Origin of the sequence: Alcanivorax sp. S6407, assembly GCF_023016115.1 — a bacterium.
GTDB lineage: Bacteria > Pseudomonadota > Gammaproteobacteria > Pseudomonadales > Alcanivoracaceae > Alcanivorax.
This window is the reverse complement of the sequence record NZ_JALKBH010000005.1, coordinates 56,361-114,031: the sequence shown is the minus strand read 5'-3', so window position 1 is coordinate 114,031 and position 57,671 is coordinate 56,361. Positions and strand designations below refer to the sequence as shown.

At 58.9% G+C, this 57,671-nt stretch carries 54 protein-coding genes (2 of these 54 cut by a window edge); 20 read left to right on the top strand and 34 right to left on the bottom strand.

What is annotated here, in order from left to right:
* The 16 genes from MWU49_RS13115 to radC form a co-directional block, all read right to left on the bottom strand.
* On the bottom strand, positions 1–626 hold the 5' portion of the coding sequence (locus tag MWU49_RS13115) for a phosphatase PAP2 family protein (protein WP_246973153.1). It extends 457 nt beyond the left edge of the window; the window shows 626 of its 1,083 coding nt (coding positions 1–626); it begins with the start codon at positions 624–626; its stop codon lies beyond the left edge, outside the window.
* A 97-nt stretch (positions 627–723) separates the two neighbouring features.
* On the bottom strand, positions 724–2,442 hold the full coding sequence (locus MWU49_RS13110) for a hypothetical protein (protein WP_246973151.1): 1,719 nt from the start codon (positions 2,440–2,442) through the stop codon (positions 724–726).
* A 1-nt stretch (position 2,443) separates the two neighbouring features.
* Positions 2,444–2,722: a hypothetical protein gene (locus MWU49_RS13105; RefSeq protein WP_246973148.1), complete on the bottom strand. Its 279-nt coding sequence runs from the start codon at positions 2,720–2,722 to the stop codon at positions 2,444–2,446.
* A gap of 11 nt (positions 2,723–2,733) precedes the next feature.
* Positions 2,734–3,411, bottom strand: coding sequence for a tetratricopeptide repeat protein (locus tag MWU49_RS13100; RefSeq protein ID WP_246973146.1), 678 nt, complete (start codon positions 3,409–3,411; stop codon positions 2,734–2,736).
* Between the two features lie 28 nt (positions 3,412–3,439).
* Positions 3,440–4,312, bottom strand: a complete 873-nt coding sequence (locus tag MWU49_RS13095) for a type II secretion system F family protein (RefSeq protein ID WP_246973144.1) — start codon at positions 4,310–4,312, stop codon at positions 3,440–3,442.
* On the bottom strand, positions 4,305–5,225 hold the full coding sequence (locus MWU49_RS13090) for a type II secretion system F family protein (protein ID WP_246973142.1): 921 nt from the start codon (positions 5,223–5,225) through the stop codon (positions 4,305–4,307). The genes MWU49_RS13095 and MWU49_RS13090 overlap by 8 nt, the downstream gene beginning before the upstream one ends.
* Positions 5,222–6,382, bottom strand: coding sequence for a CpaF family protein (locus tag MWU49_RS13085; protein ID WP_246973140.1), 1,161 nt, complete (start codon positions 6,380–6,382; stop codon positions 5,222–5,224). The genes MWU49_RS13090 and MWU49_RS13085 overlap by 4 nt, the downstream gene beginning before the upstream one ends.
* Before the next feature lie 39 nt (positions 6,383–6,421).
* On the bottom strand, positions 6,422–7,615 hold the full coding sequence (locus MWU49_RS13080) for a hypothetical protein (protein ID WP_246973138.1): 1,194 nt from the start codon (positions 7,613–7,615) through the stop codon (positions 6,422–6,424).
* Between the two features lie 4 nt (positions 7,616–7,619).
* A complete protein-coding gene (locus MWU49_RS13075) occupies positions 7,620–8,771 on the bottom strand; it encodes a pilus assembly protein N-terminal domain-containing protein (protein ID WP_246973135.1) in 1,152 nt (383 codons plus the stop codon).
* Positions 8,761–9,600, bottom strand: a complete 840-nt coding sequence (cpaB, locus tag MWU49_RS13070; protein ID WP_246973131.1) for a Flp pilus assembly protein CpaB — start codon at positions 9,598–9,600, stop codon at positions 8,761–8,763. The genes MWU49_RS13075 and cpaB overlap by 11 nt, the downstream gene beginning before the upstream one ends.
* Positions 9,601–9,669: 69 nt before the next feature.
* The gene (locus tag MWU49_RS13065) at positions 9,670–10,122 is read right to left on the bottom strand and encodes a TadE family protein (protein WP_246973128.1); all 453 of its coding nucleotides are present in this window, start codon (positions 10,120–10,122) and stop codon (positions 9,670–9,672) included.
* A 26-nt stretch (positions 10,123–10,148) separates the two neighbouring features.
* Positions 10,149–10,376: a hypothetical protein gene (locus tag MWU49_RS13060; protein ID WP_246973126.1), complete on the bottom strand. Its 228-nt coding sequence runs from the start codon at positions 10,374–10,376 to the stop codon at positions 10,149–10,151.
* Positions 10,377–10,799: 423 nt separating this feature from the next.
* Positions 10,800–10,967 carry a 50S ribosomal protein L33 gene (gene rpmG, locus MWU49_RS13055; RefSeq protein WP_007151127.1) on the bottom strand — a complete coding sequence of 56 codons (168 nt, stop codon included), beginning with the start codon at positions 10,965–10,967 and terminating at the stop codon, positions 10,800–10,802.
* A 22-nt stretch (positions 10,968–10,989) separates the two neighbouring features.
* On the bottom strand, positions 10,990–11,226 hold the full coding sequence (gene rpmB, locus MWU49_RS13050; protein ID WP_246973124.1) for a 50S ribosomal protein L28: 237 nt from the start codon (positions 11,224–11,226) through the stop codon (positions 10,990–10,992).
* Between the two features lie 256 nt (positions 11,227–11,482).
* Complete coding sequence (locus MWU49_RS13045; protein WP_246973122.1) at positions 11,483–11,956, bottom strand: transposase; 474 nt, start codon at positions 11,954–11,956, stop codon at positions 11,483–11,485.
* 179 nt (positions 11,957–12,135) lie between these two features.
* Positions 12,136–12,810 (bottom strand): DNA repair protein RadC, encoded by a 675-nt coding sequence (gene radC, locus MWU49_RS13040; RefSeq protein WP_246973119.1) that lies wholly within the window; start codon positions 12,808–12,810, stop codon positions 12,136–12,138.
* Between the two features lie 190 nt (positions 12,811–13,000).
* Between radC and MWU49_RS13035 the strand changes: the two genes are divergently transcribed.
* The gene (locus MWU49_RS13035) at positions 13,001–13,792 is read left to right on the top strand and encodes a type IV pili methyl-accepting chemotaxis transducer N-terminal domain-containing protein (RefSeq protein WP_246973118.1); all 792 of its coding nucleotides are present in this window, start codon (positions 13,001–13,003) and stop codon (positions 13,790–13,792) included.
* A 108-nt stretch (positions 13,793–13,900) separates the two neighbouring features.
* Here the strand turns inward: MWU49_RS13035 and MWU49_RS13030 are convergent, their stop codons facing one another.
* Positions 13,901–14,251: a four helix bundle protein gene (locus MWU49_RS13030; protein ID WP_246973115.1), complete on the bottom strand. Its 351-nt coding sequence runs from the start codon at positions 14,249–14,251 to the stop codon at positions 13,901–13,903.
* Positions 14,252–14,486: 235 nt separating this feature from the next.
* On the opposite strand from MWU49_RS13030, the gene coaBC reads away from it, so the two are divergent.
* From coaBC to slmA, 5 genes are all read left to right on the top strand, one after another.
* Positions 14,487–15,686: a bifunctional phosphopantothenoylcysteine decarboxylase/phosphopantothenate--cysteine ligase CoaBC gene (gene coaBC / locus MWU49_RS13025; RefSeq protein WP_246973113.1), complete on the top strand. Its 1,200-nt coding sequence runs from the start codon at positions 14,487–14,489 to the stop codon at positions 15,684–15,686.
* An 83-nt stretch (positions 15,687–15,769) separates the two neighbouring features.
* Positions 15,770–16,222, top strand: a complete 453-nt coding sequence (dut, locus tag MWU49_RS13020; RefSeq protein WP_246973111.1) for a dUTP diphosphatase — start codon at positions 15,770–15,772, stop codon at positions 16,220–16,222.
* Positions 16,223–16,266: 44 nt separating this feature from the next.
* Complete coding sequence (locus MWU49_RS17800; RefSeq protein ID WP_281502312.1) at positions 16,267–18,666, top strand: phosphomannomutase/phosphoglucomutase; 2,400 nt, start codon at positions 16,267–16,269, stop codon at positions 18,664–18,666.
* Positions 18,667–18,789: 123 nt separating this feature from the next.
* Positions 18,790–19,689: an acetylglutamate kinase gene (argB, locus tag MWU49_RS13010; RefSeq protein WP_246973109.1), complete on the top strand. Its 900-nt coding sequence runs from the start codon at positions 18,790–18,792 to the stop codon at positions 19,687–19,689.
* A gap of 381 nt (positions 19,690–20,070) precedes the next feature.
* Positions 20,071–20,655, top strand: a complete 585-nt coding sequence (gene slmA / locus MWU49_RS13005; protein ID WP_246973108.1) for a nucleoid occlusion factor SlmA — start codon at positions 20,071–20,073, stop codon at positions 20,653–20,655.
* A gap of 584 nt (positions 20,656–21,239) precedes the next feature.
* On the opposite strand, the gene MWU49_RS13000 is transcribed toward slmA, so the two are convergent.
* Genes MWU49_RS13000 through rph form a run of 3 tightly spaced genes read right to left on the bottom strand, consistent with a single transcriptional unit; the run spans position 21,240 to position 23,227 of the window.
* A complete protein-coding gene (locus MWU49_RS13000) occupies positions 21,240–21,854 on the bottom strand; it encodes a hypothetical protein (protein ID WP_246973107.1) in 615 nt (204 codons plus the stop codon).
* 2 nt (positions 21,855–21,856) lie between these two features.
* Positions 21,857–22,501 (bottom strand): orotate phosphoribosyltransferase, encoded by a 645-nt coding sequence (gene pyrE, locus MWU49_RS12995; protein ID WP_246973398.1) that lies wholly within the window; start codon positions 22,499–22,501, stop codon positions 21,857–21,859.
* A gap of 9 nt (positions 22,502–22,510) precedes the next feature.
* Positions 22,511–23,227, bottom strand: coding sequence for a ribonuclease PH (rph, locus tag MWU49_RS12990; protein ID WP_246973106.1), 717 nt, complete (start codon positions 23,225–23,227; stop codon positions 22,511–22,513).
* Positions 23,228–23,545: 318 nt separating this feature from the next.
* Between rph and MWU49_RS12985 the strand changes: the two genes are divergently transcribed.
* Positions 23,546–24,409, top strand: a complete 864-nt coding sequence (locus MWU49_RS12985; RefSeq protein ID WP_246973104.1) for a YicC/YloC family endoribonuclease — start codon at positions 23,546–23,548, stop codon at positions 24,407–24,409.
* Between the two features lie 155 nt (positions 24,410–24,564).
* On the opposite strand, the gene MWU49_RS12980 is transcribed toward MWU49_RS12985, so the two are convergent.
* The 3 genes from MWU49_RS12980 to MWU49_RS12970 all read right to left on the bottom strand — a co-directional run bounded on the left by MWU49_RS12980 (position 24,565) and on the right by MWU49_RS12970 (position 28,041).
* Positions 24,565–25,095: a DNA-binding protein gene (locus MWU49_RS12980; RefSeq protein WP_246973103.1), complete on the bottom strand. Its 531-nt coding sequence runs from the start codon at positions 25,093–25,095 to the stop codon at positions 24,565–24,567.
* Positions 25,082–25,354 (bottom strand): hypothetical protein, encoded by a 273-nt coding sequence (locus MWU49_RS12975; RefSeq protein WP_246973102.1) that lies wholly within the window; start codon positions 25,352–25,354, stop codon positions 25,082–25,084. The genes MWU49_RS12980 and MWU49_RS12975 overlap by 14 nt, the downstream gene beginning before the upstream one ends.
* A gap of 275 nt (positions 25,355–25,629) precedes the next feature.
* Complete coding sequence (locus MWU49_RS12970) at positions 25,630–28,041, bottom strand: ATP-binding protein (protein ID WP_246973101.1); 2,412 nt, start codon at positions 28,039–28,041, stop codon at positions 25,630–25,632.
* Between the two features lie 232 nt (positions 28,042–28,273).
* Between MWU49_RS12970 and MWU49_RS12965 the strand changes: the two genes are divergently transcribed.
* The 7 genes from MWU49_RS12965 to MWU49_RS12935 all read left to right on the top strand — a co-directional run bounded on the left by MWU49_RS12965 (position 28,274) and on the right by MWU49_RS12935 (position 37,103).
* Positions 28,274–29,728, top strand: coding sequence for a Wadjet anti-phage system protein JetA family protein (locus tag MWU49_RS12965; protein ID WP_246973099.1), 1,455 nt, complete (start codon positions 28,274–28,276; stop codon positions 29,726–29,728).
* Positions 29,694–30,383, top strand: a complete 690-nt coding sequence (locus MWU49_RS12960; RefSeq protein WP_246973097.1) for a DUF4194 domain-containing protein — start codon at positions 29,694–29,696, stop codon at positions 30,381–30,383. The genes MWU49_RS12965 and MWU49_RS12960 overlap by 35 nt, the downstream gene beginning before the upstream one ends.
* 355 nt (positions 30,384–30,738) lie before the next feature.
* Positions 30,739–34,389, top strand: coding sequence for an SbcC/MukB-like Walker B domain-containing protein (locus MWU49_RS12955; protein WP_246973095.1), 3,651 nt, complete (start codon positions 30,739–30,741; stop codon positions 34,387–34,389).
* Complete coding sequence (locus MWU49_RS12950; RefSeq protein ID WP_246973091.1) at positions 34,386–35,513, top strand: Wadjet anti-phage system protein JetD domain-containing protein; 1,128 nt, start codon at positions 34,386–34,388, stop codon at positions 35,511–35,513. Before MWU49_RS12955 ends, MWU49_RS12950 begins: the two co-directional genes overlap by 4 nt.
* A gap of 267 nt (positions 35,514–35,780) precedes the next feature.
* Positions 35,781–36,206 carry a hypothetical protein gene (locus tag MWU49_RS12945; RefSeq protein ID WP_246973088.1) on the top strand — a complete coding sequence of 142 codons (426 nt, stop codon included), beginning with the start codon at positions 35,781–35,783 and terminating at the stop codon, positions 36,204–36,206.
* Complete coding sequence (locus tag MWU49_RS12940) at positions 36,196–36,627, top strand: helix-turn-helix transcriptional regulator (protein ID WP_246973087.1); 432 nt, start codon at positions 36,196–36,198, stop codon at positions 36,625–36,627. Before MWU49_RS12945 ends, MWU49_RS12940 begins: the two co-directional genes overlap by 11 nt.
* Positions 36,627–37,103: a hypothetical protein gene (locus MWU49_RS12935; protein ID WP_246973086.1), complete on the top strand. Its 477-nt coding sequence runs from the start codon at positions 36,627–36,629 to the stop codon at positions 37,101–37,103. Before MWU49_RS12940 ends, MWU49_RS12935 begins: the two co-directional genes overlap by 1 nt.
* A gap of 108 nt (positions 37,104–37,211) precedes the next feature.
* Here the strand turns inward: MWU49_RS12935 and MWU49_RS12930 are convergent, their stop codons facing one another.
* The 6 genes from MWU49_RS12930 to MWU49_RS12905 form a co-directional block, all read right to left on the bottom strand.
* Entirely contained in the window at positions 37,212–40,442 is a 3,231-nt protein-coding gene (locus tag MWU49_RS12930; RefSeq protein WP_246973084.1) for a type I restriction endonuclease subunit R, read from the bottom strand.
* Positions 40,439–41,647 carry a restriction endonuclease subunit S gene (locus tag MWU49_RS12925; protein ID WP_246973082.1) on the bottom strand — a complete coding sequence of 403 codons (1,209 nt, stop codon included), beginning with the start codon at positions 41,645–41,647 and terminating at the stop codon, positions 40,439–40,441. The genes MWU49_RS12930 and MWU49_RS12925 overlap by 4 nt, the downstream gene beginning before the upstream one ends.
* Complete coding sequence (locus MWU49_RS12920) at positions 41,644–43,797, bottom strand: N-6 DNA methylase (protein ID WP_246973079.1); 2,154 nt, start codon at positions 43,795–43,797, stop codon at positions 41,644–41,646. The genes MWU49_RS12925 and MWU49_RS12920 overlap by 4 nt, the downstream gene beginning before the upstream one ends.
* A 263-nt stretch (positions 43,798–44,060) precedes the next feature.
* Positions 44,061–44,453, bottom strand: coding sequence for an HIT family protein (locus MWU49_RS12915; RefSeq protein ID WP_246973077.1), 393 nt, complete (start codon positions 44,451–44,453; stop codon positions 44,061–44,063).
* Positions 44,454–44,621: 168 nt separating this feature from the next.
* Entirely contained in the window at positions 44,622–45,629 is a 1,008-nt protein-coding gene (locus MWU49_RS12910) for a hypothetical protein (protein WP_246973075.1), read from the bottom strand.
* A gap of 27 nt (positions 45,630–45,656) precedes the next feature.
* The gene (locus MWU49_RS12905; protein WP_246973072.1) at positions 45,657–46,007 is read right to left on the bottom strand and encodes a helix-turn-helix transcriptional regulator; all 351 of its coding nucleotides are present in this window, start codon (positions 46,005–46,007) and stop codon (positions 45,657–45,659) included.
* Positions 46,008–46,232: 225 nt separating this feature from the next.
* Here MWU49_RS12905 and MWU49_RS12900 point away from each other — a divergent pair, with 225 nt between their 5' ends.
* Both MWU49_RS12900 and MWU49_RS12895 read left to right on the top strand, forming a co-directional pair.
* A complete protein-coding gene (locus tag MWU49_RS12900) occupies positions 46,233–46,418 on the top strand; it encodes a hypothetical protein (protein WP_246973071.1) in 186 nt (61 codons plus the stop codon).
* Positions 46,415–47,125 (top strand): hypothetical protein, encoded by a 711-nt coding sequence (locus MWU49_RS12895; RefSeq protein WP_246973070.1) that lies wholly within the window; start codon positions 46,415–46,417, stop codon positions 47,123–47,125. The genes MWU49_RS12900 and MWU49_RS12895 overlap by 4 nt, the downstream gene beginning before the upstream one ends.
* Before the next feature lie 54 nt (positions 47,126–47,179).
* On the opposite strand, the gene MWU49_RS12890 is transcribed toward MWU49_RS12895, so the two are convergent.
* Positions 47,180–47,959 (bottom strand): hypothetical protein, encoded by a 780-nt coding sequence (locus MWU49_RS12890; protein WP_246973068.1) that lies wholly within the window; start codon positions 47,957–47,959, stop codon positions 47,180–47,182.
* Positions 47,931–48,941, bottom strand: a complete 1,011-nt coding sequence (locus MWU49_RS12885) for a hypothetical protein (RefSeq protein ID WP_246973066.1) — start codon at positions 48,939–48,941, stop codon at positions 47,931–47,933. The genes MWU49_RS12890 and MWU49_RS12885 overlap by 29 nt, the downstream gene beginning before the upstream one ends.
* A gap of 332 nt (positions 48,942–49,273) precedes the next feature.
* Here MWU49_RS12885 and MWU49_RS12880 point away from each other — a divergent pair, with 332 nt between their 5' ends.
* Positions 49,274–49,771: a CPCC family cysteine-rich protein gene (locus MWU49_RS12880; RefSeq protein ID WP_246973064.1), complete on the top strand. Its 498-nt coding sequence runs from the start codon at positions 49,274–49,276 to the stop codon at positions 49,769–49,771.
* Positions 49,772–50,045: 274 nt separating this feature from the next.
* Here MWU49_RS12880 and MWU49_RS12875 read toward each other — a convergent pair whose 3' ends face one another.
* Positions 50,046–50,990, bottom strand: coding sequence for a LysR family transcriptional regulator (locus tag MWU49_RS12875; protein WP_246973063.1), 945 nt, complete (start codon positions 50,988–50,990; stop codon positions 50,046–50,048).
* A gap of 326 nt (positions 50,991–51,316) precedes the next feature.
* Here MWU49_RS12875 and MWU49_RS12870 point away from each other — a divergent pair, with 326 nt between their 5' ends.
* Entirely contained in the window at positions 51,317–52,732 is a 1,416-nt protein-coding gene (locus MWU49_RS12870) for an acetyl-CoA carboxylase biotin carboxylase subunit (protein ID WP_246973062.1), read from the top strand.
* 26 nt (positions 52,733–52,758) lie between these two features.
* Entirely contained in the window at positions 52,759–54,576 is a 1,818-nt protein-coding gene (gene oadA / locus MWU49_RS12865) for a sodium-extruding oxaloacetate decarboxylase subunit alpha (protein WP_246973058.1), read from the top strand.
* A 346-nt stretch (positions 54,577–54,922) separates the two neighbouring features.
* On the opposite strand, the gene doeB is transcribed toward oadA, so the two are convergent.
* Positions 54,923–55,912, bottom strand: coding sequence for a N(2)-acetyl-L-2,4-diaminobutanoate deacetylase DoeB (gene doeB / locus MWU49_RS12860; RefSeq protein ID WP_246973057.1), 990 nt, complete (start codon positions 55,910–55,912; stop codon positions 54,923–54,925).
* Between the two features lie 191 nt (positions 55,913–56,103).
* Between doeB and MWU49_RS12855 the strand changes: the two genes are divergently transcribed.
* Entirely contained in the window at positions 56,104–57,117 is a 1,014-nt protein-coding gene (locus MWU49_RS12855) for an oxygenase MpaB family protein (protein WP_246973055.1), read from the top strand.
* Positions 57,118–57,328: 211 nt separating this feature from the next.
* On the opposite strand, the gene MWU49_RS12850 is transcribed toward MWU49_RS12855, so the two are convergent.
* On the bottom strand, positions 57,329–57,671 hold the 3' end of the coding sequence (locus MWU49_RS12850; RefSeq protein WP_246973053.1) for an amidohydrolase. 1,385 nt of this gene lie beyond the right edge of the window; 343 of the gene's 1,728 nt are visible here — the last part of the coding sequence; its start codon lies beyond the right edge, outside the window; its stop codon occupies positions 57,329–57,331.

Below are 57,671 nucleotides of genomic sequence, written 5' to 3'. Positions count from 1 at the left end.
CATATCAGGACAAATGCCAGCAGGAATTTTCGCCGTCGAGATTCATTGTGAGTGTCCAGCATCTGCCAGAACAAGACCAGAAACATGACAAAGAACCACAGATTGTAAACCGCATTGATCAACACCGTTATCCATGGATAGCCCAATGCTGGCTGGAGCCACTCCCAGGGCTGCCTGCCACCATGAAGCATCTTGTCCAGCGCCATGAAGTCGGCATCCCAGACAAAGGGCTGAAAGGAAGGAATGAGCGCCTTGAAAGATGACACCGCGGAAAAAAACAGGGTGAATGCCAACAGCAACGGCAGTGAGCGGAAGAACCCTTCGCTGACAAGAAGGTGGCGGACCCCCTCCATGATTCTTGAAACAGCAGACACCGGTTTTTCAATCAGGATGACATAGGCAGAGAAGACAAACAGACCGCTTGCCGCCATCACCATCACCACCATCAACGTGGTGGCCGGATACACCAGCACCGAATAACGATCCAGCACACCGACATATGCAGCCGACAGGCCTGCCAATGCGATGTAAATCAAGATCGCGGCATAGAGCGTTCCGTCCTTGCGCAACATGCCAAGAAACATCCCTGCCCCTTCACGCACGCGCCCTTCCTGATCAAACGCCATTCAATAAATCCGTTTGCAGCCTTCGCCAGTATTATAAAGAGAGGGCCTCTGCTTTCATTCAAACAGAAAAACGATGAGCAACCACCCCGTACCGTAATCAGTTACCCATCACTACCGGCACATTCTCAATCACCTGACTGCCACCCTGGGTCGCATTGGACAACGTCACCGTCACACCTCCCAGACCGACACCAAGCGCTTCCAGCAGAGGGTTGACGAGAGCGACCGCGAGACCTTCCACCACATCGCCCAGCACACTTTCCAGGGTGTTCTGAAGCGGTACCAGCGCCACCCCGATCGGCAGAGTCCCGACGGTGACATTACTCAGATCCACATCCAGATCCAGCCCGCTAACCCCGTCCCCGGTGTCAGTATATTCATCACTGTAGCAGCCGTCCGCCGCGTCACAGTAGAGCGGGTAATCATCACTGATCACCACATTGTTTTCGGTTACTCCCGGCACTTCACCAGCTACGGTCAGATCCGCCTCCAGCACCGTAATCGGCAGCAACGCGCTGCTCAGCACGGATAGCGACACACTCTGCGGGATGATCTCGCCATTATCAGGATCGATGCTCCCCGACCCCAGCCGCGCAATGCTGCGCTCCAGATCCAGAATGACCGCCACATCATTTCGGGTACCCGTGGCACAACGCGCCCCCACAAATGCACCTTCCGCCCCACCGGCATTCACCGCCAGGGGCAAAGACAGGGTGGCGACGTTGATCAGGCCCAGGGGAAGCAAATCGATCTCCGCGTTCAACCGCAGACTCACATCCGGGGCATAAAAGCGGGTCCGCCAATTACCATCCGCATCCTGTCTGGCCGGCCCCACCACAACGCGAGGCGGCTCGCCCACACGCAGGTCTGTGGTGGCCACCACATTGGCCAGCCCGGTATTCAGATTGAGATCCAGCGGCACGTCCAGAAAACCACCGGCTGCATCCTGCTGGGTCTCAGCCACATTCAGCACCAGGCTGATTACCAGGTCGTAGAGAGGAAACTCGCTGTCCACAGGCACCTGGGTGCCCTCCACAACATCCAGCACCTCGCTGACCTGCACGGTGCTGATGCCATTGGCCGCCAACAGGTCGTCCAGCACCTGACCCAGCGGCGACGCCACACCCGCCACATCGCGCAACCCCGCGGCCAGTTCCTGGCCATCAAGGGTCAGGAGCTCCGCCACATCCGCCACACCCAGTTCGGTGAGCAGCTCGCCCAGCTCCACGGTGGTGTTGCGCAGACTGTCCAGGTCGGTGGGATCGAGCACATAGCCGGGGTCACCCAGTACGGCCCCCAGCAAGGCCCCGACAATCCCGGCATCCACACTGGCGGTACTGCCGGCGGCGCTAAGGGTAGCAGTGACTTCCTTGCGGGCGGCGGCGTTGACGGTGATATCCAGGGTGCCAAATACGGATTCGGGAAGGAGCAGGGAGATCGGTTCGTTGCGGGTGTAGGAGACCAGCACCGCATTGCTTTCTTCAATGAAATTCACCGGCCGGAACGCCAGCACATTGTCTCCACCGGGCACTTCAATCACGCCGGTACTGACGGTCAACGCCTCGTCCTCGCCGGCATACCCCTGGGCCTGGGCGGCCGCCAGGGCGCGCTGGCGAATCAGTGCGCTGGAAGGCGCCAGACCGCCACAACTCTGGGTGGCCGACGCCCCGGCCTGGGCCGCCACATTGACCTGCGCCTGCATTTCTCCACGCAGGCTGTAGAGTCTCGCCCCATCCAGCGCCATCACGGACAGGATAATGATCACCAGCAACAGCAGTGGGGTCAGAACCGTGAGCGCCCCGCGCTGGCGGCGCAAATCAGTTGTCGTCCCGGGTCTGCTCACCGAAGGTGTCCGGAATGGCTGTGCGGAAAGAATCGGCCAGACGACGCTGACTGTCTACATACAGGGGCGCTGACAATTCACTCTCTTCACCATGGCGCTCCGTGCGCTGCTGCTCCAGTAACCATTCGGTTTCCGTGGCCGGCGCCTTCTCGACCACCTGGCCGGACACCCCGAACGCATAGGACCCTTGCGGCGGTGCCGCCAGCGCCACCACCGGCATAGCCAGCCCCACTATTAACCATTGTCTTTTCATTGCTGTGCTCCCTATTGCCCCACCTTGGCAAACTGCTGCTGCAGCGCCCGGGCATATTCCAGCTCTTCGTCAGAGAAGCCATAATCCGATTTCAACGCTTCCAGCCCCGCCTGGTCATCTGTCAGCAGATAGGCCACGGCCACATTCTGACGAACCGGTCCCTGGCCATTGGCCAGCTCCAGCGCTGTTCGCAACTCGAAGGCAGCGTCCTGATAACGCCCTACCAGCAGCAGGGCATAACCATAATCATTGCGTACCTGGGGTGAGGCGGGAGCCAGGCTGCGTGCAGTTTCCAGATGCGACAGCGCCGCGCTCACCTGATTGCGCTTGAGCAACACCATACCCAGACCATGACGGCTACGACCGTCCTCACACTGGGCTACCATGTCGCGGAAGACCTGCTCTGCCCCATCCAGCTTGCCGGTGGAAGCCAGCAACTGGCCATAGCGCAGCCAGTAATCAATGCCGTCCATGGCCTGGCTTTCCAGCCGTGCCAGCGCCGCGTAGTTACGCCCCTTTGCCATTAGCGTATCGATCATTTCCAGATCCACCCGCTGCTCCGGCTGCACTGCCTCATTACAGGCAATATCACTGGTATCCAGGGTTCCGTCGGGGCCGCTGGCCACTGGCTGACTGGCACAGCCCGCCAACATCACCACCGCCATCCATACCCAGCCTCGCATTGCCATCACTCTCATCCTTTCCCGTGCCTTGCGGTTAACGCGCCAGCGCATCAGCGATGGAAATCACCGCCGGCCCGCCAATCAGAATAAATAGCGCCGGTAGCATGAATGCCATCATCACTACTGTCATCTTGGCGCCGATCCGGTTGGTTTCCTCGCGGATCCGGTTGCGCTCCACGTTCTGCGCTTCTTCGATAATCTGGTCCAGGCTGGTAGACACACCAGAACCCAGCAAGCTGCTTTGCTTCATCAGTACCACATAGCTACGCAATACCGGGATGCGCTTGTTTTCACCCAATTCGTCCAGCGCCTGACTGCGTTCTGCGCCGGATTGCATCAAGCGATTGAAGCGATCGATGCGCGGGATCAGCACCGGCAGCAACGGCCGCCCCTGCACCCCAATAATGCGCATCACCCGCTCCAGCGACAGCCCCGCCTCCATCAGCATGCGAGTCATGTGACACAACTCCACCGCCTCCAGATTCTGGCGCATCTCCGCATTGGCACCCATGCTGCGGATAGTTCGGCGCGGCAGGATAAAACCGGCCACCGACAGCAACACGCCACCAATGGCACCAAAAAACAGAAAGCCCACCAGCGCCACCAGCGCCGGCAACATCCAGCAGGCAAGCAGGTAGATCACCTGGGACTGCTCACGGCTCTTGCCCATCCCTGCCATGGCCTGGCGAATTTCCTGATAGTCGCTGGCGGCGATGGAAGATTCGGTCAGCGCCGCAGACATCCGCCACAACCAGAAACGCCCGCCGTCACCGTCAACATTGCGATTGCCTGCATCATTGAGCCGTTGACTGACGCGGGCCTGCATTTCCCAGTGGCGGGCTCGGAACAGCAACCATACGGAAAGCACCGCCAGAATCAGTGACAGGATCAGCCAGACATTATTCACGGCCCACCCCCTGCACCATGCGCCAGATAACGATGACACCCATGCCCTGCAGGATGCCGGCAATGATCAGCATGGTGTGCCCGGTATCGGTTTGCAGCAGCACCTCAGCGTACTTCTCGTTGATCAGCATCATGTAGGCGGCCATCCCCAACGGCAGCAGGGTAAAGGCACCGGCGGTGAAGCGGGTTTCTGCGGTGGATGCCATGAACTCCCGGCGCAGTTCCTGCTGGGAGCGCAGCGAGCTCGCCACCTGCTGCAGTACCGGCCGCACCGATGAACCGAAGCGACTGGAGGTACGCAGGGCGATGGACACCATCACCAACGACGGTACCTTGTAGAGCCGGGAAAAATCATCAAACAAACCGGTGTAATCACGGCCCGCCTCGATAGCGCTACGCAGGCGAAAGGTCAGCGGGGTGAAGACACCAGGCGCATCCTTGAAGGACTCCAGCAAGGACGCTTCAAGCGACCGGCCGGCATCCATATAACGAAGGGTGGAATCCATCAGCCCCGGCAAGGATTCGAAGATGGTGCGACGCTGCTGCTGAAACCGGAACCGCCAGTACAACCAGGCACTGGCCAGAATCAGTAGCATCACCACCACAGCGGGAATCAGACCGCTGCTGGCCAGCACCAATGCCACCAGGATAAACGTCAGCATGCCCAGCAAGGCCAGCTGGGGACGAGACAGGCGAATGTCTGCCCGCAGCAGCACCCGTTCAAGGGCACTACCGGCTACCCGTGACTGGGTTGGCTCAATGGCCACATCCGTACGCAGCTGCAAGCGCTGACGTACCCGATCATTCAGCAGCACCTTTTCGCGGCGCCGGAACCACCACACCTGCACCAGCACTGTCACAAGCGCAATGATGCCCAGAGTCTGGGCCATGCCGAGCAGCGCTACGGCGCTCATGCCTCACTCCGGTACAGGTAATCCAGGTTGTATTGCTCATCATCGGTGGGCGACAGTGCCACCACCTCACTGACCCGACGTCGACCGTCCGGCAGTCGCTCCAGCTGAATAATCACATCCAGGGCCGAGCCGATCAGCCTGCCAATGGCCTTCTCACTGGCCTCATAACCGCTCACCGCCAGCAGGGTTTCGATGCGCACCAAGGCATCTTTTGTGCTGTTGGCGTGGATGGTGCTCATGGAGCCTTCATGGCCGGTGTTCATGGCCTGCAACAGCTCGATGATTTCATTGGAACGCACTTCACCAAGAATCACCCGGTCCGGGCGCATGCGCAGGGAGTTGATCACCAGTTCCCGCGCCGTCACCTGGCCCTTGCCTTCGGTATTGGCCGGGCGGGTTTCCAGAGACACCACATGGGGATGATTGAGCACCAGCTCGGCGGAATCCTCGATGGTGAGAATCCGCTCCTCACGGGGAATGTACTGGCTGATCAGATTCAGCATGGTGGTTTTACCGGTGCCGGTACCACCACTGATGATGATATTGCGACGGGTCTCCACCGCCGTAATCAGCGTATCCAGGCAAGCCTGGGTAAGGGAGCCGCTGCGGATCATCTCATCAGCGCTGAGATGGTTACGGGTAAATTTCCGAATACTGATACTTGGCCCGTTCAGGGCCAGTGGCGGGATGATGGCGTTGACCCGGGAACCATCCGGCAGGCGGGCATCCACCATCGGGCTGGCCTCATCCAGTCGCCGGCCCAACGGTGCCAGCATGCGACGGATCACCCGGATCACATGATCGTCGTTGATAAAGCGCACCTGGGCCTTCTGCAATACACCGGCCACCTCAATGAAGACATTATCGGGCCCATTCACCAGAATATCGTTGATGCGCGGATCCGCCAGCAGCGGCTCCAGCGGGCCGAAACCCAGCACCTCGTCGAGAGTGTCTTTGGCCAGCTGGTTGAGATCCTGGGTAGACAGTGGCACCCGGTTCAGGGCGATATGCTGGTTGACCGCATTACGGATAAATTCAGACAACAGTTCGCGGTTGGCATTGCTGACTTCAATGCCTTCCTCATCCAGCCGCTCGACCACCCAGCGATGGGCACGGTCCTTGAGCTGTTGGTATTCCGCGTCAATGCGTCCTGCCACTTTCTACTCCTGGTTAGTACAGTATCAGGGCTGCGGGCCCTAGCCCTGGCTGCGAATCCGTTGCCACCAGCTTTCTGTGTTCTGGGTACCTTCAGGCTGCATTTCCAGCTGATTCACCAGTCGCTGGGCCGCACGGCTGTAATGGCAGCGCGGGCTCTGCTCCTGAATCGGCAAACCAGCATTCATGGCCAGCAGACGATGCTGCCAGTCCATCGGTAATTGTCCGATCACCTCGGCACCGGCGGTTTCCGCCAGCTCATCCACCGCGGGCGGCACCCGGCTGTCGGCACCATCCACCACCAGGCTCACCTTGCTGTCGCGCCCCAGATGGGCGCGCCATTCGTTGCCCAGGGTGCGTACCGCATGGGCCTGATCCACCAGCGGGTGCATACCAATCAACAGATGCCGGGCGTGGATCCCCAGCGCCCGCACCCAGTGGCGACGCTGCATGGTGCCCACATTGATGATGATGCGATCGAACATCTGCATCAGATGATTGAGGGCAATGAACAGGTCCGCGCTGCGATCCCCTTCCATGTCCTCGCGATTGATACCCCCGGCCAGCAACCGCAGTCCCGGACGATACTCTTCCAGGGCCGTGCCGATCAGGGTGTCATCCAGGGTTTCCGGGCTCGCCAGCAGGTTTTCCAGGGTGTACTCGTTGTGCACATCCAGATAGAAAATACCGCGCTCTGAAGGCTGGGTATCGATGGCCAGGGTACGCTCATGGGGGAACAGCTGATTGATTCCCAACGCCACGTTCTGGGTCAGGAAACGGGTATCCACGGTAGGACTGGCCGAGGCCACCAGCACCAGATTATTGGTGGCAGACTGAATACGGTCATCGTAATGCCCCACCCGCATCAACTGATGACGGCGCAGCCGTTCGCGCACATCACCGGCATCACTACCGGCCACAAAACAGTCCCGGGCACCAGCCCGCATTGACTGCAACAACAGCTCCTGATTGGCACGGGCACACACCGTGATCACCGTCACCCAGGGGCGGGCACTGGTCAGCGCAGTAATGATGGCCAGCGACTGATCCAGATCCGCATCGGAGATTTCCACCATCACCACGTGGGCGGTGGTGGCCTCCAGCAACCGCAGCACCCGGGTCAGATCCGTGCGGCTGACCTGCTCAAGCCGAAACGGTTCTTCCACCACCCGTTCCAGCCAGGCTTCCAGGCCACTGTCGTCGACGACGGAGAGGACAATGTCGTGATCACTCATGGGGTCACCAGCTCAGGCCGTGGCGAATGGGTTGGGAACCGCGGCGCACCTGAGTAGCCATGTCCAGCCAGCCCATGCTGCTGTTGTGGTAACCGGCTCCCGGCAGGGTAGCCGGCATCTCGGAAGGCTTCTGTGGGGTCACCAGATGTGGCGTCACCACCATCACCAGTTCCTTGTCGTTCTTCTCGATACGGGAAGAGCGGAAGAAGGCCCCCAGAATCGGCAGGTTGCCGATCCCCGGCAGACGATCACTGTTGCTCACCGTATTGCGGCTTACCAGGCCGCTGATAATGAATGTCTCTCCCGGCGCCAGGGACACGGTGGTCTCTGCACGGCGCACGCGCAGACCAGGTACCGCCACCCCTCCGGTTTCCACCCCGGCCGAGAAGTCCAGCTCCGATACTTCCGGCGCCACCTTGAGAATGATCTGGCTTTCATCGATCACCGTCGGCGTCAGACTCAGGCCGATACCGAATTCCTTGAATTCGATCTGTACACCATCGGTGGTGCTGCGGGTGGGAATGGGAAACTCGCCGCCGGACAGGAAGCTGGCGCTCTGCCCGGACAGGCTGGTCAGGGAAGGCTCGGCCAGGGTGTAGGCAAAACCACCTGCCTCCAGGGCATTGATGGCCAGCACCGAGTTGGAGCCAAACCGGAACAGGTTGAAGCCCTCATTACCTAACGGGGAAGGAATACCGCCAGGCATCTGAAACCCGGTACTCGGCGTGGCGATCCCGGCGCCAGTGTTACCGCCATCCCAGACATTGCTGTAACTCATCCCCAGCTGATTCAGCTCGGCACGGCTCACTTCCAGCACCCGGATATCAGTCTGCACCTGGGTGCCGAAAGGCAATGACGAACCCAGGGTAGTCGCCACCACCACGGTGCTGCGCAGCGGCTTGTTGTCACCACGCAACCAGATCGACAGCACCGCCGACCCCTCAGCCTTGGCCGTCAGCAACAGCTCCTGGCCTCCCGTCACCGTCAGTGCCGCCACCTCCGGATCCGAGGTGGCCACCTTGGCCACCGGCGACGGGAACGTGAGTACCTTCTGGTCACCGGGTGCCACCCGCATGGAGCCCGGCAAGTCTTCTGCCTGGGCCGGTGCCAACCAGACAAGCGCCAGCACCATGAGAGCGATTCTCCTAACGTACATAGGTGCTCCTTGAATCCGATCCTTCGTAAACTTCCACCCTTTGTCCCGGCGTGGCCCTGCGCACTGGCGCCGCCTTGCCCGGGAACAGGTCGCGGTAATACACCGGCTTGCCCTGAGTACCCACCGTCTTGCTCTTGTCTTCACTGGCGACAACTGCCAGCCGCAGGGCACCTTCTTCTTCCGCCAGCAACACCGCCGCCATCTTGTCGCCGGGCACGGCCAACACCACGGTATTGTTGCGGCGCTGCTGCTCGCGCCCCTGATCGGACTGCGCCTCTGCCATCGCACCCTTCACCGCCAGCACCTGCACATTGCTGAGCAACACCATGGCTGCCGGGTTGTCCCGCTCGCCATCACCCTTGCGAAAGGCCACCACCACATCCACCAGATCCCCCGGCGTGACCAGGCCGCCGGCCATGACCACATCGTCCACCGCCACAGCCAACGCACGATACCCCGACGGCAAAGTGCCAGGCAGAGTGCCACCGGGTTCCAGATGATTGCGGGAAAGCAGCTCGCCCGGACGGGCAAACTGACGCAAAGGCTTGCCGACCACGTCTTTATCCGCAGTCAGCACATTGGCAATGGGGGCTGGCGAAGAGACCACCGCCAGGGAATCATCTGTGAGCTCATCGCCGATATTCAGACTTTCGGTGACTACCCAATAGCGGAATGCCGGGGCCTGCTGCTCCTCGCCGGCACGACTCCTCTCCTCCGGCGCCACCGCCAGAGACGAGGCCGGGTTACGGCTCAACCCCACCACCGCCAGTATCAGGGCAACCAATGCCACCACCAGAGCCGGCAGCATGTACAGCAGTCTCGATCCCATGTTCTCTCCGGAACATCCGTGTCTGTTCTGTTTTGTTTTGTGGCCGCGGCTCTCCGCAGCTCCGACCGCTTAGAAAGCGGCTCGGGCATCCACATCCAGCTGCGCAGGCAAAGGAGGGAATGACCCCAGCATGCCGAAATCCAGCGCTGGCGCAATGGGATTCGCAGCATAATTGGCGTAAATCAGCTCACAACGGAGCATTTCGATGCCCCCCACCGTTTCCAGGGCGCAAGCGGAATCCGTATTGAGATTGCGCAGGCTTTGCGGCAGTTGCGCCACCAACCCAGCCAGGGCCGTATTGGCGCGCTGGGTCACCGCGGCGGACAGGGCCTCACTCTCAAAGGCAGAACGATCCAGATACAGGGCCGTGGCGACGGCCGTGTCCACCGCATTCTGCATCCGGTATTGAGCAAAAAAGGTAAGGCCGTACACCGCTGCGCCATACAACATGGCAACCACGAACGGAAACAGCATGATGAATTCGAGCGCTACAGCCCCGAATTGCAGGTGACGACCTTTCACGAGGAAACTTCCAGCCTGCTCGGCTCTCAGCCGCCACCGCCCGCGGCGGCATCCTCGAACAGGCCTTCAAAGGCGCCTGTCAGGGTATCCTGCACCGTGGTGTTAGTTGCCAGCACCCCGATGATGATGATCAGGGCCGCCGCCAGCACGATATACTCCAGTGCACTGGCTCCGCGTTGGCCACGGGCACGACCCGGCATGCGGGTAAACAAGCGGGCCAACAGGGAATAATAAATCCGGGACATGCTACTCATTGTTAGTCTCCATTGACGTCCTTGTATGCAGAGCAAAATCCGCATATGAAGCCGTTTTTATATGCTAGGCATCCTTGGAAAGTGGCTCAACAAACGCTGCGTATGCATTCTGTTACCTGACTTTCCCACACCGTAAACGCTAACACCCTCGTACCACTAATACGCTGCAACAGAAGCCCATCGGCCTTATAACAACGACAGGCGGTAGGCTATGCATTTTTGTGATAATGACCACAGAGACAGGCGCAGACAAAAGTGTTATGCAAGTAATTCACGAACCACATTCACACCTAAAAAACGTGAACTCAAGTTATTTTTTGTACGTGTGTACCACTTTTATGGCGCACTTTTCACCAGACACAAAAAAACCCGGCCAAGCCGGGTTTTTTCTGTCCGTATTGCCAGGCAGCAACTGATCAAGCGTTACTTGATCTTGGCTTCCTTGTAGGCAACGTGCTTGCGCACAACCGGATCGTACTTCTTGGTTTCCATCTTTTCAGGATGGAGACGCTTGTTCTTGGTCGTGGTGTAGAAGTGACCAGTGCCAGCAGAGGACACCAGACGGATCTTTTCACGAATCGGACCAGCCATGGGTTAGCTCCTTAATTCAGTCTTAAACGCGTTCGCCGCGGGAACGGATATCAGCCAGCACGCTGTCGATACCCTTCTTGTCGATAATGCGCATGCCCTTGGAGCTTACGCGCAGGCGAACAAAACGCTTCTCGGACTCAACCCAGAAACGGTGGTGGTGCAGATTCGGCTCAAAACGACGCTTGGTCTTGATGTGCGAATGCGAAATATTGTTGCCCGTTACAGGGCGCTTACCGGTCACCTGGCAAACTTTGGACATTGTCTTGCTCCGTAAATCTTCTTGCGGGGGACGGTAGAGCCCCGGAAAAGGCGCGTTTTATACCAATGTGGCGGTCAAGATTCAAGCACAATCTTGAATTCCTTCCCCCACCCACGAACATTCAAGGGGTTAGCGGCGACCCCAAAATGGTGGAGATGGCCTACCGGCCATTTCCACCCTACACAACAAACTCCCCCAGGGCAGAAATTCAGCACAGCACCGTAGGGGGGAAATGGCCGGCAGGCCATCTCCACCATTATTTGCCAACCTCTCCCATCCAATCCAGCGAATAAACCCCGTTCTCCACATGCCGATGGAACGTGGAATACGGCCAATCCTTCGCCTTGGTCACCAGCCCATGCTTAACCGGATTCAAATGCACATAATCCACATGACTCCGATAACTGGCCTCATCCTTCAACGTATGCTCCCAGAAACGGCGCTGCCAGACAGGCCCATCCAAGGCCAGAGACTTGCTGAAACGGCTCTTGATGGCCCGCCAGCGACTCGAAAAATCCGCCTCACCCTCCGGCAAGCTCCAGACTGCATGCAAATGATCCGGCAGCACCACCAGCGCATCCAGCCGGAAAGGGCGCTCTGATCGCACCATACGGATTGCCTGCCGCAAATCGGTCCAATACCGGGTCAGAAGATCTTGACCTCGATCATGCAGATTGACGGTAAAGAAATAGCACCCACCAGGCACATAGTTCCTGCGATAATTCGGCATCCTTGCCTCCTGAATAACCTTCCATGGCGGAGATCGGCCTTCGCCGACCAGCGAAGCACAGAACAGCCGCAGGCTGGCTCTTAAGGGGGAACACGGCAAATAATCTCCAACCTGCGGGCCGCAGAACTTTTCGTAGGGCGGAAATCGGCGAAGGCCGATCTCCGCCGCAAAACACCTGGCTACACCGCTCCCCGCGCTGCCAGCGACACCCAGCCACCGTCACCAATTACCAGGTGATCCAGCACCCGGATATCCACCAACCCCAGCGCCTCTACCAGCCGCCGGGTGATCGCGTGGTCCGACGGGCTGGGCTCGGCGACACCGGAGGGATGGTTATGGGCCAGGATCACCGCGGCAGCGTTGTGGTCCATGGCCCGCCGCAACACTTCGCGGGGATAGACCGCCGCTGCATCAATGGTGCCCTGGAAAAGTTGCTCATAGGCAATCAGGCGGTGCTTGTTATCCAGAAACAGGCAGGCAAACACCTCATAGGGCAATCCACGCAGCCGAGCCGTGAGCAGCTGGCCCGCCTTGTCCGGATTATCCAGCGGCAATCCCCGCTGCAGCGGTTCAGCCAGATAGCGGCGCCCCAGCTCTAGCGCCGCCAGCAACAAGGCCCGCCGGGCACTACCCATGCCGGGCAGCCGCGCCATGGCCTCCGGGCTGCAATCCAGCATGGCGCGCAAACCACCACCTTCGGCCAGCTGCTGCCGGGCCAGATCCACCGCCGTCAATCCTTGCTGACCGGTACGCAGAAAGATCGCCAACAGCTCTGCATCGCTAAGCGCTTCTGCGCCCCGTGCGAGCAGCTTTTCCCGTGGTCGTTCATCCACCGGCCAGTCTGTAATCGCCATGACATCCCAGTCCTTTTTTGTTCATTAACGGATCACCGCACCAGCGGCGAGCATGAAAAAAGCGCCATATCGGAACACCCTTACCCAGACACCACTCGTAACTGACTGTTTTTATTGGCCAGTCATGCTGGCCCGCTCCTTGCTCCCTGCTCAGCGAACGCACTCACCACAGCCACACCCGGACAAAAAAATGACACGCCAACTATTTTTGATTGCCACCCTGATTACCGGCCTGATGATCCCTTTGCCTAGCCTCGCCATGGAAGACGCCGAGGCGGTCAACATTTCCGGCCGCCAGCGCATGCTCACTCAGCGCATGATGAAGAACTACCTGCTCATCGGCGCCGGCATCCAGGCCGACAAGGCCCAGCGCCAGCTGGACGAGGCCGTGGCCCTATTCGAGGAACAGCTGCTGGAGCTGCGCGACTACAGCCCCAGCGACACCATTTCCCGCCAGCTCGATACCGTGGAAGCCCTGTGGCTACCCCACCGACTGCGCATCATCAGCGAGCCCAGCAAAACCGGCACCAGCACCCTGATGAAAGACAACCTGACCCTGCTCAAGGCCTGCGACGACGTGGTCAAGGCCATCGAGAAATACTCCGGCATCGACAGCGCCCGCCTGGTCAACCTGTCCGGCCGGCAGCGCATGCTGTCCCAGAAGATCGCCAAGATTTACGTGGCCCGCGCCTGGAAAGTTCGCGCCGACGGCCTCAACGAGGAGTACGAACAGGCCATCGCCCTGTTTGATGACTCCCTGAGCGAACTGGAAAGCTACCCCAGCAACACCCGTGACCTGCACGAGGCACTGCAACGGGTACGCAACCAGTGGGACTTCTCCCGCACCGGCTTCAAACTGGAAGACAGCGGCCGCTACGTCCCCACCGTCATCTCCGTCACCACCGACTCCATCCTCGCCAAGATGGATGAGATTACGGGGCAGTATCAGCGTTTGATGCAGAATCAAACGGCTAGTCGCTAAGGCTCCGCGCCAGACGCCGGAGGCCTGATGCCCGACGCTTTCAAGCCTCATCCTGCAAGTGATCCGCAACAGGCATCACGCTGCACGCAACACGCCAAGACCAGGGCGCTACGCGCCTTCGAGCTTGCGAAGCATGCCGGAGAGCAGCGCAAAGACCTTTTCGATCAAGGGCTCCAGAACACTTCTGGAGCCATAACCCAGCCGTTCGGCGACGATCAGCTGGGTTTCCAGTTCGAACAATGACCCTCTGGCAATCTTCAAGAAGCGTCCAAACTCCACATCTCCACCTCGCCCATAACCTTCGGCAATGTTCGACGGCACACTCATGGCGGAGCGCTGCATCTGCTGCACCAGCCCAAACCGCTCCGAATCCGGAAAACCAGCCACCAGCGCATACGCCGCCTCAGCCATCTCCATAGCCGCCTGCCAGACTCTCAACTCCTGATAACGTCGCCCCATTCTCAAAACCTCCGTGTAAAAAGTCTTTCCATCCACCGGCATCTCACCGCACGACAACGCCATTTCTCCGCCCAAGCCACAACGCCACGAGGGTTCTGCGTGCCGCCTGCTGCGTGTTGCGTGTAGCGTCTCCCATACAGTGCTACCCTATGCGCCTGAAATTAGTAGCAGTTCTGGGGCAGCGCCGGCAGAAGACATTTGCCATGATTGCCGTCAGCCATTGAAGGGTTTTCGCATGCAACGACTGGTCAACAAACGCATCCTGCTGGGGGTCACCGGCGGCATTGCTGCCTACAAGGCGGCCGATCTGGTTCGCCGATTGCAGGATGCCGGCGCTCAGGTCCGGGTGGTCATGACCCAGGGGGCCTGTGAATTCATTACCCCGCTGACCATGCAGGCCCTGTCCGGTAACCCGGTGCACACCACCCTGCTGGACCCGGCCGCCGAAGCCGCCATGGGCCATATCGAGCTGGCCCGCTGGGCAGACCTGGTGCTGATTGCCCCCGCTTCCGCCAACTTCATGGCCCGCCTGGCCCATGGCCACGGCAACGATCTACTCAACACCCTGTGCCTGGCCACCGGTGCCCCCATCGCCATCGCCCCAGCCATGAACCAGCAGATGTGGGCCGACAAGAGCACCCAACAGAATCTGCTGATGCTGCAGGAAAAGGGCGTGCACGTGTTTGGACCCGGCTCCGGCAGCCAGGCCTGCGGAGACGTGGGCGCCGGGCGCATGCTCGAACCCCATGAGATCATCGAACAGGCCGCCGATGTGTTCGATTACGAACTGCTCACCGGCAAGCATGTGGTGATCACCGCTGGCCCCACCCGCGAGGCCATCGACCCGGTGCGCTACATCACCAACAAGAGCTCCGGCAAAATGGGCTTTGCCCTGGCGGAAGCCGCCGCCGAAGCCGGCGCCCGCGTGACCCTGATCGCCGGACCGGTGAACCTGCCCACCCCCAACCGCGTCACCCGTATCGATGTGAACCGCGCCGTGGACATGTTCGAAGCCTGCATGGATGTGGTGGCCGATGGCTGCGATGTATTCATCGCCACCGCCGCCGTGGCGGACTACCGCCCCACCGTCACCGCCGACCACAAGATCAAGAAATCCACCGAGGAAATTCACCTCACCCTGGTGAAAAACCCGGACATCGTCGCCTCCGTGGCCGAGCACGAGAAGCGCCCGTTCACGGTGGGCTTCGCCGCCGAAACCCAGGACGTGATGGCCTACGCGGAAGGTAAACTGGTGAACAAGAAGCTGGACATGATCGCCACCAACGACGTGTCCGGCAGCAACGTGGGCTTCAACAGCGACAACAACGCCCTCACCGTGATCTGGCCCGGCGGCCACAAGGTCCTGCCACTGGCCTCCAAGACCCAGATCGCCAAACAGCTGATCGAACTGATCGCGATAAGGTATAAAGACTGACCACGCAACACGCATCACGCTTCATGCACCACGCCGCGTGTTGCGTGAAGCGTGCCGCGTGATGCATGACCGAAGGGAATACAATGAAACTGCAGTACCGCGTTCTCGATCCCCGTCTGGGGGACACCATTCCATTGCCCCACTACGCCACCGATGGCTCCGCCGGGCTCGATCTGCGTGCCATGGTCACGGAACCGCTGACACTGGCGCCCGGCGACACCCAGTTGCTGCCCACCGGCATGGCCATCTACATCAGTGACCCGGGCTACGCCGGGATGATCCTGCCGCGTTCAGGACTGGGCCATAAACATGGCATCGTGCTCGGCAATCTGGTGGGCCTGATTGACTCCGACTACCAGGGCGAATTGATGGTGTCGTGCTGGAATCGCGGCCAGCAACCGTTCACTATCGAACCGGGTGAGCGCATTGCCCAGCTGGTGATCGTACCGGTGATGCAGGTACAGCTGGAACAGGTGGAAGATTTCACCGGCACCGAACGCGGCAGCGGCGGCTTCGGGCATAGCGGCCGACAATAAGGCCGCTGCCAGATAAAGAAGTACAACGGCTTTCGGAGGGGGATATGGGGAAGAAGGACAATAACGGCGCCACCGACAAGCACGCGGCCAGCGCCATGAAGCAATTGCTGCCATTGATGCTCACCGGCATGATCGCCGTGGCGGGCAGCATTGCCACGCTCTATACCTGGCTGAACAGCAGCGAACTGCAGGATCAGCAGCAAGGCCAGGCCACCATGGTGGCCGGCGCGCTGGCCCAGCAGGTGAATGGCTACCTCAGCGACACCCGCCAGCAACTGGATCTGCTCAGCCAACGCCCGGATGTAGAGCGCGCCCTCAGCAGCGGTGACGTGGCCAGCTTCAACGCCACCCCGCACCTGTGGCTGTCCGACGCCACCCTGACCCTGCTGCCCCGCCGCAACAGTGATATCGACAAGCTCAGCTACACCGCCCAGGAGCTGATCAAGCAGATCCGCCTGGGCAATCAGCCCGCGCCGGTAATGATCGCCGGCCAGCCGCCGGAACTGGTGATCGCCCGGGCGGCCAAAAACGATAACGGCGTGCTGCTGCTGAAGCGCTCACTGGCCTCCCTGAGCACCCTGATCCAGGCCAGCGTGCCGGCCGGCACCCAGGTCGTTATCAAGCATGGCGGTACCGTGATTTTCACCAGCGCCCAACAGGCCAGTGGCGCAACCGCCACCGCCAGCGCCGGCAAGGTTTCCGTGGAGTTTACCCTTCCCCCCACCAGCAGCGGCCTCACCATGCTGGCCGGCGCCGCCCTGGGGCTGTCGTTGCTGGCCCTGCTGGCCGTCACCCTGGTCGTCAATCGCCTGCTGGTTCGCGCAGTAAGCCAGGACGCAGCCGAACTGATCCGCTACAGCGAAGAACTGGCTCGCCAACCCGGCGTCACCGCCCGCAACCAGTTCCACTTCGGCCTGTTCCGCTCAGTCACCGATGCCCAGTCAAAGACCGCCGACAAGCTGCGCAGCAGCAACACCCAGGTTGCCACCAAGGCCAAAGCCAGCGAGGCCGTGGAAATCGAGCACAACGATGATGACGGCATCCTGCTGGTGGATAACAGCAAGGGCGAAAGCCTGCCGGATGAAATCTTCCGCGCCTACGACATTCGCGGCGTGGCCGGCGTCACGCTTACCGCCCAGAGCGCCTACCTTCTCGGTCGCGCCATCGGCACCGAGGCCAGCGAAGCCGGACAGCAGACCGTGCTGGTGGCCCGTGATGGCCGCCTGTCCAGCCCGGAACTGTCCCGCTCGCTGATCAAGGGCCTGATCGAATCTGGCCGCAACGTCATCAACCTGGGCCTGGTCCCCAGCCCGGTGCTCTACTACGCCACCGAAGTACTGGAAACCCAAAGCGGCGTCATGATCACCGGCAGCCACAACCCGCCTACCCACAACGGTCTGAAGATCGTCATCAATGGCGAGACCCTATACGGCGATCGCATCCAGGCGATCAAGGCTCGCATTGCCAAAAGCGATTTCAACGAAGGCCAGGGTAGCGAACAGGAACTGGATATCGCGGACCGCTACCTCACCGACGTGGCCAACGACATCGTGCTGGCGCGGCCACTGAAAATCGGTATCGACTGCGGCAACGGTGCCGCCGGCGACCTGGCCCCCAAGCTGTTCACCCAACTGGGCTGCGAAGTGTCCGCCCTGTACACCCAGATCGACGGCAACTTCCCCAACCATGCACCGGACCCGGGCAATCCCGACAACCTGGCCGACCTGATCCGGCTGGTGGATAACGAGAAGCTGGATCTGGGTCTCGCCTTTGACGGTGACGGCGATCGCGTGGCCGTGGTGACCAATCGCGGCGAAATCATCTGGCCGGACCGGCTGATGATGCTGTTCGCCCGCGATGTTCTGAGCCGCTCTCCCGGCGCCGACATCCTGTTCGACGTGAAATGTACTCGCGCCCTGCCCGCGGTGATTCGCAAGAGTGGCGGCCGCCCGCTGATGTACAAGACCGGTCATTCGCTGATCAAGGCGAAAATGAAAGAAGTGAGCGCACCACTGGCCGGCGAGATCAGCGGCCATATCTTCTTCGCCGATCGCTGGTTCGGCTGCGACGACGGCATCTACGCCGGCGCCCGTCTGCTGGAGATCCTGGCCCTGCTGGACGACCCGGCCAGCCAGGTATTCGGTGAACTGAAGACCGGCATCACCACCCCTGCCCTGTATATCGACGTGGATGAAGATCGCAAGTTCGATCTGGTAGAGGCACTCATCGCTCGCGCCGACCAATTCACCGGCGGCCGTCCCACCACCATCGACGGCCTGCGGGTGGATTACCCGGATGGCTGGGGGCTGGTACGCGCCTCCAACACCACCGCCTCGCTGGTAGCCCGCTTCGAAGGCCGCGACGAAGAAGCACTACAACGGATGAAGACCCTGTTCCGCAACCAGCTCAAGGCGGTTGACGAAAGCATTCAGGTGCCGTTCTAGCCCCCATACGCAACAAGGCTGCGCATGACGTATAATCCACGCCAGTCGTAGGGCGGAAATGGGCGAGGGCCCATCTCCGCCAATGTGCGCGGGCCGCGCACAAGCCACAGTCGAGGAGTAGTAATGGACACCACCAGCGCGCATGACATTGCCCGCGTTCTGATCGAGGCGCTGCCCTATATCCAGCGCTTTGCCGGCACCACCGTCGTCATCAAGTACGGCGGCAACGCCATGGAGAATGAAGAGCTGAAGAACAGCTTCGCCCGTGACGTGGTGATGATGAAGCAGGTGGGCATCAATCCAGTCATCGTCCACGGCGGCGGCCCGCAGATCGGCAGCCTGCTGGAGCGTCTCGGCAAGGAATCCAAATTCATCCAGGGCATGCGCGTCACCGACCGTGAAACCATGGATGTGGTACAGATGGTTCTCGGCGGCCTGGTCAACAAGGACATCGTCAACCTGATCCAGCACAACGGCGGCCAGGCCATCGGCCTTACCGGCAAGGACGGGCGCCTGATCAAGGCACGCAAGATGCTGCTCCAGGCCCAGGACGAAGACAACCCGGCCCTGAAGACCTCCGAGATCATCGACATCGGCCACGTGGGCGAAGTACAGGGCATCGACACCCGGGTCATCGACCTGTTTGCCGACAGCGATTTCATCCCGGTCATCGCTCCCATTGGCGTGGACGACGACGGCGTCAGCTACAACATCAATGCGGACCTGGTGGCCGGCAAGGTGGCCGAAGTACTGCGTGCCGAAAAGCTGATCCTGCTGACCAACGTGGCCGGTCTGAAAGACAAGCAAGGCAAGGTCCTCACCGGCCTCACCGCGGACCGCGTCAATGAACTGATCAACGACGGCACCATCCACGGCGGCATGCTGCCCAAGATCGGCTGCGCCCTGGAAGCGGTACAGAATGGCGTGCACACCTCGCACATCATCGACGGCCGGGTCTCCCATGCGGTACTGCTGGAGATTCTCACCGACAAGGGTATCGGTACACTGATCAGCAAAGACTGAAAAAGCAGCTGGGAGCTACTGGCTTTCAGCTGTGAGTAAAAGCAGCTACAAGCTGCAAGCCTCAAGCTACAACGCGGATAAGGGCCTTACGTCTGATTGGCGCCCTGCCCGCGATTAATAGTTCAGCCGCGGGCAGGGCGGTGAAACAACAAAAACATCGGGCCCGCGCCTTGTAGCTTGAAGCTCGTAGCTTGCAGCTTTTTCTGCGGCAAAGGGGATTGCCGCGAAACAGGCAAAGAGCCGCTACAACACGCAACAACAAACCGCAGTAACAAGCCCGGGATCGTTGGGCGCGGGCACAGCATGTGATATACCTCACAGCCACACTCGCGTTGCAGCTTGAAGCTTGTCGCTTGCAGCTTAAAACGGGAACGACATTTCATGACTGAAAAAAAACCGTCGCGCAAAGAGCAGATTCTGCAGTCGCTCGCCCACATGCTTGAGGCTGGCCCAGGCGGGCGCATCACCACCGCCGGCCTGGCTCGGGAAGTAGGGGTGTCCGAGGCGGCGCTGTACCGGCATTTTCCCAGCAAGGCGAAAATGTTCGAAGGGCTGATCAGCTTTATCGAAGATGCCATCTTCTCTCGCATCAACCGCATCACGGAAGAAGGCAATGCCACCGCCCAGGTGGAACAGATCCTCACCCTGATGCTGGCCTTCACCGAGCGCAACCCGGGCATCACCCGGCTGCTCACCGGCGACGCCCTCACCGGTGAAAACGAACGCCTGCACCAGCGTATCCAGCAGTTCTATGACCGGGTCGAAAACCAGGTGAAGCAGGTACTGCGCGACGCCGAACTCAAGGAAGGCTTGCGCACCATTGCCACCCCCACCATCACCGCCAATATGCTGCTGGCAGTGGTAGAAGGTCGCATCGCCCAGTTCGTGCGCTCCGGCTTCAAACAAAAGCCCAGCCAGGACTGGCCCGCCCAATGGCAACTGCTGGTCCCCACCCTGTTCAGGTGAAGAGACGCTACACGCAGCACGCTTCACGCAACAACGCGACGGCAGGTTTATCGCCAGGCTGCACCCCAGAAGCCGCGTCCCAACCTCAGGGCGCGGCTTTTTTGTGGCCGCTCTGCGCCTGCGTCACGCAACATGCTTCATGCAACACGCGGAATGAAAAACCTGCTGCAAAACTCCTGAAACGCCCGAATCATTCAGGACTGGCCGAAGCCGATTTGGGATCTTGATGTGGGAACGTAGCGTAGCGAAGTAACGCAAGGAGTGCGGCCCGAAGGGTGAGCGAAGCGAATAACCTGCCTGCAAACAAAGCTTCCCCTAATCCCGACAAAACCCCTTCGCGTGCAAGCACGCTCCCACAGAGGCGGATGAGGCTCCTGTGGGAGTCTGCCTGCAGACGATTGTGCGACTGGAAATGCCTCATTGCCTGCAGGCATACCCTGACGAGCACAAGCGCGCACACACATTTTCAACAAGGAGATCGCAGCCGCGGAGCGGCCACAAAAAAGCCGCACCCAACCCCTGGGCGCGGCCTCCTGTCTTCTCCAGCACACCCCACCTTCACCGCGAGCGTGGTGCGTGCAGCGTTACTTCCCTTGCTCGATCTCCGTCAGGCGCTTGATGATCGGAGAATACTCCTTGTTGGCATCATCAATTTCCTGATCAAAGTCAGCCAGCTTCTTCTCGGAAGTGGCGATCTGGCGCTTGAGACGATCGATGGCTTCCTGCACCCCCGCGGGCACCTTCTTGCCGGCACGCTCACTGCGCGCAGCCACCGCAATCTCGTCATCCAGTTTCATCTGCAGCTGGGCCAGATTGTTTTCTTCGTAACTGATGCTCAACTCCAGCGCATCAATCTTGCGATCGCGGGCCCGCACGGCATCTTCCGGCCCGGCATAAAGCCGCAACAGCTCTTTGTCCTCTCGGGCCTGGCGCGCATCTTCCATGCGCTGCTTGCGCGCCTCTTCATTATTCAGCTCAACCCCTTCCACCTCTTCCAGCACCCGCCCCTGGGCATCCAGCAACTGGTAGCCATTCTGGATGGCCTCGATTCTCAGGGTACGATTGAGATGCACCACCCCATCCGGGGTCACGTGACGGAAATAGGCGCCTTGCGGCATCACTTCACTGGCCAGTTTTCCTGACCGGGCCCACAGCGGGGCTGACACGGCCAGTGCCAGCACCAGGACAAGCTTCTTCATTATTATTCCACTCCGTAGCGCTCCCGATAGGCACGCATCTGCGCGACCTGGGTGTCGCTATCCGGTTGCTGTTCCAGCCAGTCGATAATATCGCCCATGCAGACAATACTGCCCACCGGCACCCCCAGTGTCTTTTCGACCTCCTGAATCGCGGAAAGCTCCCCGTTACCCTTTTCCTGGCGATCCAGTGCCACCATGACCCCCGCCATGGTCGCCTCGGTCTTCTCGAACAGAGCCGCCACCTCGCGGATGGCCGTCCCTGCGGTAATCACATCATCAATCACCAGTGCCCGCCCCTGCAAGGGGGCGCCCACCAGCCAGCCGCCTTCGCCGTGGTCCTTGGCTTCCTTGCGGTTGAAGGCCCAGGGCAGATCCATACCGTGGTGTTCCGCCAGCGCCACTGACACCGCCGCTACCAGCGGAATACCCTTGTAGGCCGGGCCGAACAACATGTCGAACTGGATGCCCGATGCCACGATGGCATCGGCGTAATAGCGCCCCAGCCGGGCCAGCGCCTCACCGGTGTTGAAGGTGCCCGCGTTGAAGAAGTACGGGCTGGTGCGGCCGGACTTGAGGGTGAACTCACCAAACTTCAGCGCCTCACGCTCCTGGGCGAAACGCAGAAAATGCTTCTTGTAGTTCTTCATGCTCATGACTTACCAACCCAGCGCGTCTTGTTGTGCCTTGATGATCTCGTTGATGCCCTTCTCGGCCAGGCCAAGCAGGGTATCGGACTGCTCGCGGGTAAAGGGCGCACCCTCCGCGGAGCCCTGGATCTCGATAAAGCCGCCTTGCTGGGTCATTACCACGTTCATGTCGGTGCCCGCATTGGAATCCTCGGCGTAGTCCAGATCCAGCACCGGGGTGTCTTTATACACGCCCACAGATACCGCACCCACCAGGCCATTGAGCGGGTCATCCTTGATCTTCTTGGTTTCCAGCAGATGGGTAAACGCATCTACCAGTGCCACACAGGCTCCCGAAATTGACGCGGTACGGGTACCACCATCTGCCTGAAGCACATCACAATCCAGATAAATGGTACGTTCGCCCAATTTGCTCAGATCTACCGCCGCACGCAGGGAACGGCCGATAAGACGCTGGATCTCCAGAGTCCGCCCGCCCTGCTTGCCACGGGAGGCTTCCCGCCCGGAACGGGTATGGGTAGAACGCGGCAGCATGCCGTATTCGGCGGTCAGCCAGCCCTGCCCCTTGCCCTTGAGAAAGCGCGGCACGCCGTCTTCCACAGAGGCAGTACACAGCACCTTGGTATTCCCGAACGCCACCAGCACGCTGCCCTCGGCATGAACGGTGTAATCACGGGTAAAGCTCAGTTCACGCAGCTCATCATTGGCTCGACCGGAAGGACGCATGGGATCTCCTGAATCAGTGAAAAACGAAAGGTGGGCCATTGTAGCAAACACAGGCCACAATGCCTGCCTTGCACCCACCCCCGTTACGACTAGACTAGAGACCGCCACGGTGAGTGCGCCGTAGGAGCCTGCCTGCAGGCGAAAACAGTTACGAGTCACGAGAAGCGAGTTTCGAAAGGCAACACCCGGTGCTCAGAAAGCCTGGTTTTCGCAACTCGAAACTCGTCACTCGCTTCTGAAACTGCCTTTCGCCTGCAGGCAGGCTCCTACGGCGAAAACCCGGGCGCCCCATTCCAAGCATAACAACGAGGTTCATCCATGATCTGCAGCATGACCGCCTTTGCCCGCGCCGACCGTCACCTGGAAGGCTTCAGCCTGGCCTGGGAGATCAAATCCGTGAACCATCGCTACCTGGAAGTGAGCCCGCGCCTGCCGGACACCCTGCGCGCGCTGGAAAACGGCGCCCGGGAAAAGTGCCGCCAGACCCTGGCCCGCGGCAAGGTGGAAATCACCCTGCGCTACCAGCTGATCGAAAGCGATGTGGAGCTGGAGCTCAACGAAGCCCTGGTGAAGAAACTCTCGGATGTGTCCCGCCGGGTCGGCGATCTGGTGCAGCATTCCGGCCAGGTGAACCCCATGGAAATCCTCCGCTACCCCGGCGTACTCAGCAGCCAGGAGCTGGACGTGGAGCTACTGCAGAAAGAAGCCCTCAGCCTGCTCGATGAGGCCCTCAAGGCCCTCATCGACACCCGTGCCCGCGAAGGCGAGCAGCTCGGCAAGCTGATCATCGATCGCCTGGACGGCATCATGGCCCAGGTGGAGATCGTCAAGGCCGCCATCCCGCGCATCAAGGAAGCCCAGCGCGAGCGCCTGCGCAAGCGCATTCAGGATGTGGTGGAATCACCGGATCCGGATCGTCTGGAGCAGGAACTGGTCATGCAGGCCCAGAAGATGGACGTGGACGAAGAACTGGATCGGCTGGTCACCCACGTCAGTGAAGTGCGCCGCATCATCAAGAAAGGTGGCCACATCGGCCGTCGCCTGGACTTCCTCATGCAGGAACTCAACCGCGAAGCCAACACCCTGGCCAGCAAATCCGTGGACAGCGAAACCACCGCCGCCGCCGTGGAACTCAAGGTGCTCATCGAACAGATGAGAGAGCAGATCCAGAATATCGAATAAGCCGCCAAGGGCTCCACGTCATTGTAGGAGCCCATGCTTGCATGGCGATCATCAAACCTCACGGCTAAAGCCATCGCTTGCAGCCCAAATCCAAAGGGGCCACAGGTTTTCCCCCTGTGGGAGCTTGCCTGCAAGCGATGACTCGCACGGCACCGCTATCTCCCTTCGCCCTGACACGCCGCCAGCTTCCGCTCAGCCTCACTCATCTGCCGACATTCCCGGGCCACATTGAAAGCCCGGTTGAAGGTGGCCACCTCCAGCAGGGCGGCATCGATCTCCATGCCCTGATGCTCGGCAAACCAGGCCAACACATCCACCAGATGCCACAAGCCGGCCTTGCCGCCATGGAGCGGCAACGGAAAGGTGTCACCATGATGGCCGATCAGCTCAATCAGGGATTGCCGGCTACACTTGAGCAGTGCCGCCAGCTCCGCCATGCATACCCAGTCCGGCCCCACTTCCACCAGCCGCCCTTCGGGCAACGCGACGGCCACATCTTTCAGCGCACTGATCACGGCAGATTTCACCGAGTCGGCCGGACGGGTAAAGGCCAGGGTCAGGCGGCCTTTCTGCCCCAGCCCCAGCAAGGCGTCCGCGCAACCACCTTCATACAGGCGCTGCTCCAGCGCCTCCGCCGTCAGGCCGCTGAGCAACAGATAACGCAGAGTGAATTCATACTCCGGCATGGGGCTTTACCTGCTGAGCGGTCACCGTGTTGCCCCGATCCACTACGCGGCGAATCTGCCTGGCATGCTGATGCGCACTCTTGGGCGAGCTCCAGATACTCATCACCTCAAAGGCATCGTCACGGTCGACACTTTTCTCTGAGGGACCACACAGCCGCCCCAACGCATGGCCGGGGGTCGGCTCCACCCGCCAGCCCCTGGCTTCCGCATACAACAACGCCACTTCCACTTCCCAATTTCCGTGCCGGTCTCTGGGCATCACGCACCTCCATTGCATCAACAGGATCAACCCTGAAGGCACAGCCTAATCCGGCCCGACAGCCGGGAGCTGTCAGCCAACGTCAGCAAATGCTGTAGGAACAAGGACGTGTTTTCCGTGGGAGTCTGCCTGCAGACGAAAGTGTGGTGGGCGCCTACCCGTTTGGCCTAAACGGGGTCGCGCCGCTGGTGTTTCTGACTTTTGAAAGCCGTTTCTCGTGACTCTAAACGCTGATGTTCGCCCGGCCGAGCTGGGCTCCTGCCAACTTCACAACATCACTTCGCGTCATCCTCCCCGTCATTCTCGCTCGCAGACTTGTCCTGCAAGCGCCGCGCAAACTGCCGCAGCCGTTCCTGCACCGCATGATTCACCGAACCGGCCGGAAAATTCCCTTCGTCATCCGCCTCACCCGCCGGCATGCCAAACAGCAACGCGATGGCTTCATCCACATGCTCGATGGCGTGGACCTCAAAGCGCCCGTCGCTCACCGCTTCCACCACCTGGCTGTCCAGCATCAGGTGTGCCACATTGCTTTTCGGCATCAGCACCCCCTGCAGCTCCGCCAGACCACGGGCACTGCACAGCTCGAAGAATCCTTCGATCTTTTCGTTAATGCCGCCCACCGCCTGCACCTGACCCTGCTGATTCATGGAACCGGTCACCGCGAAATTCTGACGCAGAGGCAAGCCACTGATGGCGGACAACAGCACACAGGTTTCCGCCACCGAGGCACTGTCCCCTTCCACACCACCGTAGGATTGCTCGAAGGCAATACTTGCCGACAGCGCCAGCCTGTCCTCGGCGGCATAACGCGACGCGATAAAGGACGACAGGATAAGCACCGCTTTTGAGTGCACCGCCCCACCCAGTTTCACCTCCCGTTCGATATCGATCACATGGCCGGCGCCCAGCCGGGCAGTAGCCGAAATCCGTGTCGGACGGCCAAAGGAAAAATCGCCCAGGCTGATCACCGTCAATCCATTCACCTGCCCCACTGCGGTACCGTCCGTGGCGATATGGATAATGTCGCGCAGGGTCTGCTCCTGCATGCGCTCACGCAGTCGGCTGGCCCGCTCGCGGGACTGGTCGATGGCATGCATCACATGGGCAAGATGCACCGTATCGGCGTGTTCTTCCCCGGCCCAGAAGTCCGCCTCCATGATCAGGTTTTCCAGCGAGTGAAGATGCAGGCTCAACTGCTCACTGTCTTCGGAGGCGCGGCTGGCAAATTCAATCAACCGAGCCACCGCCTGAGACGTTATGGGCCGGGCACCGTAGCGCCGCCCCAACGTTGCTATCAAGTGCGCATAGAGTTTTTCGCTTTCCGCGCTGCGCGGCATGTCATCGGAAAAATCCGCCTGCACCTTGAACAGCTGGGAGAACTCCGGGTCGTAGGCCGCCAGCAGGTAATACAGAATCCGGTCGCCCACCAGAATCACCTTGATGTCCAGCGGCGCCGGTTCCGGCTCCAGGGTGATGGTGCTCACCATGCTGTACATCTGCTCCAGGGATTCCACCGTGATCCGGCGTGAGAACAGACTGCGCTTGAGGGCATCCCAGGCAAACGGCTGCATCAGGATCTTGTGCGCATCCAGCACCAGATAACCGCCATTAGCCCGGTGCAGGGCCCCGGCCCGGATCAGGGTAAAGTTGGTCACCAGCGCCCCGTCCTGCACATGGTGCATCACCCGCCCGAGCAGGCGTTGCACGTTGGGCCAGTCCTCGGTAATCACCGGCGCACCCTCCAGCGTGCTGTTGTCTACCAGCAGGTTGGCCTGGTAACGCGCCAGTATCTGCTCCGCCAGCGAATCTTCCCGGTCCGACCCGATAAAGGCCTCCACATTGCTGGTCAGATCCTGACGAATCGCCTCCAGATGCGCGGCAGCGCCCTCATGCTCTCGGTAAGCCTCCCTGAGTTCGCACAGCACCTGCTCCACCACCTGCAGGGCGGTTTTCTCATTCAGGGCACGGAGCTTGTCACGCAGTTCCTTGCGCCACACCGGGAACCGCTCGATCATCTCGTTGAGGAATTGCTCAAGCCGCTCGATCTCCGCGGAAATCCGCTCGCGCTCCTTGTCCGGCAGGGCATCAAAGGTCTCCTGATCCAGCACCTCGCCATCATGGCGCGGCGCCAGCGTGAACCCGGTATCGGTACGGTTAAGCACCACATCCTTCTCTTCCGCCTGGCGCTGCAAATCCTCAATAGCCAGATCCTGACGCTGCTGGTGCGCCTGCTCCAGCTCCTCCACTCGTGACTTGTACTCATCACTCTCGAAGGCCGCCGGAATGGCATCCGCCAACTCCGCCTGCAGCTGCTCCATATCCCGGCTAAAACTGACGCCATCCCCGGCGGTAAAGTGCAGCAGACGCGGCTGCTCAGGATGATCGAAATTGAACACATAACAGAGGTCCGGCGGCACCGCCGATTCCCTCGCCTTGTGTTCCAGATACTCCAGCACCACCCGGTCCCGGGCCGCCCCCTCCGGCGCCATCACAAAGGCATTGAAGCCCCGCGCCTGCACCCCGGTGGCCACCCGCAGAGCCTGCATGGCCCGGTCCTGGCCAATCGGGTCCAGCACATCGGGCAAATCACGGGTATCGGTAAAGCCCAGCGCCTGTTCAGACACCGGCCGGTAAAGCTGTTCAGGGGTCAATGCAGAGGAAGAAGAGGAAGTCGAACCGGGCATGCGTCCCTCGCTGTTGGTCACGGATCAGACAGACCTCCAGCAAACCACGCTTTCCCCCGCCACGCCACCATCTCACCTCCCACTCAAGCACTATCTCGCAATGCCCCTCTGTAGGAGATTCAGCTTGCCGAACGAATTCCGCCTCTCTGCCTCCACAACCCCTTGGAGCCCCCCGCCCAACCTGATTAAATGGCCTATTACCCTGACGCCTCCCAACACCAGAAAGCGAGCCATGTTTTTCAGCGACGAGCGCGCCCAATTCTTCAAGCCCCTCACCGGCAAGTACCGCGAACAGGTGGTCGAATGCCTGCGCCTGCTGCACGAGCGACTGTACAGCGCCAAGGCGGATTACGGCGAATCGCTCAAGCGCGATCAGGTGCTGGATGTGTTCAGCGAAGCCCTGGAACGGGCCCCGCTGCTGGACGGTGACGAAGACGGCGGCCGCTTTCGCAACAACCGCGAGCAGGCGGGCTGGATCCTCAACCTGCTGGTGGAACACGGCTGGCTGAAACGGGACAAGGACGAAGCCTCCTTCCAGTCCACCTACCCGTTCAGCCGCACCGGCCGCCTGTTCACCCAGACCCTGGCGGAAGTGGACGGGCGCAGCGTGCGCACCCGCCACCGCAACACCCGTAACACCCTCAATGCCCTGGCCGCCTTCGTGGATCGCGGCGAGGTCTACGACCTGCTCGACGCCCACGAACATTCCGAGCGCATCATCGCCGACTTCACCGACATCATCGCCGAGCTGGAAGAACGCAAACGTGAACTGGTGAAAGAGGTGGAATCACAACAACTGGTCCAGCAAGCCAGCGACCAGTTCTTCGACTTCATGGAAAAACGTTTCCAGCCCGACGTGGCCATCCGCATGTCCGCGGACAGCGTGGAAAAGCACCGCGACCGCATTCAGAACACCATCGAACAGATCAAGCGCAAACCGAAAGCCTGGAAGGCCAATGCCGAAAACGAACTGCGCCGCCTGGCCCCGGACCTGATCGTCAGCCAGGACGCCTCGGTACTGTTCCAGCTGCTGGACAGCATCGAGATGCGCATGCGCAACGCCTCGGAAATCATGCTGCCGGCCCTGCGCCGCACCCTGCAGGGCTTCACCCGCCGCGCCGACATCATCATCCGCCAGCTAAGCTACCTGCACAGCCAGAAGCACAACGACATCGTCGGCCTGTGCAAGGAACTGTCCGAGCTGGATGAAGCCACTTACAACCAACGACTGCAGCAAGCCGGCGATGCCCTTGCCAGCCTGCACCTGGGCTTTATCGACCCGGCCCAGGTACGCCTGCGCGAACAGCGCAGCCAGCGGGTGGTACACAGCCGCATGGTGGAACTGGACGACCCGGACGCCGACACCCTGCGCGAGCTGGCTACCCAGCAGCTGCTGGAAAAGGCCTTCAACATCAATGGCGGCGCCCTGCGCGATTACCTGCGCGATGCCCTCGGCGCCAGCCGCCGCATCGACAACCGCGACCTGCCCATCAACAACGCCCGCGACCTGCTGGCCCTGAGCCACGTGATCGAACTGGGCAGCGCCGACCACGCCGCCAACGGCTTCCGCCTGCGCATTACCCCCACCGACCCCATCACCGACGAACACTACTTCGTGCGACGTGATGGTTTCCTGCTGGAACTGGAGCACGATGAGCCAAGCACCGCTACAACACGCCCTGAGTGAAGCCCTCAACGCCCGCGGCGTCACTCAGGCGCAATTCTCGGAACTGATGATCCGCCTGCTGGATCACGGCGTGCTGTGCCGCAGCGAAAGCAAAAAGGAAGCGGAACTCTACGACCGCTACCTGCAGATTCCCGAACTGGTGGAAGACTACCTGAGCATGCTGCACATCCGCCTGCACCACGAGCGCCGCTTCACCTCCCTGCGCCTGTTCCCGCCCGGCGCCGAAATCCCCGGCGAAGCGGACAGCGACGACGGCTTCAACAGCGGCCTGCGCAACCGCCTCAGCCAGCAGGAAGTCGCCCTGATCCTGGTGCTGCGCGCCGAATACGACAAATCCCTGCGCGACGGCCAGATCGACGAACACGGCCAGGCCACCCTGCCCCTGGAAGCCATCAACCTGGCCAGCAAGAACCTGCTCGGCCGCCCGCTCCCGGAAGGCCGCACCGAACGCGACGCCCTGTTCCGCCGCATGCGCCAACTGCGCCTGATACGCAGCGACGGCGACAACAGCCTGGAAGACAACGAAACCTGGCTCACCATCCGCCCGGACATCACCAGCCTGGTCACCGACACCGTCCTCTCCCAGCTTCTCGGCGAAGGCGCACGCCCAGCCAGCAACGACGACGCCGAAGACGACACGGAGGAGCAAGAATGACCGCCACTCCTCTCCCCCGTAGGAGCCTGCCCGCAGGCGATCTTTACCCCAACACCTCCCGTAGGAGCGTCGCTCGCGGCGCGATCTCCAACGCCAAAAATCGCGCCGCCAGCGACGCTCCTACAAGAAAAACGACCACCTGTGCGAGTTCTCCGAACCTTGGAGGAGCCACCTGTGGGAGCTTGCCTGCAAGCGATTCCTCCCCCCATCGCCAACTGGCCAGCTCCCACACAAAACCAAACACCCCAACAACGCACCCCACACTCATTCTGACTGTGGGAGCTTGCTTGCAAGCGAATAACGCCCGACTCGCGTGCAAGCACGCTCCCACAAAAAATCGCCAACAGGTCCACCCATGTATTTAAAACGCTCCATCACCGTCAACTGGGGCAACCTGCCCCCCGGCGAACTGGAATACGGCCCGGTGAACCTGTTCTCCGGCGGCAACGGCTCCGGCAAGACCACCGCCGCCGACGCCCTGCAAACCCTGATGACCGCCGCCCACGACAACCTGTTCAACTACAACCCGGGGCAGGACGAAACCACCCAGCGCGGCCGTGGCGGCAAACAAGTGCGCACCCTGGCCTCCTACGTGCTCGGCTGTGACGACGGCGCCTACGCCCGCCCGTACGACAGCGACGGCTACATCGCCGGGGTCTTCCACCCCACCAAGGGCGAAACCGCCGAACCCTTCACCGCCGTCATCGGCGTGCGCGCCCATCTGGACAAAGCCGGCAACACCAGCCAGGCGCGGCAGCAGGAACTGCTGCTGATGATCGTCCCCGGCGAAATGCTCAACCTGTCCCACTTCGTACGCGAATACGGCGGCGAAAAAGCCACCGTGCCGATCACCGAGATCGCCAACCAGCTGCGCCAGCAGTTCGGCAAAAAGAACGTGGAAACCTACGACAAGAAGGGCCAGTACCTGGCGCGCCTGTACGGCGCCCTGCGCGGCAAACGCGATGCGGTCTCCCAACAGGAAGCCAAAAACGCCGCCCGCACCTTCGCCCGCTTCATGGCCTACAAACCGGTGGAATCCATCAATCAGTTTGTCGCCAGCGAAGTGCTCGAACCCCACGACATGGGCGACACCCTGCGCCGCATCCGCGACCTCATGCGCACCGTCCACGGCATGGCCGAAGAAGCCGAACAACTGCAGCAGAACGTAAACCTGCTCGCCCAGGCGCAAAGCCACACCGACACCTACCTGGACACCTGGCTGGAACGCACCACCCAGGCCTACGGCGCCGCCGCACAACAATTCCAGCGCAACCAGAAACAGTATCTGGAAAAGAAAGAAGAACAGAACAGCCTGCGCCAGCAACAGGAAGGCAACCGCGAAGAAGCCGAGCAGGTACAGCAACGCCTCGACCAGGCTCACGCGGAACTGGTGGAACTGCAGGCACGCATCCTCGGCATCCCCGCCCTGCGCGACAAACAGCAACTGGAAAAACAGCAGGCCGACCTGACCCAGCAACTCCAGCAAGGTGCCCGCCCGCTGCTGGAACAGGATCAACAGCGCAACAAAAACCTGGAAGCCCTGCGCAACATCCAGGGCCTGCTGGCCCGCCACAGCATCGAACTGGAACTGCCCAGCTTCGCCAGCAAACACTGGCGCAGCACCAGCAAGGCGCTGCTCGCCGAACAGAACAACGCCCTGCCGGACCTGAACCAGATGCTGGCCCGGGACTGGATCGATTTGTCCCCGCTGGAAGACGGCCTCACCCGGGTGCGCAGCGAACAGCAGCTGCACAATCAACTGGCCGAGCAACTGCACAGCGAACGGGAAGACAAACCCGGCCAGGAAGCACTTTCCGTCGCGCAACGACTGGACCGCATCGTCAGCAAGCGCGGCCAGGCCCTGGAAACCCTGGACCAGCAACAAAAGAAAATCGAACAACAGATCCGCAACCTGGAATCCAAACGGGTGAACTACCCGCAGGATGTGGAGATCGCCATTCAGGCCATCAAACAGGAATGCCCGCAGGCAGAACCGCGGGTGCTGTGCGATCACGTGGAGGTGCAGGACCCGGACTGGCAGATGGCCATCGAAGGCTACATCGGCGGCGCCCGCTTCGGCATTCTGGTGGAACCCAACCATGAAGCCGAAGCCATCCGCATCGTCCGCCGCCTCAGCGGCAAACAACGCAACCGCGCCCGCGTGATTCAGGGCGAACAGGCCCGCCGCGATGCAGAACGGGTGCAGTTGCCAGACGACTCCCTGTTCCACGCCCTGCGCTTCAGCCACCGCACCGCCGAGCACTACCTGAAAGCCTCCTACGGCAGCGTGGTGTGCGTGGAAGACGCCGAAGCCTTACGCCGCACCCGGCGCGGCATCACCGCCGATGGCCTGGGCTCAGGCGGTTACGCCATGTTCCGCTGCGACCTGCCGGACAGCGATCTGGTATTCGGCGAAGCCGCCCGCGAACGCAACCTGCACGCCCAGCGCAACGCACTCATGGAACTGCAGGAAAACTACCAGCGCGCCGCCGACGATTATCAGGCCGTGCGCCAACTGCACACCCAGGTAAAAACCTTCCAGCCCCTGCACTGGGTCAACGCGGCGACGCAATTGCTCGATGCCCAGCGCCAGCTACAGGAAACCGAAAAGGCCCTGGAAACTCTGGACCTGAGCGATCACGAAGAGCTGGAAGAAAAGCAGCAACAGGCCAAGACCCTGCATCAGGAACTGGAAGCCAAACAGAAGCAGCTCACCGAAGACAACGGCAAGCTCAGCGAAAAACTCAGCGCCTGCAGCAAGACCATCACCACCCTGGCCGACCAGAGCGAACAGTTTCAGGAGAAGCAGGACGAAGCCGAAGCCAACCTGCACGGCTGCACAAAATACTGGCCGGGTCTCGATGTGGAACCGCGCATCGCCGCCATGGATGAACGCCTGCAAAACGCCCACGGCGACATCGACTTTATTGCCGAGGAAGAGGCACTCACCGGGCAGCTCAACAGAACCTTCATTGCACTGGAAAAAACACTGGACCAGTACAATCAACAAGCCCAGCCAGCCGATCAGGTTCTGACAGACACGCCTGAAACCTTTAACAGCGCTCCGTTCTTCGGCCACATCCAAAGCCTGCACCAGCAACTGGACAACCTGCACAACCGCCTGCGCAACAACGTGCTGCTGGAAAAGCAGGAAAAACTCACCAGCCTGCGCGACACCTTCAACACCACCTTCGTCAGCGACCTGTGCAGCCAGATCCACCAGGCCATCAACGATGGCGAGCGTATTCTCAAAAGTTTGAACAGCGAACTGGAACACCACCAGTTCGGCGCCGACCGCGAGCGCTTTGAATTCGACTGGCAGTGGATCCCGGAATACAAGGAATACTGGAACTTCTTCAAGGAAGTCATCGACATTCCCAACCTGGGCGACGGCACCAGCCTGTTCGACACGCCCCTGTCCGCCAAGGCCGAAGCGGTACGCGATCGCCTGCTCAACCTGCTGCTGGACGGCGACGAACAGCAGGCCCTGCGCGAACTGGAACGGATCAGCGACTACCGCCGCTACCGCCAGTACGACATCCTCAAACACCCGCAGGGCAAACAGCCCATCAGCCTCAGTCAGTACGGCACCGGCTCCGGCGGGCAACTGGAAACCCCGGCCTACATCATCCGCGCCGCCGCCATCACCAGCGCCTTCCGCTTCAACGAAGGCGACAGCCACCTGCGCATGGTCATTGTCGACGAAGCCTTCATGCACATGGACGAAAGCCGCTCCAAGAGCGTCATCAACTACCTCACCAACACCCTGGGCCTGCAACTGATCTTCATCATGCCCACCAGCAAAGCCGGCCCCTTCCTGGACCTGATCAGCAACCAGTTCGTGTTCAGCAAAGTGCCCAGCCCCATCGCCGTGGGCGAGCTCAACACCCGGGTACTGGTAGACAGACAACAGCTCAACCAGGAACGCATCAGCGAACTGTGGGAGCAGCATCGAAGAGTGATTCGCCAGCAGGGCGCGCTGGACTTTATGGAAGACGTGCAATGACCACGCCCATCTGGCTCAAGGACGAGCCCTGGCTGGCCAAGTGGCTGGGCTGGTTTCTGGACAAGCTTGAAAAAAGTGAAGACGGCGAACGCGCGCGGGCCATCACCCGTCGCATCAAGAAAAGCACCCTGCCGGCCCTCTACGACTTCAACGAAGACACTCAGGGCCGCTGGCAACTCCTGCAACAAATCGCCCGCGACCACGACATCTTCGAGATCCGCCTGGACAACAAACGCAGCGCTTTTCAGGAGCCCTACGAAAACGCCCAGTGCCGACTGAACCCGGACAGCGAACCACTATTAAGAGACTGGCTGAACCGCCCCAAACAAGACCCGGTAGAACAGGCATGGCAACAAGCCATCAACCAACACGCCGCCACCTTCATCGACAACGGCGAAACCCTGCTGAATCAAAAGCCACAAATCCCCGGCCTCATCCCGGCAGACATCGTCAACGCCTTCGCCAACGTCGAACAGCACCTTGATAAAAACCTGACACTACGAGAAATCGCCGCCCGCTGTTTCAAGGGCGACTCAAAGGCCCTCGACAATCGCCATGAACTACTACTGAAACTCTACGGCGACAAGGCCAACGGCATTCAACCCCGGCCACTGCTGCTCACCGCCTGGGCCCCACCCGGCTTCAGCAAACTGCTCATCGTCGAAAACCAGGACAGCTTCCTGCGCCTGGTAGAAAACCCGCCCGAAGACTATGCCCTGCTCTACAGCGGCGGATTCCGCGCCAGCGCCACCCGCCTGAGCAGCGAACACACCCGCTTCGCCTTCCTCCCCGGCAGCGACCCGGAGCGGTTCAAGGCGCTTTTTGGAAATAAGGGGCTGGATGAACAAATGGAATGCCACTTCTGGGGCGACCTGGACTACGCCGGCATGGGCATCCTCAAAGCCCTGAGAAACAGCCTGCCCACCCTGCAAGCCTGGCAACCGGGCTACCAACCCATGCTGGAAATCCTCAACACCGGCGGCGGCCACACCCCGGAACAAACCAGCAAACAAAACCAAACCGACCCCGGCACCACCGGCTGCCCCTACACCGACACCACCCTACTCCCCGCCCTCAGACAACACGGCAAATCCCTCGACCAGGAAACCATCCACATCCCGTAAAAGCCGTCCCTCTGCGGGAGCCTGACTGCACGCGAAGGCCGTATCGAACTGATTTAAAAGAATTAACTGACCAAGCCAAGCCTCTAACTTTATTGCGTGACTAGCAACAGATACCCTAATCTTTTAACCTATGAGCACTGTTTAATACTGATCTTTTGATCAGCGCATTTGCCATCTGCTTGGCTCCAGCTGTTCTGTCAGGGGTCAAATTAGGCCACTCATCATTTAAATATTGCTGTTAACATATAAATTAACATAGGATTGCGCGTGCCGAAGGACCAAATCCAACCCAAACCTTCCTATCATGGGAAGAGATATAAGGTTGTTCATTGCGAAGGTGCCTTGGATTCCTTCTACGATGCCCTCAAAAAAGTGAAGGCAAATAAAGCCAAATCGCTGACAACACAGATGGCCTTGCAGATAAAACGTTTAGCTGATGGCGGAGAGATGTCCAATGAAAACTTCCCCTCGGAGGGACAGCTCCCTTCTTGTCCAGGCCAGCAGCGCAGAAAAAAGTTTAGAGCCTTAAAGAGAATTCCCATCAGGGGCTACTGCTGGCTCTCAGATCGCGTTCCCGGCACATGGTTCATCAGCCACTATGTGTACAAGGATTACAACGATCTCGATGAGAGAGATACCGACAAGGTTGGCCGAAATTGGCGAAGAATTGAGGAGAATGGCGATGACCGCTAAACAAGCACGCGATATGTTCTATTCCCCAGATAAAGAATTCAGCCGCGCAGAAGATAGAGCTTTAGCAAGAGAAGAGTTGATATATAACGTCACTGAAGACCTGATTGTGTTGCTTGAAAAACTTCAAGTTAGCAAGGTTACGCTTGCCCGCCATCTTGGCAAGTCCCGCTCTTATATTACTCAACTTTTGAGCGGCTCCCGCAACATGACACTGGGCTCCCTTGCTGACATCTGCTTTGCGTTGGGCGTGACCCCTGAAATCAAGTTCACTCGCGACCACTCCAATCAATGCGAACTTACAAAAAATGCTAGCTGGCAAGACATCCCGGTACGCCAGCCGCGACTTGGCGTCGTGAAAGCTACGCCTATTTTCCAAAATGGCGACAAAACCTGGCACAAAAGCAATGGGGTTGCAGCTTAATGGCATCAGAAGCACTGAAAGCGGCGCAGCAATGTCTGGCTATACAATCTGTAAACCTTGATCACGGATATTGTAAAACTCGAAATGACTTTGACCCTTCCAGCATTGATGCAGAAACCTCTTTATCACAGTCTTTTAAGGCCCTGGAGCTGGCAGAGGAGCTGCAACTTGCTAATGACGATGACATTCAAGGCTACAGGTTTATCTATACACTCGGGTTCAGGCTTGTAGGATCGGAGGAAGATACTGACATAGAAAACTACGAGCCACAGTTAGAAATCATTGGTAGCTTTTGCGCTCGCTATAATTGTCAGCGAAAACTGACAGAAGATGAGGTCAGAGCGTTTTCGGAGAACAATGTTGCCTATCATGTATGGCCATATTGGCGAGAGTATTTGCAAAACATGTCTGCCAGAATGGGAATGAAAGAAGTCATTGAAGTTCCCATGTATATGATAGAGAAAAGCAGTAATTAAAAGCCTCTAACAACGCAGTCTCGAAAATTTCCAGTTTTTCTTGCACGTTGAATTTCTGCTTTACGGGTTGTCAGGCCAAATATACCGACTAATTTGCACAACAGGTTATTAAGCCGAATAAATCGGGGACGGCAGCTTCGGATAGACCCTCAGCACATGCTGATACACTGCCTCGGTGAGTTGCTGGATATCGTCCTCTTCGTACCCATCCACAGGCAGCCCGGTATTTTCGTCATACAAAAAATCGTAAATGCGCTGTTTCACTGCATCACGGGTACCCTCTCGCGCGCGCCAGTTATCCACCGCAAGCTGCTCTGCCTTGAGAGTCTCGAGTAGCTCTACGGCGACTTTCTTGATCTGGGCAATCTGGCTCTTGATCAGACCCGGCTTCTTGAGCATGTCGAAGAGCGCCAGCGTTTCCTTGGTAAGGTTCTCCCTCATGGCCCGTTCATCTTCCTGATCCAACGACTGGACGAAGCGCATGAGCTCTTCAAACGTTTGCTCGATGGTCTGGCGGTCCTTCTCGCTGTTGTACTCGGAGACAATTTCCTCAAACCGCTTCTGGTAATCCGTTCTTAGCGGGTTCTCGCTAAGCATGGTTCTGAGCTTGTCTTCGATGGCGTCGCGCAGATTCACCACCGTGGTGCGTTTGTTACTTACCTTTTCAAACTCACGACGCAACAGATCGAAGTCAATTTTGCTAATGTCATAGATCTTCGATTCTTCAGGTGCCGGTTCACGGACCTCCACAGCCTGGTCAACCAGCTGGTGCAGCTCCATAATGATATGGCTTATATCGGCATTTTCCCGATCATTCTGTAACGACTTATAGATAATATTAATTGCGTCCCGGTCCAACCGGTAGTCGTTGATCTCTGGCCGGATGTTGATGCAGGCCTTGAACTTCTTGAACACCTCGCGGGCCATGACCTCAAACTGCTTGCGGGTCTGGTCGTTCTGGTTGATGGCTTCTTTGGCATCATTAATAGCCTTGTTTCGTGCGAAGCCGTGCGCCTCGATGATATCCGCAAAACCAATACTGGATTCGTCCAGATGGGACTTCACCAGGGCAATGGCCTCTGCCAACTCAGCCAACAGCTCTTCACTGGGCCGGGTCGGGTCCTGCTCCCCATTTCCACCGCGCGCATCGTCACCGGCGCCACCGAAATCCGCCAGCGCCTTGCGCAGGTTTTTCAGGATGCCGCAGTAATCGACGATCAAGCCATTGTTCTTGCCCTCGGCCACCCGGTTGGCGCGTGCAATGGCCTGCATCAGAGTGTGGGCCTTGAGTGGCTTGTCCAGGTAAAGGGTAGACAGCGTGGGCACATCGAAGCCGGTGAGCCACATGGCACAGACGATGGCCACGCGGAAGGGGTGCTCCTCGCGCTTGAACGCCGCTTCGACATTGAGACGCTTGCCATCCTCAAGGGTGAAGCCCTCCTTGAACAGGCGCCGATGGGGGGTGATGTCCAGCCCCCACTTCTGGAATTTGGCCACCTCGCCCTGCTCTTCACTGACGATCACCGCCATCAGCGTCTCCTTCATCCAGGCCAGCTGGCGACGACGGAACACGGTCTCCTGCTCGTCATAGGCCACCGCGTCAATCTGCTTTTCCAGGTGCTCGATATGGGCCAGCCATTGCGCCTGGATAAGGTTGTACATCCGCACGCAGGTGAGCTTGTCGATACACACCAGCATGGCTTTGCCGCTCTCCCAGCCCTCTGCATAATGCTGGACGAAATCCTGGGCGATCTGTTCCAGCCGGCTGGAGGAGGTCACGATATGGTAGTCCCGCTTCAGCTCCCGTTCCAGGCGCTGCTGAACGTCCACGTCATCAATCTCGAACTCCTCGAGCTTCTCGGCGATGCGGTCATTGAGGGATTTGGGGTCTGACACCGGGTATTCCGTGCCATCCTCCGTGGTAAAGATGAGCTTTTCCCCGCGCGCATCGTAGTACAAGGGCACCGTAGCCTTATCCTCGACAGCTCGCTGGAAGTCATAGGTGGAGACGTATTCCCCGAACACCTTGCGGGTGATCTCATCGTCCTTGAGCAACGGCGTGCCCGTGAAGCCAATGTAGCTGGCGTTCGGCAGGGCGTTGCGCATATTGAGGGACAGCGTCCCGTACTGTGTCCTGTGGGCCTCATCGGTGATCACGATGATGTCGTCCCGCGGGGAGCCGGTCATGTTCGGGTCGTTGAATTTCTGGATCAGCGAGAACACAAAGGCCTTGTGCTGCCCCAGCAGCTCCTCCAGATGGCGGCCACTGGCAGCCCGACACGGGTCCTTGTCATTATCTACCAGGCCAACCCCCGCAAAGGTCTTGTAGATCTGTGTGTCCAGATCATCCCGGTCGGTGAGGACGAGAAAGGTATAATTGCCACCCAGCTTGCGATGGACTTTTTTTGCAAAGAAAACAATGGAGTAGGACTTACCTGAGCCCTGGGTATGCCAGAAGACCCCGAGCTTTCCCGCTAGGCTCTCCTTGTTCCTGACGGCCTCCACAGCGCGGTTTACACCCAGAAACTGGTGATTACGCGCCACAATCTTGATCAGCTTGCCGCTGGAATCATCGAAGATGGTGTAGTTCTCGAATATATCGAGCAGGTTCGGCTTGCTGCACACACCCTTAAGCAAGGTTTCCATATCAACCACACCGGGCTCTTCCTCATGCAAACGCTTCCACTCATTGAAGTGCTCATATTTGGAAGATAGCGAACCAATTTTTGCCTCAACGCCATTACCCAGAATCACCATGACATTGTGGTAGAACAGGTGCGGCACCGTATCTTTATAGTCGTTGAAGTTTTGCTCGTAGGCAGCCTTTACATCCTTATGCAGGTTTTTTACCTCCATAAAGATCAACGGAATACCATTAACAAAACCAACTAGGTCTGCCCTGCGGCGATAGATATCACCCTTGACCCAAAGCTCACGAACAATCAGGAAGTGGTTGTTGTCAGGGTTGTCGTAATCAAAAACACGTAGACGCTTGCTTTGACGCTCGCCCTTGTCATTCTTGAACGTAACCAACACGCCTTCCTTATAGAGCTTATCCTTTTCGTGGTTGATGCCAAGCATCGACTGGGAAAGGTTTACCTCAAGAATCTGGCGGATCGCATCCTGATAGGCCTCATCAGGCAGGCCGGGGTTTAATTTGATTAAAGCCTCACCCAGATAACGGGTAAGGACTATATCTGTTTCGCTTTCGCGGCCTAGCATCCCTTCGGTGCCAAGCGTTTCCTCCATAGCAAAGACGGACTCATTCCAGCCTAGCTCATTCAGCAGGTAATCCGCTGTTGTTTTCTGGACCAGAACATCTTCCGTCATTGTATTCATACAGCGAGACCTCCTGACATCAGGCGAGGAAGCAATATATCTCTAGCTTTTTCCAGCTTGATATTTTGTTGCTGGAGCGCCAGCAATTGGCAAAACACAGGGCTAAGATTGTCGAAAAATAAAGACATAATAATCCCCGACGGCATTATCATTTTGAATGACTTAACGATATCTTGACTTATATTATTCTGAGCAGCTCCCTTGCTCCGCCCTATGAGGCCTGCCTTATTTTCCCTCAAAAACAGGTAGGCGTAGATATAGTTCGCTATCTTTTCCTTTGGCATAAGCGCACAACATGCCTGATTTGATGCAGACTCCACAGCAAGTATTCCCGTTTGGCCAATTGTGGCACCGTACATGGCCACCAAAACCGTATGTACGGGAAACAGCTTTGCAGACGAATTTTTGATCGCCTCTTCCGTGATCTTCTCCTCGGAATTTACAATAAAACCATCCTTCAGCTCGCCAGTCTTTATCCAGCTTATGTCGCCAGTATAGAAATCCAGATTTTTCCGACTTGGCGTCCCACCTGATGCGGTATTATAGAAATCAGAAACAATTCCTTCAGACCACCCCTCCGGGACGCCATCCTTTATTTTGACGTGCTCGTGGCCGGGGAAGCGCAAATGCACAAACCATTCCTTGTAAAGCAGCCGAGCGGATTCTTCCAATAACTGAATGCGGCGGCGGTTGTTTTCGATGAGGTCATCGTAAGCGCTTAAAAGCCTACCAATTTCTGGCCACTTCTCTCTGTAAGGAGCTTTAAGTTTCACAGATGAAAAGCTGGTTTTATTAATGATGGGTGTTGCCGCCCCACCACTCAACCCTATCCCTCTAAACACTTCCATATAGTGATTAAGAAAATAATAGATAAATTTCGATTCATTTTCATCACCAGGAACTATTGTGTTTATTTGTTGATTAGTAAGACACAATTCAGAAGAAATTGCGCACTTCCCAATTGTGTTTCCTATGCAAGTAAACATCACAGACTCAGCAGGAACAAACTGATTTTTGTGTTTACTTTTGGCCTCTTCAGTGACAGTGACCTCAGTTTTTCTGCAGTAATAGTGCTTAAAACTCAAATCCGAAGGAGTCACAAACTGGAATTCGCCATCAAAATATTTGGCCTCTTTCTTGCTCGGTGTTTTTCCTGTTACCACCTCACCGAGGTCGCCAACTCGAACCTCAATAGTACCCATCATACCCCCAGCTCCTTGAAGTTCTGGGCGATCTTGTCAGCAAGCTGTGCAGCCTCCTCATTCAATCCCTGAAGCTCAACATGAATATCACGAAGAGTATCCTCGAAGTCAAAATCCTCATCTTCTTCCTCTGGTGCCACACCTACGTAGCGACCCGGAGTCAGGCTCCAGTCATTGGCTTCTATCTCTTTGATGTTTACCAACTTTACTAGGCCTTCCACATCAACCAACTCGGCTTTTGGAAAACGCACCATCAGCCAATGGGCCTGCTTGTAGAAATAACGCGCCTGCTTAAGCTCTTCGACCACTTCTTCACGGGCGGATTCGGCCTGCTTGCGCAAGCTATCCTTGCCAGAGCTGATTAGCCTGGCATCCCAGGCTTCGGAGGCTTTGGCTTCGAGTTCCTTCTCGGCCGTTTCGATCAGGCGAGTCGCGAGCTTATAAACCAGATCGACCTGTTTGATAGTGTCGCGACAGGTTTCGGCGATCTGCTCAATCATTCCGCCTTTATCGACCAGCTTCAATAGTGGGGCAGGTTTATCGTAATTGCCCTTGCTCCAATCCTTCTCTGTCTTCTCGACCTGACTATCAAAAGCTTCGGTATCGGTGCTTAGCAGCTTTAAAGCACTACTGAATTCATCCAGCTGGGCTTTATACTCTTCGGCTTGCCCACCATAAAATGGCGCAACCGCTTTCTCGATTGAGCCCATGATTTCGAGGAAATCATTTATGGGTGTGTACTCGACTTCCTTGCCACCTTCATCCTCCACAATTGAAAACGCATACCAGGCATGATCAATCGCATTGGTAATATGACTTTGCACCAGCTCGATGAACCTTCCCTGCTCACCACGGTATAGCCATACGATGCTTGTCAGGTTGGCCAACTGCTCGGGGCTGAAGTCATAGATTTTACGCGTGACCTTTCGATACACGTTACGTGCATCGAGCATTAGCACCTTATCTTTATGTTGTTTGGGTTTATTCTTGTTCAAAAACCAAAGCTGGCAGGGAACGGAGCGGGTATAGAAGAAGTTGCCGCGTATATCGATCATGGCATCGACATCACCGGTTTCGACCAAGGCTTTCCTGACTTTGGCTTCGCCCCCCCCGGCACTGGATGCCTGCGAGGACATCACAAAGCCGGCGCGGCCAGTGTTGTTCAGGTAGCTGTAGAAGTAGGAGATCCACAGATAATTGCCGTTGGAGACCTTACCGCCCTTATTGACGCTCGGCAGCCCAAAGGGCAGACGCCGGTCATTTTCGACCTTTTCGGCATCCACCTCATCCACGTTAAAGGGGGGATTGGCCATAACGAAATCACAATTGCCCCATAAGCCTTCATGGGGATCGTTGTAGTAGGTAATGGCCTCATTACCCCCGGCGATATTGCCCTCAAGGCCATGGGTGCGCAGGTTCATCTTGGCCAGGCGCGTGGTGGTCTTATTCTTCTCATGACCGTAGAAGGTCAGCTCTGTACCCGGGTTCTTTTCCAGCTCTTCTACGAAGTGAGCGCTCTGCACGAACATGCCGCCCGAGCCACAGGCCGGGTCGAGGATCTTGCCCTTCCTGGGCTCAATGACATTGACAATCAACTGTACCAACGAGATGGGCGTAAAGAACTCACCGCCATCGTGCGCTCCCTGGTCGGCAAACTGGGTAAGGAAATATTCATAGATACGGCCAAAGATGTCGCCATCGGTCTGCTTCAACTCGTCCGGGTTCAGGGTCCGTAACAGCTGGCCCAGTACCTGGTTGGGAATGTCGCGAAATTCCTGCTTGGGCAGCTGGCCCTGCAGGCCGGTGTAGTCCTTCTCGATGGACTCCATAGCCTCGATGATAGCCTCGGCGCGATCATCCGCGTCGCTCAGGGCGACCAGGTGGTCGAACTGGGCATGCTCTTGCAGGAAGATGGAGCCCTTCTGGGAAAAGTCTTCCTTGGTAAGCGCGCGGGTTTTGCCGCCACGGCTGGGCAGGGTCTTCTCGATCTCGGCCCTGACCTTCAGAAAGCGGCTGTAGGCATGGCGCAGGAAAATCAAACCCATGACGGGCATGAAGTATTCGTTGCTGGCCAGCTCGGAATTGGAACGCAGGGTATCTGCGGCCTTCCACAGGCGCTTCTCGATGGCTTCGATGTGTTGGAGTTGGTGCATTACTGCTTCCTAATTTCGTGGCAGACACACGCGGCGCCTGTCTTTTATAGCCAACGGCAGATAGCCTCTGGCTTTTGGTTGTTTTTTGATCTAGCCTTGCCTCATTCCACCTACGATGGCGAGGTGTCAGGCCCGTTATCTGGGCGAAATTATACGCAGCCCGCGCTCAGCGCTGTACTCATACCGCATGCCCCAAAATTTGGGTGGAGTGAGCGCTCTAGCTGGCAGGCTCACATAAAAACTGGACACGCCCTGTTGGTGAGTCATGACTCACTCCAGTAATCCGCCTGCTCCGGCTTCACCCAACGCACACCCCCACTGGGATCGTCGCTGTCACCCTGATAGCGGGGAATGATGTGGCAGTGCATGTGCGGGACGGTTTGGCCGGCTGCTTCGCCGCAGTTCATGCCGATGTTGTAGGCATCCGGGGCGTAGCGCTGGTCCAGCCAGGTTTTTGCCTGGTTGATCAGCTGCATGACGGCGGTTTGTTCCTGCTCGGTGAGGTCGAACCAGTCGTTGGCATGGCGCTTGGGGATGACCAGCAGATGGCCGGGGGAGACAGGGAATGTGTCTTCACACACATAGGCCTGGGCATTTTGCAGGCTTGGGCCATCCGGTACGGCGGCCGGCACGGTACAAAATGGACACTCTGGCATTCCCATCCCCTTGTTCTGCCTTGGCATTCCCTGCCTGAAGGCTGTTCATTTTTATGGGGAAACCTTAGCACAGGTTCATGGGGTTGCCAGCCTTGGCTTACGGTTGCCGGCCAGCGGCCGGTTCGCCATGCGAGCATGGCTCCTACAAAGGCAAACTTCCGGTTGTGATTACCAATCCCCTTCGCTGACTGGCGGTTTGCCGGTGCCCAGTTTGATGACATGGGATGGGGTTACGGGGTCGTTGTCGGGTAGTGGGGTTTCGCCTTGTTTGATGCCTTTGGCAGCGACGCTGTCCAGGCCGGCCAGGGGGCCCGCGCCTTCCAGTGCGTCCTTGCCTTCGGCGTAATAATCGAACCAGGGCAGGCCTGCTGCGGTGTAGTCCCAGGCGGTGGGCGCCTCGCCGGGGGGCTGGGTGCCGGTGACCTGTTGCCAGTCCTGGCTGTTGAGCAGGTGTACGAAGCAGCGACTGGAATTGGCGAGATCCCAGGCGTCGATGCCGTAGGGGTCCTGGTGGATTTCCTGCTTCATCAAGCCGCCTGGTGCCAGGCCCATGCTGGCGGGCATGGCATCTTCTTCACACATGAAAGCATCCAGACTCATTGAGCGGGCGACCCTGCTTTCCCGCTGTGCCTTGATGGCCTCGTAGCGCTCGCGCTTCATGGGGTAGGCGATGATCTGCAGGCCGCCGAATTCTGCCGCACCGGTGAGCTGTTCTTCTGCGGTATAGCCCGCGCCCAGGGGCATGGCGACGAACTGGCGGATCAGGCCTTTCTGGATACAGAAGCCGTCCAGCCAGGGCTGGTCGGGGACAACCACATAGTCCTGCGGGTTGGCGGATACGGCATCGGCCCAGGGCTCACCGGTGACCGCATTGATTTTACCGGCGGCGATTTTCAGCAGGAAGGGATAGTCGCCGGCACCGGCGAAACTGATCCACATGGCTTCCGCCTGGTACATGGGCAGCATGACGCCGCCGCGCTTCAGGTATTCCGTAGGCAAGGCCTCGGCATGGTCTTCCACGTGCTGCACCGGGAACCGGCCCAGGCCGGGCGGCAGTGCGTAGGCGCGATTGTCATCCGGGATACGCAGGGTGCGCTGGAAGTTGACCCGGCACACCGCTTCCGGGTGCACCTCCGGAAAACGAAAAATCAGTTGATCTGCGTTTAACTCGATCATGTTGGTCTCTCCTTTCTGAGAGTGTTTCTACCAGTCGCCGTCTGTCACCTCCCTGACCATGCGCAGAATCGCGTGGTCAGGGGCGTCCTTGAGTTGCCGTATGAGCTCGGCAAACAGCCGTGGGCGACGAACGATGATCTCCCGCAGTTCCGTGGAGAGTTTGCCTGCCAGTGCCAGCAATACATCCGGGTCTTCGCCGAGATCCTCTGCCAGCTTCACGATCATCTGCTCGGAAGGCGGCGGGAAGATGTCGCGCTCGATCTTGGACAGATACGCCGGCTCAACGCCTACCCGCCCTGCCACCTGGCGCAGGGAGTAGCCTTTGTCTTGCTGTTGGCGGGCGAGCCGCGCTTGTCGTAGGTAGTCACCAAAGCTCATTTGTGTAGTGTTTAATACACACTACACATTGTCAACCTCCTCGACCCGTTCACTCATTTCAACGATGCCCGGCCTTGGAGCCCAACCGCCATGCGAGCATGGGCTCCTGTGGGGCCAGAATTGCCTGTCCGTACAAACTGTGACCCCCTCATTGGCAAGCCCTCACTGACCTCCCTAGGCTTTGATAAAGGCTTTTTAGCCAAACAAATACCAACGGGGGCAATCATGAAACGACCTGACCGAATGCGTACCGGCATTGCCGGTGTGCTGTGCACCTGTCTGTTTTTGTTGAGCGGCTGTGGCGGTTCGTCCAGTTCAGATGCACCGCCAGCACCGTCATCGACCACGCCGGACAACAGCACCAACGCGGAATGGAATAGCAGCAACTGGAATGAGGGGGAATGGCAATGAAAGGGTTGCAAATAATACGGATGGTGAGCGGCGTGCTGGCGTTTTCGCTAATGGGTTCGGTCGGGGCGACGGACGTGACCGGGCTGACGACCTTTGTGCCGAATACGCCCGCCAAGGCGGAGGAAGTGAACGGCAACTTCAACGCGGTGAAGTCGGCGGTGGATGACAATGATCAGCGCATTACTGATCTGGAAGCGAAGCTGCCGGATGGGGCGGTGTCGTTGTCGGCGTTTGCGTTTTCGGAGTGGACCAGCAGCAACAGCAGTTCGTCAGCCTGCCAGGAACTGCGGATTTTGAATTACGTTTACTTTGATATGTACTGGGCAAAGTCCACCAGCTGCAGCCTGACTGCACCAGTGCACTTGCCGCAAGGGGCCACCGTCACCGGCCTCTCTTGCCTGGTAAATGACGAGCTGTATGGCACCGCGGCGGACAGTAACTTCTACCCTATTACGCTTCGCCAGCTGGATCTGACCACAGCGACCACTAACGGCATTCTTTCCACCGGCACCTCGTCAAGTGATGTGGGCCTGCAAACCCTGACGGCGACGCCTTTTGATCCTGATGCTCCCGAGCTAGTGGTCGACAACACGCAATATGCCTACACCCTGATGGTGACCGCCAATTACGCAGACGATGTCGCGCCAGCTGTTGAGGGGAACACGCTTAAATTGCACGGCTGCAAGGTGGAATACACCCTGCCGTAGCCCCCATCATGATGATCCCTACCATCCCGGCAGGGATCATCATGATGACCATGTTCATCCCTTATCCTTCTCTGTCCTCGCAAAGCAATCCCGAATCCGGTTAATCACCGAGTCAGCGGTGACTCCCTTGATATCCAGATTTTTTAACCGATCGTCATTGATTTCCGGCCCCGCCTGATCAAGAAAACGCGTCAGGTCATTCCCTATGGAGGCAGGCAGTTCGATGCGCAAGTCCGGTGCCAGCAACTGGAAAAGTCTTAACACATCATTGCAATGTTTTTTGATATTGCGACTATCCACGTTTTCACCTGCGGCCTTGCGTTCGGTCAGGTCTAACCAGGCTTTCGCCTTGAGGGGGATCAGGCAGCGCTCATCGATTACCGATACGCCACCCTGCTCTGTCACGTTAGCGTGCAGCCAGTGATAGTAGTCATTATCCAGCAGGATGGCGGACAGGCTGGAGACGTCGTCTTCCACCGGAATTGGGGTCAGGTGGCTGTCATCACCGAGCACCAGTTCATCCGGTTTGCGAGAAAACAGTTCCAGCATGTCGGGATAGTTGCCCTGGCCAGGGCGACTGAAGCGATAGAACACTCTGCCGCCCCCTGCTTTTTCCTGTATTGCGTATTCCCCGGCCTCAATGAAGGCCCAGAAGTGTTCTGCAAACTCCGCATCGAGCGCTTCGATGCAAAGTACGATATCCAGATCGCGGGTGGCGCGGGCGTCGAGACCAGCTTCATCCAGTGCCAGCCAGGTAGCGACACCACCGATCAGGACGTAACAATCCTTGTAGCTTTCAAAGTGCTCACGAAAGCGGTCCAGTCCTTTGACCATGAATCTCCTCCATCATGGCATCCAGTTCCATCTGGATGCGCTCATCGCGGGTTTCTCGTAAATTCAGATACAGGGAAAAGGGATCGACGACACCGTCGCTCGCCAATACCCCCGGCTCATAGCGCCAGATTTGCAACTGCACCGCTCCCGGTTCCGGGATGGGAATCGGCTCGAGTTTTTTGGCTAACGGCTTCCACGCCTGACGACCGATGGCCCACACCGGTTCGCTGGGTGCGCCCAGCAGGGTTCGCCTGGCCAGCGCCGACTCGCCAGCACAGTACAGCGCCTGCTCAGGCAATGCCGTTTTCCAGACCCTGACAGTTTCGCGCACAGGATCTCGCAACAGCGGCTGGACACGCTGCCAAAGTACGGCCAGGCCATCCGGAAAACCCAGCTGCCGCTCCCGCCCCACACGGGTAACTCGCCCCAGATTATTGGCTTCGATGTCATCCAGGGCGCGGCTCATGGTCATGGGGGTATAGCCCAGGGTTTGCGTCAGTGCTCTGGCTGTCACCGGCTGTGCCCCGTCACTATTAAGGGCATGAAGGATAACAAGCTGGGTGGCAGGCTTGAGCGGCTCACCAGGAACCGGCAACGCCTTGTCGCTGCTACGCGGTTCGACCACGGCACCCAGCATGGGCCAGTTGATCTGCCGCCCCGGAATCACAAAGGGGATACGCCGTGCTATCAAGCGTTGCCGGACGTAGCCAGACAGCGCAGAGGCGATGACACAGTAGCCATCCATCGGCCCAGATACATCCAGTAGGCGGGGAAGCTGCTTTTCAAACTGAGCAGGCCGGAAACCCTCCGGTTCGCGCAGCGCGATACCCAACACCGACCGGCCTTCGATCTCCAGGGCATACAGCGCATAAGCCTGTCCCAGATAGTGAGGCAGACCTGCCGCCGCCAATGGCCGCCCCTCAACCTGCAATCCGGTCATGCTGTTGAGGTAAGTCTGAAATTGGGTAAGTAGCGTCTTCATGAGTGCATGATAACATTTTTAGCAACGATAACATTTAAAATGTTATCGTCTTTATTTATTCATAACAATCTGATATTTAATCATTAATTTCTCTTTCCGCAGACACCTGCACAGCAGGGGACAACTTCCTGTCGACGCATTGCAGACCACGACGAGCACGTCGCCTGCGCTCTTTATTACGACGAAAAGGCTGCTTGCTGCCACATTCAATAGTTTACGCACAACATGGTGACGCCGCGCATCAGGCATTCGCCATGCAAGCATGTGCTCCCACAAAGAAAGCCGTTTGGTATTTAATGATCACTCAACGTTGATTGGGCGCTAGTGGTGCTATGCGAACTCCTGTGTGGACGGATGAGAATCAGGCGGTGCTGGATCGGCGGCGGGCGGTGTTTGCCGGGCTGGGCATTGATGTTCGGCTGAACAAGCGCACTCAGGTGGTGAGAGTGCCCTGCCCCTGTTGCGGTTATCCAACGCTGGAGCGGCGGGATGCCTATGAGATCTGTCATTTGTGTATCTGGGAAGATGATGGCGAAGACGACGCCAATACCCAGGGCTGGGGCGGTGGTCCGAACGGGGCATATTCGCTGACCAAGGCGCGGGCGAATGTGGTGGCGTTCGGGACCATGTATCACCCGGAGAATAATACGACGGTGACGGGGAATGATTCGGCGGAGATTACTGCGCTGAAAGAGGAATTGATTGGGCTTTATGAGGCGCTGCCTTCGGTGGGCGAAGAAGCATTGGTTGCGCATTGGAAGGAGATTCTGGATCAGGAGCGCATCTTGCGGAAGGCGGAGGAGAAGCGCTGGAAGGATTTGCATCGGTAAAAAACAGTTGCGAGTGATGAGAAGCGAGTTTCGAAAATCAAGATCGTTTTGAGGCATACCCCTAAGGTCACGAAGAACCCACTCCGAAAAGATCGCCTGCAGGCAGGCTCCTACGGCGAATTTATCTTTTGTGGGAGCGGTGGTTCCACCGCGATAGCTGCGCGGCGCTTTATCGCGGTGGAACCACCGCTCCCACGGTTAGTCCCCGCCGTCGGCGGATCGCCATGCGAGCATGGCTCGGTTCGCACCTCGAGAGGTGCTCCTACAGGTATCGTCAGGTTTGTTCGTGAAAGCTGGTGGCGATTTGTTTGAGGTTTTGTTGGACGTAGTCCACGAAGGCGGACATGGCGGGGGTGGGGTATTTGGTTTTGGGGTAGACCACGCACCAGGAGCGGCGCAAGGGGAAGCCTTTTACCGGTAGCGCTTTGAGCTGCCCCAGTTGCAGTTCGGCGCGCAGGCTCAGGCGGGGCAGGACGGCGACGCCGAGGCCGGCCATGGCGGCGTGTTTGATGGCGTCGTTGGCGCCCAGCTCCATGAAGGGGGCCAGGCTCAGGCGGCGCTCCTGGCAGAACAACTCCAGGGTCAGGCGGCTGCCGGAGCCGGACTCTCTCAGTAATAACCTTTCTTTCAGGAAGCGCTCCGGGGTAATGCTCTCTGCGTTGGCCAGCGGGTGATCCGGTGCGGCCACGGCGATGAATTCATTGTCGAGAAACGGCAGCACGTTGAGCGGCTTGTCTTCCGGGACGATGCCGAGAATCATCAGGTGATCTTCGTTGTCATCCAGCCGGCGCAGGGCTTCGGCCCGGTTCACCACGCGCAGGTTTACGGTCACGTCCGGGTGCTGCTGCACAAAGCCTTTCAACAAATAGGGCACCACATACTGGGCGGTGTTCACCGCCACCAGTTTCAGTTCTCCGGCCACCCGGCCCTGCTGGGCGGCGAGATCGGTTTGCAAGTTTTTCAGGGATTCGAAGATGCCTCTGGCCGTCTCGGCCAGGCGTTCGCCGGCGGCGGTGGTGTAGAGCTTGCGACCCACGTATTCGAATACCGGCAGTTCCAGCGCCGCTTCCAGTTGGCGGATCTGGCTGCTGACGGCGGGCTGGGTGAGACCCAGCTGCTCGCCGGCGCGGCTGTAGCTGCGGCACTCATGCACCGTCAGAAATACCTGTAACTGGCGGAAGGTGAGGCGGCTGAGGAGCTGGTGAAGGGAGTGCGGCATCTTGTCTCTACTGGTAGCGGCGATCCGGGAAGGAGGAAAGGCCCTTCATCCTGCAAGCAGGATTTCCCACAAAACCTTTGCGCCGGTTTAGGCCGGAGGCTCTGGCAGTGATTGGTGTCGGATGCCAGACGAAAAGGTGAACATCTCGAATTCAGGTGTTTAGCGTCCATCGCCGGACCTCAGACATCCGACCGCCCTGCAGCCCCGATAAAACCTGAGCTCGACACCAATCCATAAGCAATACCTTATATTCACCTAACTATATTCTGATTTCTACTTATGGATTGACCGGCATAGCCTCCAAACCCTCGATGGAGGAGCTTTACATGCTGAAGAAAGTCCTGATTGCCAACCGGGGCGAGATCGCGGTGCGGATCATTCGTGCCTGTGCCGAGATGGGTATCCGCTCGGTGGCGATCTACACCGAGCCTGACCGCTACGGTCTGCACGTGAAGCGTGCGGACGAGGCCTATTCCTTGGGCGACGATCCCATTGCCGGATATCTGGACCCGCAGAAGATTGTCAGCCTGGCCAAGCAGGTGGGCTGCGATGCGATCCACCCGGGTTACGGTTTTCTGTCAGAGAACGCCGAGTTCGCCCGCCTGTGTGAAGAACAGGGGGTGCGCTTTATCGGCCCGAAATCCGAAGTCATCCACAAGATGGGCGACAAGACCCAGGCCCGCGACAGCATGCGCGCCGCCGGGGTACCGGTGACGCCGGGCTCGGAAGGCAACCTGAAGGATCTGGACGATGCACTGGCACTGGCTGGCGAGATTGGCTATCCGGTAATGCTCAAGGCCACCTCCGGTGGGGGCGGCCGCGGCATCCGCCGTTGCGACAGCGCCGACGAGCTGCGCACCCAGTACCCGCGTGTGATCAGCGAAGCCACCAAGGCCTTCGGCAGCGCGGAAGTGTTCCTGGAAAAGTGCATCGTCAATCCGCGCCATATCGAGGTGCAGATTCTCGCCGACAGCCAGGGCAACGTGATTCATCTGTATGAGCGCGACTGCTCGATCCAGCGGCGCAATCAAAAGCTGATCGAGATTGCTCCAAGTCCGCAGCTCACCCCTGAGCAGCGCAATTATATCGGCGGCCTGGCGGTGACTGCCGCCGAGGCGGTGGGCTACGAGAATGCCGGCACGGTGGAATTCCTGCTCACCGGCAACGAAGTCTACTTCATGGAAATGAACACCCGGGTGCAGGTGGAGCACACCATCACCGAGCAGATCACCGGAGTGGATATTGTCCGTGAGCAGCTGCGCATTGCCGCCGGCCTGCCGCTGAGTTATCGCCAGCAGGACATCAGCTATCGTGGCTACGCCCTGCAGTTCCGTATCAATGCGGAAGACCCGAAGAACGATTTCCTGCCCAGCTTTGGCCGGGTGAGTCATTACTATGCGCCGGGCGGCCCGGGCGTGCGGGTGGATACCGCCATCTATACCGGTTACGAGATTCCGCCCTACTTCGATTCCATGTGCCTGAAGCTGGTGGTGTGGGCTTTGCAGTGGGACGACGCCATTGCCCGCGGTGAGCGAGCCCTGGATGACATGCGCCTGCACGGCATCCGCACCACCGCCAGCTACTACAAGCAGATACTCCAGCATCCGGATTTCCGCGCAGCCAACTTCAACACCAGCTTTGTGCCCGAGCACCCGGAACTGCTGCAGTACTCGGAGAAGAAACATCCCACGGAAATGGCGCTTGCCATCGCCACCGCCCTGGCCGCCCACGCCGGCTGGTAATCCGTCGCAAAGAACAGGAATTGATCATGAGCAACAGCAACGCCAAGAAAGTCGAAATTACTGATGTAATCCTGCGCGACGCCCACCAGTCGCTGATCGCCACCCGCATGCGCACCGAAGACATGCTGCCGATCTGCGAGAAGCTGGACCAAGTCGGCTACTGGTCCCTGGAAGCCTGGGGCGGCGCCACCTTTGATGCCTGCGTGCGCTTTCTGAAGGAAGATCCTTGGGAGCGGCTGCGCAAGCTGCGCGAGGCGCTGCCCAACACCCGCTTGCAGATGCTGCTGCGCGGCCAGAACCTGCTGGGCTATCGCCATTACGCCGATGACGTAGTGGACGCGTTCGTGCAGAAGTCCGCCGACAACGGCATGGACGTGTTCCGGGTGTTCGATGCGCTGAACGATGTGCGCAATCTGGAAACCGCCATGAAGGCGGTGAACAAGTCCGGCAAGCATGCCCAGGGCACGCTCTGCTACACCACCAGCCCGGTGCATACCCCGGAGCTGTTCGTGACCATGGCCAAGCAGCTGCGCGACATGGGCGCCCATTCCATTGCCATCAAGGACATGGCCGGTCTGCTGACGCCTTACGCCACTTACGATCTGGTGAAAGCCCTGAAGGAAGCAGTGGATCTGCCGCTGGTGCTGCACAGCCACTCCACGGCGGGCCTGGCGCCGCTGTGTCAGATGAAGGCCATCGAAGCCGGCGTGGATCGCATCGACACCGCCATCTCCGCCTTCGCCAGTGGCACCAGCCACCCGGCCACCGAAGCCATGGTGGCGGCGCTGGCCGGTACCGAGCATGACACCGGCCTGGATCTGACCCTGCTCAGCGAGATTGCCGATTACTTCCGCGAAGTGCGCAAGAAGTATCACCAGTTCGAGAGCGAGTTCACCCGCGAAGATGTGTCCGTGCAGATCAACCAGGTACCGGGCGGCATGATGTCCAACCTGGCCAACCAGCTGAAAGAACAGAACGCGCTGGACCGCATCCGCGAGGTGTTCGACGAGATTCCGCGCGTGCGCGCCGACCTGGGCTACCCGCCGCTGGTGACGCCTTCTTCGCAGATCGTCGGCACCCAGGCGGTGTACAACGTGCTCTCCGGTGAGCGCTACAAGACCATCACCAATGAAGTGAAGCGTTACTTCCAGGGCGGCTATGGTCAGGCCCCCGCTCCGGTGAATGCAGACGTGCAGAAGAAGGCCATCGGTAACGAGAGCCCCATGGACGGTCGCCCGGCGGATCTGCTGTCTCCCGAGTTGGACAAGCTGCGCAAGGAAATCGGCGAGCTGGCCCAGAACGAGGAAGACGTACTGACCTTTGCCATGTTCCCGGAACTGGGCCGCGAGTTTCTGCAGCAGCGGGTCGACGGCACCCTCAAGCCGGAAGCCCTGCTGCCCGAGCCGGTGCCCGGTAAGCAGAAAGGCAGCGAAGGCACGCCCACCGAGTTCATCATTGATGTGCACGGCGAAACCTATGAAGTGGCCATCACCGGTGTCGGTGAAGCCGGTAGCGGCAAGCGCAAGCTGTACCTGTCGCTGGATGGCATGCCGGAAGAGACCGTGTTCGAGCCGCTCAACGAGTACGCCGCCGAAGGCGGTGGCAGCAAACGCCGCCGCGCCACCGATCCGGGCCATGTGACCACGGCCATGCCGGGCAATGTGGTGGAGGTATTGGTGAAAGAAGGCGACGTGGTGAAAGCCGGCCAGGGTGTGATGGTCACCGAAGCCATGAAGATGGAAAACGAGATCCAGGCCAACATCGCCGGCACCGTGAAAGCGGTATATGTGGAGAAAGGGGATCGGGTGACACCGGGTGAGGTGTTGATCGAGATTGAAGGGTAAGAGAAACAGTTTCGAGTTGCGAGGAGCGAGTTTCGAAAATCTTTAATCGGCAGAGGCGGAAAGTTTTTGCCTTTCGAAACTCGTGACTCGTTTCTGGAATCATTACCTCGCTTGAGCTCGGATCGCCAGCAGGCTGGCTCCTACGGGATATATCTCAATCACCACCCTGTGGGAGCGTGCCTGCACGCGATTGGGCATTTCCAACCCCTGCATCGTTTGCAGGCAAACTCCCACAGAAGATATGGGCCCCAGCCTCCGTAAGAGTTCCTCTTGAGGGACTAAGGTTTTCGGGCCGCAGGGCTCGCCCCTCGAGAGGGGCCCCTACAGGGGCAATCAGGCTTTGCTGCTAGCGTGGTACCGCCAGCACCGCGAAGGTGTCGCCTACATTGACCAGCGCCGGGTGGCGGCGGCCGATTAGGAGGGCGTCGTAGGGAGCGCGGTATTCCTGTGGGGCGGTGCCAGTGCGATGCATGTCATGGATGCGTGCGATCACTTCACCTTCCTTTACCCAGTCTCCCAGCGCCACGGTGAACTCCAGAATCCCGGCATGCTCACTGACCCGGTAGGCGTCGCCATCGGGAATTTCCAATGCCTGCGACGGCAGGGTTTCCACTTCACCGCCCAGCACACCGGCATGGCGCAGCACGTTGTCGATGCCACGCTCGGCAATGGCGATGGTCTCCGGCGTGGTGGTGCCACCGCCGCGCAGTTCGGTGCTGATGAACACCTTGCCCTGCCCCTCCACCGCGCTGTCGAACAGCACATCCCCTTCCAGCTCCGCCATGAACAAGGTGTACGGCGCACCAAAGGCCGCGGCGCCGGCCAGGCAGCGGGCTTCAAATTCCTTGTCATTCATGCGATGGGTAGCCGCGAACGGCAGCAGATCGAGGGTCTTGCCGCCGGAATGGATATCCAGCACCACATCACTGATGGGCACCAGGTAACGGGTGATATAGTCCGCCAGTTTTTCCGTGAGGGTACCGGCCGGGTTGCCGGGGAAGCAGCGATTCAGATTGCCGCCATCCAGCGGCGAGGTGCGCGTGCCATTCAGCACTGCCGGGTGGTTGAGCATGGGCACGATAATCACCCGGCCGGAGATCTGCTCCGGTTGGAGCCGGTTGGACAGCTTCAGCAAGGCAGTGATGCCTTCATATTCATCGCCATGATTGCCACCGGTGAGCAGCACGGTGGGGCCCTCACCGTTACGCACCACGGTGATCGGCGTCATTACATGCCCCCAGGCGGAACCATCATGGGAATGTGGCAGCTTGAGGAAACCGTGCTGAATACCATCGCGCTGATAATCCACGCTGGCGGTGATTGGGCTCTCGCTCATACAGGCATGACTCTCACTCCGGGCTCATTGCCGCCATAGTGCGCCTTTGTCTGTTTACTTGCACCGGGTATCACGGTCGCCAGCAACGCATTATTTGTTTCCGAAACCCGGAATGAGACAGAAAAATTGATCTGTATCAAAGCTCATTGGTTCCGGGCCTCTAGGCTGACCCCAATAAAGGAGGACAGCTCATGCAGACTCAAACCAACAACAACTATGAAAGTAGCCAGACCCTGAGCCAGGCCGTCACCAAGGAGGCCCTGCACAAGCAGCTTGAGATCATGACCCGCCGGGTACTGGATCCGAACGTGGGCCTGTATGGCCCGGGCTCCATGGCCTGGAAGGTGCACGGCAATATCTCGGTGATGTTCGGTGCCGGTGCCGCCAACCTGCTGCAGCTGGCACACCCCTGGGTGTCCCAGGCCATCGACCAGCACTCCCAGACCCAGACCGACCCCATGGGCCGTCTGCAGCGCACCTTCCTGAATGTGCATTCCATGGTGTTTGGCAATCTGGACCAGGTACTGGAATCCGCGGTGCGGGTGCACAACATCCACGCGAAGATTACCGGCCAGGTGTCCGAGTCCACCGGTCGCACCAAGGAGCAGACCGAGTACTTCGCCAACCAGGTGGAAGCGCTGCTGTGGGTGCACGCGACCCTGTGGATCATTGCCCTGCGGGTGCATGAGCTGTTCTACGGTGAAGTCACACAGGAAGAGCGTGAGCAGTATTACCAGGACTCCAAGCTGTTCGCCTATCTGTTCGGCATTCCCGAGGAAGCCATGCCGGAAAACTGGGACGCCTATGTGGCCTGGTTCAATGACGTGGTGGATTCCGATCTGCTGGCCGTGGGCAAGGTGGGCCGTGAGCTGGTGGATTATCTGTTCACCATGCGCAGCTGGCTGATTCCGCTGCTCAACCGCCACCGCATTCATACCTCCGTGCTGCTGCCGGAATCCCTGCGCGCGCCCTTCGGCATGCCCGCGGTCACCCCGGAGATCCAGGCCAAGTTCGATTTCGACATCAACCTGATCCGCAACGTGATGAAGCTGGTGCCGGTGCACCTGCGCTGGATTCCGTCCCAGATCGAGGCCCGTCGTCGCCTCAAGGGCAAGCGCACCGATTTCATCACCCGCATGACCAACAAGCTGGTGTACGGCCAACCGCTGCTGGTAGCCGGCACCAGACGTCAACAGACTGCCTGAACCGTTGTTATCCCGGTCTTTCAGCCCGCCTTTGGCGGGCTTTTTTGTGGGCCGCGCGGCGGCTGCAGCACGCTTCACGCAACACGCGGCACGCCAACCCGGGGAAAGAAGGTTTTGCCTGCGAATACTCAGTGAGCCCTGCGCAGAACATGCTTTCATCCCGACCCGGAATCGCGGTGGAACCACCGCTCCCACAAGCCGGGCCTGTGACTCAGGGTGCCTGATAGATCGACTTGCCTTCCTTGATGGTTTCCAGCACCCGGATGTTGATGATCTCTTCCGGCGGGATCACCAGCGGGTCCTTGTCGAGGATGACAAAATCCGCCAGCTTGCCCGGCTCCAAGGTGCCTTTCTGGCCTTCCTCGAAGTACTGCCAGGCGCCCCACTCGGTGAGCGACTTAAGCCCGATGTAGGGACTGACGCGCTGGCCCGGCCCGATGATGTCGCCACTGCGGCTGATGCGATTCACTGTGGTGTACAGAATCATGATGGCACTGGGCAGGGCCACCGGAGCATCGTGATGCTCGGTAAAGATCATGCCGCGCTTGAGCGCC

Bases quoted from the DNA above. Each gene is read 5' to 3' on its own strand.
- MWU49_RS12940 (WP_246973087.1), top strand. From the start codon at position 36,196: ATGACCGCTAAACAAGCACGCGATATGTTCTATTCCCCAGATAAAGAA.
- MWU49_RS12960 (WP_246973097.1), top strand. From the start codon at position 29,694: ATGAGCCAAGCACCGCTACAACACGCCCTGAGTGAAGCCCTCAACGCC.
- rpmB (WP_246973124.1), bottom strand. From the start codon at position 11,226: ATGTCCAAAGTTTGCCAGGTGACCGGTAAGCGCCCTGTAACGGGCAAC.
- MWU49_RS13090 (WP_246973142.1), bottom strand. From the start codon at position 5,225: ATGAGCGCCGTAGCGCTGCTCGGCATGGCCCAGACTCTGGGCATCATT.
- MWU49_RS12870 (WP_246973062.1), top strand. From the start codon at position 51,317: ATGCTGAAGAAAGTCCTGATTGCCAACCGGGGCGAGATCGCGGTGCGG.
- coaBC (WP_246973113.1), top strand. From the start codon at position 14,487: ATGCAACGACTGGTCAACAAACGCATCCTGCTGGGGGTCACCGGCGGC.
- MWU49_RS12950 (WP_246973091.1), top strand. From the start codon at position 34,386: ATGACCACGCCCATCTGGCTCAAGGACGAGCCCTGGCTGGCCAAGTGG.
- rph (WP_246973106.1), bottom strand. From the start codon at position 23,227: ATGCGTCCTTCCGGTCGAGCCAATGATGAGCTGCGTGAACTGAGCTTT.
- MWU49_RS13100 (WP_246973146.1), bottom strand. From the start codon at position 3,411: ATGGCAATGCGAGGCTGGGTATGGATGGCGGTGGTGATGTTGGCGGGC.
- argB (WP_246973109.1), top strand. From the start codon at position 18,790: ATGGACACCACCAGCGCGCATGACATTGCCCGCGTTCTGATCGAGGCG.
- MWU49_RS12895 (WP_246973070.1), top strand. From the start codon at position 46,415: ATGAAAGGGTTGCAAATAATACGGATGGTGAGCGGCGTGCTGGCGTTT.
- MWU49_RS12965 (WP_246973099.1), top strand. From the start codon at position 28,274: ATGTTTTTCAGCGACGAGCGCGCCCAATTCTTCAAGCCCCTCACCGGC.
- MWU49_RS12915 (WP_246973077.1), bottom strand. From the start codon at position 44,453: ATGCCAGAGTGTCCATTTTGTACCGTGCCGGCCGCCGTACCGGATGGC.
- MWU49_RS13000 (WP_246973107.1), bottom strand. From the start codon at position 21,854: ATGAAGAAGCTTGTCCTGGTGCTGGCACTGGCCGTGTCAGCCCCGCTG.
- MWU49_RS13080 (WP_246973138.1), bottom strand. From the start codon at position 7,615: ATGAGTGATCACGACATTGTCCTCTCCGTCGTCGACGACAGTGGCCTG.
- MWU49_RS12905 (WP_246973072.1), bottom strand. From the start codon at position 46,007: ATGAGCTTTGGTGACTACCTACGACAAGCGCGGCTCGCCCGCCAACAG.
- doeB (WP_246973057.1), bottom strand. From the start codon at position 55,912: ATGAGCGAGAGCCCAATCACCGCCAGCGTGGATTATCAGCGCGATGGT.
- pyrE (WP_246973398.1), bottom strand. From the start codon at position 22,501: ATGAAGAACTACAAGAAGCATTTTCTGCGTTTCGCCCAGGAGCGTGAG.
- MWU49_RS12920 (WP_246973079.1), bottom strand. From the start codon at position 43,797: ATGCACCAACTCCAACACATCGAAGCCATCGAGAAGCGCCTGTGGAAG.
- MWU49_RS12910 (WP_246973075.1), bottom strand. From the start codon at position 45,629: ATGATCGAGTTAAACGCAGATCAACTGATTTTTCGTTTTCCGGAGGTG.
- MWU49_RS12855 (WP_246973055.1), top strand. From the start codon at position 56,104: ATGCAGACTCAAACCAACAACAACTATGAAAGTAGCCAGACCCTGAGC.
- MWU49_RS12970 (WP_246973101.1), bottom strand. From the start codon at position 28,041: ATGCCCGGTTCGACTTCCTCTTCTTCCTCTGCATTGACCCCTGAACAG.
- rpmG (WP_007151127.1), bottom strand. From the start codon at position 10,967: ATGGCTGGTCCGATTCGTGAAAAGATCCGTCTGGTGTCCTCTGCTGGC.
- MWU49_RS13045 (WP_246973122.1), bottom strand. From the start codon at position 11,956: ATGCCGAATTATCGCAGGAACTATGTGCCTGGTGGGTGCTATTTCTTT.
- MWU49_RS12885 (WP_246973066.1), bottom strand. From the start codon at position 48,941: ATGAAGACGCTACTTACCCAATTTCAGACTTACCTCAACAGCATGACC.
- radC (WP_246973119.1), bottom strand. From the start codon at position 12,810: ATGGCGATTACAGACTGGCCGGTGGATGAACGACCACGGGAAAAGCTG.
- MWU49_RS13030 (WP_246973115.1), bottom strand. From the start codon at position 14,251: ATGGGGCGACGTTATCAGGAGTTGAGAGTCTGGCAGGCGGCTATGGAG.
- MWU49_RS17800 (WP_281502312.1), top strand. From the start codon at position 16,267: ATGGGGAAGAAGGACAATAACGGCGCCACCGACAAGCACGCGGCCAGC.
- MWU49_RS12875 (WP_246973063.1), bottom strand. From the start codon at position 50,990: ATGCCGCACTCCCTTCACCAGCTCCTCAGCCGCCTCACCTTCCGCCAG.
- MWU49_RS12890 (WP_246973068.1), bottom strand. From the start codon at position 47,959: ATGGTCAAAGGACTGGACCGCTTTCGTGAGCACTTTGAAAGCTACAAG.
- MWU49_RS12975 (WP_246973102.1), bottom strand. From the start codon at position 25,354: ATGCCCAGAGACCGGCACGGAAATTGGGAAGTGGAAGTGGCGTTGTTG.
- MWU49_RS12930 (WP_246973084.1), bottom strand. From the start codon at position 40,442: ATGAATACAATGACGGAAGATGTTCTGGTCCAGAAAACAACAGCGGAT.
- cpaB (WP_246973131.1), bottom strand. From the start codon at position 9,600: ATGGGATCGAGACTGCTGTACATGCTGCCGGCTCTGGTGGTGGCATTG.
- MWU49_RS13060 (WP_246973126.1), bottom strand. From the start codon at position 10,376: ATGAGTAGCATGTCCCGGATTTATTATTCCCTGTTGGCCCGCTTGTTT.
- MWU49_RS13075 (WP_246973135.1), bottom strand. From the start codon at position 8,771: ATGTACGTTAGGAGAATCGCTCTCATGGTGCTGGCGCTTGTCTGGTTG.
- MWU49_RS12900 (WP_246973071.1), top strand. From the start codon at position 46,233: ATGAAACGACCTGACCGAATGCGTACCGGCATTGCCGGTGTGCTGTGC.
- MWU49_RS12985 (WP_246973104.1), top strand. From the start codon at position 23,546: ATGATCTGCAGCATGACCGCCTTTGCCCGCGCCGACCGTCACCTGGAA.
- MWU49_RS12980 (WP_246973103.1), bottom strand. From the start codon at position 25,095: ATGCCGGAGTATGAATTCACTCTGCGTTATCTGTTGCTCAGCGGCCTG.
- MWU49_RS13105 (WP_246973148.1), bottom strand. From the start codon at position 2,722: ATGAAAAGACAATGGTTAATAGTGGGGCTGGCTATGCCGGTGGTGGCG.
- MWU49_RS12955 (WP_246973095.1), top strand. From the start codon at position 30,739: ATGTATTTAAAACGCTCCATCACCGTCAACTGGGGCAACCTGCCCCCC.
- MWU49_RS12880 (WP_246973064.1), top strand. From the start codon at position 49,274: ATGCGAACTCCTGTGTGGACGGATGAGAATCAGGCGGTGCTGGATCGG.
- slmA (WP_246973108.1), top strand. From the start codon at position 20,071: ATGACTGAAAAAAAACCGTCGCGCAAAGAGCAGATTCTGCAGTCGCTC.
- dut (WP_246973111.1), top strand. From the start codon at position 15,770: ATGAAACTGCAGTACCGCGTTCTCGATCCCCGTCTGGGGGACACCATT.
- MWU49_RS12925 (WP_246973082.1), bottom strand. From the start codon at position 41,647: ATGATGGGTACTATTGAGGTTCGAGTTGGCGACCTCGGTGAGGTGGTA.
- MWU49_RS12935 (WP_246973086.1), top strand. From the start codon at position 36,627: ATGGCATCAGAAGCACTGAAAGCGGCGCAGCAATGTCTGGCTATACAA.
- oadA (WP_246973058.1), top strand. From the start codon at position 52,759: ATGAGCAACAGCAACGCCAAGAAAGTCGAAATTACTGATGTAATCCTG.
- MWU49_RS13035 (WP_246973118.1), top strand. From the start codon at position 13,001: ATGACACGCCAACTATTTTTGATTGCCACCCTGATTACCGGCCTGATG.